The sequence below is a fragment of the Amycolatopsis azurea DSM 43854 genome, assembly GCF_001995215.1.
Classification (GTDB): Bacteria; Actinomycetota; Actinomycetes; order Mycobacteriales; family Pseudonocardiaceae; genus Amycolatopsis; species Amycolatopsis azurea.
Genome location: NZ_MUXN01000006.1, coordinates 113,416 through 168,759 on the forward strand (window position 1 = coordinate 113,416; position 55,344 = coordinate 168,759).

Annotated in this window: 56 protein-coding genes, 1 tRNA gene and 1 pseudogene (1 of these 58 only partly in view); 24 read left to right on the top strand and 34 right to left on the bottom strand. The window is 69.2% G+C overall.

Annotated elements, in window-relative coordinates:
- Positions 1-120 carry the 3' portion of a prolyl oligopeptidase family serine peptidase gene (locus B0293_RS10120; protein ID WP_039919276.1) on the top strand. 1,887 nt of this gene lie to the left of the window's left edge, so 120 of the gene's 2,007 nt are visible here — the last part of the coding sequence; the start codon falls outside the window, past its left edge; the stop codon is at positions 118-120.
- A 50-nt stretch (positions 121-170) separates the two neighbouring features.
- Here B0293_RS10120 and B0293_RS10125 read toward each other — a convergent pair whose 3' ends face one another.
- Both B0293_RS10125 and B0293_RS10130 read right to left on the bottom strand, forming a co-directional pair.
- Positions 171-485 (bottom strand): DMT family transporter, encoded by a 315-nt coding sequence (locus B0293_RS10125; RefSeq protein ID WP_005164654.1) that lies wholly within the window; start codon positions 483-485, stop codon positions 171-173.
- Positions 485-1,141, bottom strand: a complete 657-nt coding sequence (locus B0293_RS10130; protein WP_005164656.1) for an FMN-dependent NADH-azoreductase — start codon at positions 1,139-1,141, stop codon at positions 485-487. The genes B0293_RS10125 and B0293_RS10130 overlap by 1 nt, the downstream gene beginning before the upstream one ends.
- A gap of 93 nt (positions 1,142-1,234) precedes the next feature.
- On the opposite strand from B0293_RS10130, the gene B0293_RS10135 reads away from it, so the two are divergent.
- On the top strand, positions 1,235-1,822 hold the full coding sequence (locus tag B0293_RS10135) for a TetR/AcrR family transcriptional regulator (protein ID WP_005164658.1): 588 nt from the start codon (positions 1,235-1,237) through the stop codon (positions 1,820-1,822).
- Here B0293_RS10135 and B0293_RS10140 read toward each other — a convergent pair whose 3' ends face one another.
- A complete protein-coding gene (locus B0293_RS10140; protein ID WP_005164661.1) occupies positions 1,823-2,221 on the bottom strand; it encodes an SRPBCC domain-containing protein in 399 nt (132 codons plus the stop codon).
- Positions 2,222-2,276: 55 nt separating this feature from the next.
- Here B0293_RS10140 and B0293_RS10145 point away from each other — a divergent pair, with 55 nt between their 5' ends.
- From B0293_RS10145 to B0293_RS10155, 3 genes are read left to right on the top strand one after another with little or no spacing between them, the layout of a single operon-like run.
- Positions 2,277-2,876, top strand: a complete 600-nt coding sequence (locus B0293_RS10145; protein ID WP_005164664.1) for a CGNR zinc finger domain-containing protein — start codon at positions 2,277-2,279, stop codon at positions 2,874-2,876.
- Between the two features lie 18 nt (positions 2,877-2,894).
- On the top strand, positions 2,895-3,944 hold the full coding sequence (locus B0293_RS10150; RefSeq protein WP_005164665.1) for a DUF2293 domain-containing protein: 1,050 nt from the start codon (positions 2,895-2,897) through the stop codon (positions 3,942-3,944).
- Positions 3,945-3,983: 39 nt separating this feature from the next.
- Positions 3,984-4,340 carry a DoxX family protein gene (locus B0293_RS10155; RefSeq protein WP_005164667.1) on the top strand — a complete coding sequence of 119 codons (357 nt, stop codon included), beginning with the start codon at positions 3,984-3,986 and terminating at the stop codon, positions 4,338-4,340.
- On the opposite strand, the gene B0293_RS10160 is transcribed toward B0293_RS10155, so the two are convergent.
- The gene (locus tag B0293_RS10160) at positions 4,328-4,975 is read right to left on the bottom strand and encodes a hypothetical protein (RefSeq protein WP_005164669.1); all 648 of its coding nucleotides are present in this window, start codon (positions 4,973-4,975) and stop codon (positions 4,328-4,330) included. The two genes, B0293_RS10155 and B0293_RS10160, sit on opposite strands and share 13 nt — an antisense overlap.
- A 68-nt stretch (positions 4,976-5,043) precedes the next feature.
- Here B0293_RS10160 and B0293_RS10165 point away from each other — a divergent pair, with 68 nt between their 5' ends.
- Positions 5,044-5,862: a ComF family protein gene (locus B0293_RS10165; RefSeq protein ID WP_005164671.1), complete on the top strand. Its 819-nt coding sequence runs from the start codon at positions 5,044-5,046 to the stop codon at positions 5,860-5,862.
- 56 nt (positions 5,863-5,918) lie between these two features.
- Here the strand turns inward: B0293_RS10165 and B0293_RS10170 are convergent, their stop codons facing one another.
- From B0293_RS10170 to B0293_RS44230, 3 genes are all read right to left on the bottom strand, one after another.
- Positions 5,919-8,738 (bottom strand): vitamin B12-dependent ribonucleotide reductase, encoded by a 2,820-nt coding sequence (locus B0293_RS10170; protein WP_005164673.1) that lies wholly within the window; start codon positions 8,736-8,738, stop codon positions 5,919-5,921.
- Between the two features lie 34 nt (positions 8,739-8,772).
- Positions 8,773-9,261 carry a transcriptional regulator NrdR gene (nrdR, locus tag B0293_RS10175; protein ID WP_034311932.1) on the bottom strand — a complete coding sequence of 163 codons (489 nt, stop codon included), beginning with the start codon at positions 9,259-9,261 and terminating at the stop codon, positions 8,773-8,775.
- 300 nt (positions 9,262-9,561) lie between these two features.
- Complete coding sequence (locus B0293_RS44230) at positions 9,562-10,056, bottom strand: LysM peptidoglycan-binding domain-containing protein (protein ID WP_039919277.1); 495 nt, start codon at positions 10,054-10,056, stop codon at positions 9,562-9,564.
- 319 nt (positions 10,057-10,375) lie between these two features.
- On the opposite strand from B0293_RS44230, the gene lexA reads away from it, so the two are divergent.
- Positions 10,376-11,092 carry a transcriptional repressor LexA gene (gene lexA, locus B0293_RS10185; protein ID WP_037343289.1) on the top strand — a complete coding sequence of 239 codons (717 nt, stop codon included), beginning with the start codon at positions 10,376-10,378 and terminating at the stop codon, positions 11,090-11,092.
- Positions 11,093-11,283: 191 nt separating this feature from the next.
- Here the strand turns inward: lexA and B0293_RS10190 are convergent, their stop codons facing one another.
- From B0293_RS10190 to B0293_RS10200, 3 genes are all read right to left on the bottom strand, one after another.
- The gene (locus B0293_RS10190) at positions 11,284-12,297 is read right to left on the bottom strand and encodes an SdiA-regulated/phytase-like domain-containing protein (RefSeq protein ID WP_005164679.1); all 1,014 of its coding nucleotides are present in this window, start codon (positions 12,295-12,297) and stop codon (positions 11,284-11,286) included.
- Positions 12,298-12,573: 276 nt separating this feature from the next.
- Entirely contained in the window at positions 12,574-14,007 is a 1,434-nt protein-coding gene (hflX, locus tag B0293_RS10195; protein WP_005164680.1) for a GTPase HflX, read from the bottom strand.
- A gap of 43 nt (positions 14,008-14,050) precedes the next feature.
- The gene (locus tag B0293_RS10200) at positions 14,051-14,548 is read right to left on the bottom strand and encodes an ArsR/SmtB family transcription factor (protein ID WP_005164681.1); all 498 of its coding nucleotides are present in this window, start codon (positions 14,546-14,548) and stop codon (positions 14,051-14,053) included.
- A 61-nt stretch (positions 14,549-14,609) separates the two neighbouring features.
- Here B0293_RS10200 and B0293_RS10205 point away from each other — a divergent pair, with 61 nt between their 5' ends.
- Positions 14,610-15,854, top strand: a complete 1,245-nt coding sequence (locus B0293_RS10205; RefSeq protein WP_005164682.1) for an MFS transporter — start codon at positions 14,610-14,612, stop codon at positions 15,852-15,854.
- Here the strand turns inward: B0293_RS10205 and dapF are convergent.
- The 3 genes from dapF to B0293_RS10220 are packed head-to-tail and all read right to left on the bottom strand — an operon-like array spanning position 15,851 to position 18,283.
- A complete protein-coding gene (dapF, locus tag B0293_RS10210) occupies positions 15,851-16,684 on the bottom strand; it encodes a diaminopimelate epimerase (protein ID WP_005164683.1) in 834 nt (277 codons plus the stop codon). The genes B0293_RS10205 and dapF overlap by 4 nt on opposite strands.
- Positions 16,685-16,694: 10 nt before the next feature.
- On the bottom strand, positions 16,695-17,597 hold the full coding sequence (miaA, locus tag B0293_RS10215; protein ID WP_005164684.1) for a tRNA (adenosine(37)-N6)-dimethylallyltransferase MiaA: 903 nt from the start codon (positions 17,595-17,597) through the stop codon (positions 16,695-16,697).
- A complete protein-coding gene (locus B0293_RS10220; protein WP_039919285.1) occupies positions 17,594-18,283 on the bottom strand; it encodes a class III extradiol dioxygenase subunit B-like domain-containing protein in 690 nt (229 codons plus the stop codon). Before B0293_RS10220 ends, miaA begins: the two co-directional genes overlap by 4 nt.
- 235 nt (positions 18,284-18,518) lie before the next feature.
- On the opposite strand from B0293_RS10220, the gene B0293_RS10225 reads away from it, so the two are divergent.
- Both B0293_RS10225 and B0293_RS10230 read left to right on the top strand, forming a co-directional pair.
- The gene (locus B0293_RS10225; RefSeq protein WP_039919278.1) at positions 18,519-19,832 is read left to right on the top strand and encodes a DUF349 domain-containing protein; all 1,314 of its coding nucleotides are present in this window, start codon (positions 18,519-18,521) and stop codon (positions 19,830-19,832) included.
- A gap of 192 nt (positions 19,833-20,024) precedes the next feature.
- The gene (locus B0293_RS10230; protein ID WP_005164691.1) at positions 20,025-20,483 is read left to right on the top strand and encodes a hypothetical protein; all 459 of its coding nucleotides are present in this window, start codon (positions 20,025-20,027) and stop codon (positions 20,481-20,483) included.
- Here the strand turns inward: B0293_RS10230 and B0293_RS10235 are convergent.
- Both B0293_RS10235 and miaB read right to left on the bottom strand, forming a co-directional pair.
- Positions 20,480-20,953 (bottom strand): Rv2732c family membrane protein, encoded by a 474-nt coding sequence (locus tag B0293_RS10235; protein ID WP_005164695.1) that lies wholly within the window; start codon positions 20,951-20,953, stop codon positions 20,480-20,482. The genes B0293_RS10230 and B0293_RS10235 overlap by 4 nt on opposite strands.
- Positions 20,950-22,464, bottom strand: a complete 1,515-nt coding sequence (gene miaB / locus B0293_RS10240; protein WP_005164696.1) for a tRNA (N6-isopentenyl adenosine(37)-C2)-methylthiotransferase MiaB — start codon at positions 22,462-22,464, stop codon at positions 20,950-20,952. Before miaB ends, B0293_RS10235 begins: the two co-directional genes overlap by 4 nt.
- 16 nt (positions 22,465-22,480) lie before the next feature.
- On the opposite strand from miaB, the gene B0293_RS10245 reads away from it, so the two are divergent.
- The gene (locus B0293_RS10245) at positions 22,481-23,392 is read left to right on the top strand and encodes a TAXI family TRAP transporter solute-binding subunit (RefSeq protein ID WP_005164699.1); all 912 of its coding nucleotides are present in this window, start codon (positions 22,481-22,483) and stop codon (positions 23,390-23,392) included.
- Here the strand turns inward: B0293_RS10245 and B0293_RS10250 are convergent.
- Both B0293_RS10250 and B0293_RS10255 read right to left on the bottom strand, forming a co-directional pair.
- Positions 23,382-24,794: a sensor histidine kinase gene (locus tag B0293_RS10250; RefSeq protein ID WP_005164700.1), complete on the bottom strand. Its 1,413-nt coding sequence runs from the start codon at positions 24,792-24,794 to the stop codon at positions 23,382-23,384. The two genes, B0293_RS10245 and B0293_RS10250, sit on opposite strands and share 11 nt — an antisense overlap.
- A 4-nt stretch (positions 24,795-24,798) precedes the next feature.
- On the bottom strand, positions 24,799-25,488 hold the full coding sequence (locus tag B0293_RS10255) for a response regulator transcription factor (RefSeq protein ID WP_005164702.1): 690 nt from the start codon (positions 25,486-25,488) through the stop codon (positions 24,799-24,801).
- Between the two features lie 382 nt (positions 25,489-25,870).
- Between B0293_RS10255 and B0293_RS10260 the strand changes: the two genes are divergently transcribed.
- The 5 genes from B0293_RS10260 to B0293_RS10280 all read left to right on the top strand — a co-directional run bounded on the left by B0293_RS10260 (position 25,871) and on the right by B0293_RS10280 (position 29,764).
- Entirely contained in the window at positions 25,871-26,599 is a 729-nt protein-coding gene (locus B0293_RS10260) for an amino acid ABC transporter ATP-binding protein (protein ID WP_007029281.1), read from the top strand.
- 55 nt (positions 26,600-26,654) lie between these two features.
- A complete protein-coding gene (locus tag B0293_RS10265; protein ID WP_005164705.1) occupies positions 26,655-27,512 on the top strand; it encodes a glutamate ABC transporter substrate-binding protein in 858 nt (285 codons plus the stop codon).
- An 83-nt stretch (positions 27,513-27,595) separates the two neighbouring features.
- Positions 27,596-28,291: an amino acid ABC transporter permease gene (locus tag B0293_RS10270; RefSeq protein ID WP_209437337.1), complete on the top strand. Its 696-nt coding sequence runs from the start codon at positions 27,596-27,598 to the stop codon at positions 28,289-28,291.
- Complete coding sequence (locus B0293_RS10275; RefSeq protein ID WP_005164709.1) at positions 28,288-29,196, top strand: amino acid ABC transporter permease; 909 nt, start codon at positions 28,288-28,290, stop codon at positions 29,194-29,196. The genes B0293_RS10270 and B0293_RS10275 overlap by 4 nt, the downstream gene beginning before the upstream one ends.
- Positions 29,197-29,320: 124 nt before the next feature.
- A complete protein-coding gene (locus B0293_RS10280; protein WP_005164712.1) occupies positions 29,321-29,764 on the top strand; it encodes a class I SAM-dependent methyltransferase in 444 nt (147 codons plus the stop codon).
- A gap of 205 nt (positions 29,765-29,969) precedes the next feature.
- Here B0293_RS10280 and B0293_RS10285 read toward each other — a convergent pair.
- Positions 29,970-30,041 (bottom strand) — tRNA-Arg (locus tag B0293_RS10285).
- 359 nt (positions 30,042-30,400) lie between these two features.
- Between B0293_RS10285 and B0293_RS10290 the strand changes: the two genes are divergently transcribed.
- Positions 30,401-30,871 carry a hypothetical protein gene (locus tag B0293_RS10290; protein ID WP_005164714.1) on the top strand — a complete coding sequence of 157 codons (471 nt, stop codon included), beginning with the start codon at positions 30,401-30,403 and terminating at the stop codon, positions 30,869-30,871.
- Positions 30,872-30,886: 15 nt separating this feature from the next.
- A complete protein-coding gene (locus tag B0293_RS10295) occupies positions 30,887-31,297 on the top strand; it encodes a hypothetical protein (protein ID WP_005164716.1) in 411 nt (136 codons plus the stop codon).
- Positions 31,298-31,507: 210 nt separating this feature from the next.
- On the opposite strand, the gene B0293_RS10300 is transcribed toward B0293_RS10295, so the two are convergent.
- Genes B0293_RS10300 through B0293_RS10315 form a run of 4 tightly spaced genes read right to left on the bottom strand, consistent with a single transcriptional unit; the run spans position 31,508 to position 35,342 of the window.
- Positions 31,508-32,260, bottom strand: a complete 753-nt coding sequence (locus tag B0293_RS10300; protein WP_005164720.1) for a succinate dehydrogenase/fumarate reductase iron-sulfur subunit — start codon at positions 32,258-32,260, stop codon at positions 31,508-31,510.
- Positions 32,257-34,173: a fumarate reductase/succinate dehydrogenase flavoprotein subunit gene (locus B0293_RS10305; protein WP_005164722.1), complete on the bottom strand. Its 1,917-nt coding sequence runs from the start codon at positions 34,171-34,173 to the stop codon at positions 32,257-32,259. The genes B0293_RS10300 and B0293_RS10305 overlap by 4 nt, the downstream gene beginning before the upstream one ends.
- A 54-nt stretch (positions 34,174-34,227) precedes the next feature.
- Positions 34,228-35,058 (bottom strand): hypothetical protein, encoded by an 831-nt coding sequence (locus B0293_RS10310; protein ID WP_005164724.1) that lies wholly within the window; start codon positions 35,056-35,058, stop codon positions 34,228-34,230.
- Positions 35,055-35,342: a hypothetical protein gene (locus tag B0293_RS10315; RefSeq protein WP_005164726.1), complete on the bottom strand. Its 288-nt coding sequence runs from the start codon at positions 35,340-35,342 to the stop codon at positions 35,055-35,057. Before B0293_RS10315 ends, B0293_RS10310 begins: the two co-directional genes overlap by 4 nt.
- Positions 35,343-35,605: 263 nt before the next feature.
- Here B0293_RS10315 and edd point away from each other — a divergent pair, with 263 nt between their 5' ends.
- Together edd and eda are read left to right on the top strand one after the other, a co-directional pair.
- On the top strand, positions 35,606-37,495 hold the full coding sequence (gene edd / locus B0293_RS10320; protein ID WP_005164728.1) for a phosphogluconate dehydratase: 1,890 nt from the start codon (positions 35,606-35,608) through the stop codon (positions 37,493-37,495).
- Complete coding sequence (gene eda / locus B0293_RS10325; protein WP_005164729.1) at positions 37,492-38,112, top strand: bifunctional 4-hydroxy-2-oxoglutarate aldolase/2-dehydro-3-deoxy-phosphogluconate aldolase; 621 nt, start codon at positions 37,492-37,494, stop codon at positions 38,110-38,112. Before edd ends, eda begins: the two co-directional genes overlap by 4 nt.
- A gap of 45 nt (positions 38,113-38,157) precedes the next feature.
- On the opposite strand, the gene B0293_RS10330 is transcribed toward eda, so the two are convergent.
- The 7 genes and pseudogenes from B0293_RS10330 to B0293_RS10360 all read right to left on the bottom strand — a co-directional run bounded on the left by B0293_RS10330 (position 38,158) and on the right by B0293_RS10360 (position 44,473).
- On the bottom strand, positions 38,158-38,595 hold the full coding sequence (locus B0293_RS10330) for a GNAT family N-acetyltransferase (RefSeq protein WP_005164732.1): 438 nt from the start codon (positions 38,593-38,595) through the stop codon (positions 38,158-38,160).
- An 85-nt stretch (positions 38,596-38,680) separates the two neighbouring features.
- Positions 38,681-39,120: pseudogene (locus tag B0293_RS10335) on the bottom strand (iron chaperone).
- Positions 39,121-39,170: 50 nt separating this feature from the next.
- On the bottom strand, positions 39,171-39,794 hold the full coding sequence (locus B0293_RS10340) for a VOC family protein (RefSeq protein ID WP_005164737.1): 624 nt from the start codon (positions 39,792-39,794) through the stop codon (positions 39,171-39,173).
- A 429-nt stretch (positions 39,795-40,223) separates the two neighbouring features.
- Positions 40,224-40,751, bottom strand: a complete 528-nt coding sequence (locus tag B0293_RS10345) for a regulatory protein RecX (protein ID WP_209437338.1) — start codon at positions 40,749-40,751, stop codon at positions 40,224-40,226.
- A gap of 41 nt (positions 40,752-40,792) precedes the next feature.
- Positions 40,793-41,833, bottom strand: coding sequence for a recombinase RecA (recA, locus tag B0293_RS10350; RefSeq protein WP_005164741.1), 1,041 nt, complete (start codon positions 41,831-41,833; stop codon positions 40,793-40,795).
- Between the two features lie 206 nt (positions 41,834-42,039).
- A complete protein-coding gene (locus B0293_RS10355; protein ID WP_005164743.1) occupies positions 42,040-42,234 on the bottom strand; it encodes a DUF3046 domain-containing protein in 195 nt (64 codons plus the stop codon).
- A 340-nt stretch (positions 42,235-42,574) separates the two neighbouring features.
- Positions 42,575-44,473, bottom strand: coding sequence for an Hsp70 family protein (locus tag B0293_RS10360; protein WP_039917664.1), 1,899 nt, complete (start codon positions 44,471-44,473; stop codon positions 42,575-42,577).
- A gap of 173 nt (positions 44,474-44,646) precedes the next feature.
- On the opposite strand from B0293_RS10360, the gene B0293_RS10365 reads away from it, so the two are divergent.
- Positions 44,647-49,269, top strand: coding sequence for an ATP-dependent helicase (locus B0293_RS10365; protein WP_209437279.1), 4,623 nt, complete (start codon positions 44,647-44,649; stop codon positions 49,267-49,269).
- Positions 49,270-49,306: 37 nt separating this feature from the next.
- On the top strand, positions 49,307-49,810 hold the full coding sequence (gene def, locus B0293_RS10370) for a peptide deformylase (RefSeq protein WP_005156552.1): 504 nt from the start codon (positions 49,307-49,309) through the stop codon (positions 49,808-49,810).
- 56 nt (positions 49,811-49,866) lie between these two features.
- On the opposite strand, the gene B0293_RS10375 is transcribed toward def, so the two are convergent.
- The 4 genes from B0293_RS10375 to B0293_RS10390 form a co-directional block, all read right to left on the bottom strand.
- On the bottom strand, positions 49,867-50,952 hold the full coding sequence (locus tag B0293_RS10375) for a GNAT family N-acetyltransferase (RefSeq protein WP_052014428.1): 1,086 nt from the start codon (positions 50,950-50,952) through the stop codon (positions 49,867-49,869).
- Between the two features lie 96 nt (positions 50,953-51,048).
- A complete protein-coding gene (locus B0293_RS10380) occupies positions 51,049-51,717 on the bottom strand; it encodes a VOC family protein (protein WP_005156546.1) in 669 nt (222 codons plus the stop codon).
- A gap of 71 nt (positions 51,718-51,788) precedes the next feature.
- The gene (locus tag B0293_RS10385) at positions 51,789-52,553 is read right to left on the bottom strand and encodes a maleylpyruvate isomerase family mycothiol-dependent enzyme (protein WP_005156542.1); all 765 of its coding nucleotides are present in this window, start codon (positions 52,551-52,553) and stop codon (positions 51,789-51,791) included.
- A gap of 24 nt (positions 52,554-52,577) precedes the next feature.
- Positions 52,578-53,060: an SAV_6107 family HEPN domain-containing protein gene (locus tag B0293_RS10390; RefSeq protein ID WP_005156540.1), complete on the bottom strand. Its 483-nt coding sequence runs from the start codon at positions 53,058-53,060 to the stop codon at positions 52,578-52,580.
- A gap of 221 nt (positions 53,061-53,281) precedes the next feature.
- Here B0293_RS10390 and B0293_RS10395 point away from each other — a divergent pair, with 221 nt between their 5' ends.
- Positions 53,282-53,812 carry a YbaK/EbsC family protein gene (locus B0293_RS10395; protein WP_005156538.1) on the top strand — a complete coding sequence of 177 codons (531 nt, stop codon included), beginning with the start codon at positions 53,282-53,284 and terminating at the stop codon, positions 53,810-53,812.
- Positions 53,809-54,372 (top strand): GNAT family N-acetyltransferase, encoded by a 564-nt coding sequence (locus tag B0293_RS10400; RefSeq protein WP_005156537.1) that lies wholly within the window; start codon positions 53,809-53,811, stop codon positions 54,370-54,372. The genes B0293_RS10395 and B0293_RS10400 overlap by 4 nt, the downstream gene beginning before the upstream one ends.
- Here B0293_RS10400 and B0293_RS10405 read toward each other — a convergent pair.
- The gene (locus B0293_RS10405) at positions 54,369-55,250 is read right to left on the bottom strand and encodes a DMT family transporter (protein WP_005156535.1); all 882 of its coding nucleotides are present in this window, start codon (positions 55,248-55,250) and stop codon (positions 54,369-54,371) included. The genes B0293_RS10400 and B0293_RS10405 overlap by 4 nt on opposite strands.
- Positions 55,251-55,344 lie beyond the last annotated feature (94 nt).

Below are 55,344 nucleotides of genomic sequence, written 5' to 3' on the forward strand. Positions count from 1 at the left end.
GGACACGACGTGCGCTACCACGAGAACATCGAGGGCGGGCACGGCGCGGCGGCCGACAACGAGCAGCTGGCGTTCAAATGGGCGCTGATGCTGGAATTCCTGTGGGAGAAGCTCGCCTGACCGGTCGGGAAAGGGGCCTTCTCCGGAAGGCCCCTTTCCCGGCACCCGGCTCATTCCGCCACCTTCGCCAGCACCACCCCTCCCACGATCAGCGCCATCGCGGCGAATCGCCCGAAGCTGAGCGGGTCCTTGTGGATCACGATGCCGAAGACGATCGCGCCCACCGCGCCGATGCCGGTGAACACGGCGTACGCGGTCCCCACGGGGAGCGTGTCCATCGCCTTCGACAGCAGGTAGACCGCCGCGACGCCGAGCACGAAGCACAGCACGGTCGGCCAGAGCCGGGTGAAGTTCTCCGTCGGTTTGATGCTCTGCGACCAGGCGACCTCGACGACTCCGGCCAGCAGCAGGATTCCCCAGCCCATCAGGCTTCCCTTCCGTTCGCGGCCAGCTTTTCGACCGCCAGAAGCGCCTCTTCGCGCGAAGCGATCCGATCAGGGTCGCGCGGGCTCAGCCGCGGGTCGACGAGGGCGTTCGTGAGCTCGGAATGCAGGAACGTGACGTCGCGGACGTCGTAGTGCCCGGCGAAGAAGTCACGCAGGTAGCGCTCGTGATGATCGACCGGCTCCCGGGGCGTGCCCGGCAGGTAGGTGCCGCCGCGCGCTCCCGCGACCACGAAAGCCTTGCCCGGCAAGGACATCTTCGGGAACGTCACCTGGTCGATCCACAGTTTGAGCGTCGCGGGGATCGAGAAGTTGTACATCGGCGCCCCGATCAGCACGACGTCGGCGGCGAGCAGTTCGGCCAGCAGCGGCTCGACGACCGTCCACGCCTCGCGCTGCTCCGGCGTCCTCACCACCGAGGCGTACCCGGCCGGATCGGTGATGCCCTCGGTGAGGAGGGCGTCGCAGATCTCGGTCCAGGCCTGGCCGATCGGCGGCACCGGAGCGGCCGCGACGTCGCGATAGGTGTAGCCCGCGCCGGGGTGCGCGGCACGCCAGACCTCGGCGAAGCGAGCGCTCAGCTCGCGGGAGAACGACGTGCTGCGGGCACTGGAGTCGAGGTGGAGAAGGTGGCTCATCGGGACCTCCCGGACCAGGAAGTGGACACGGCGTCCACTTGCTTCGCCGGGTACAAGTGGACGTCGCGTCCGGATATTCCCTAGGCTGCGGACATGCCGACGGAAGATCTGCTCGCGAACGGTCCGGGACGGGAACGCTCGGACGCCGCCCGTAACCGCGCGAAGATCCTGAAGGCCGCCGAAGAGCTCTTCGCCGCACGTCCGGCCGCGGACGTCACCATGGAAGACATCGCCAAAGCCGCCGGAGTCGGCCGAGCCACGCTGTACCGGCGCTACCCGGACCGCTCGGCGATCGCCGTCGCCCTGCTGGACGAACACGAGCGGGAACTCCAGGAGCGGCTGCTCACCGGCCCTCCCCCACTGGGCCCCGGCGCGCCGCCCGCCGAGCGGCTGGCCGCGTTCTACGCGGCGATGATCGACCTGCTCGCCCGGCACGCGCATCTCGTCCTCGGCACCGAGGTCGGGCATTCACGGTTCACCACCGGCGCGTACCGGCTGTGGCGCACCCATGTCCGGCTGCTCGCCGAGCAGGCGGGGGCGAAGGATCCGGACGCGCTCGCCGACATCCTGCTGGCACCGCTCGCGCCGGACGTGTTCCTCCACCAGACGGGCGAGCTCGGCCTGAGCGCCGAACGGATCACCGACACACTGAGCGAGCAGGCGCGGCGAGCACTGTCCTGATCAGCCGGCGAGGCCGTCGACGACGAGCTTCATCACGGCCTGCCAGTGCTCGCGTTGCGCGGCGCGCTCCTCCGGCCCGGTGAGCCGCTCCTGATGGAAGACCACGGTCGTCTTGCCCGGCCCGGCCGGACGGAGCCCGACCTGGACCGTGCTCTCGTGGTCCCAGTCCTTCGGCCGCCAGGTGAGGCGGATCTTCTCGCGTTCGCGATAACCGCGGACCTCGCCCACCGTGCCCTCGGCCGTCTCGTACGGCGCGCCCTTCTCCGACTCCAAGCGCACGTCACCCAGCCAGGTCACCAGGCCCGGACCCGAGAGGTAGTCCCAGACCTGCTCCAGCGGATACGCCACAGTCTTGGACACGCCGATCTCCCAGCCCGCGTCCTTGGTCTTCCCGATCATCACGCCTCCGCCGTAACCGTCTTACCTGGTTTCTGAAACCGACTATAGTGGTTACATGACTCCGGGAACAAGGCTGCTCGTCAACGCCCAGGGTGAGCGGTACCGGTTCGATCCGGGCAGCCTCAGCCTCGAACTGATGCTGACCGGCGGACCCGGCCCGTACGAGCGCTACGAGATCGCGCACACGCCGTCCGACCTCGCCGACTGGTTCACCGGCTCCCGGCTGGGACTGACTGCTCCCCTGACCGACGTCCGGATCCGACCGGCCGAACTCACCGCGCTCAAGGAACTCCGGGACACTCTCTACCGCGTGGCGCCCGCCCTCGCCCGCGGCGAAGCGCCGTCGGACGACGACCTCGCCAAGCTGAACAGCGCGACCGAGGCGACCCCGAGGCCGCTCGTGGACCCGAAGACCCGGAAGCTCGCCTGGGCGCCGCCCGTCACCGGCAAGCAGCTCCTCGGCGCCGTCGCCCGCGACGCCATCGGCCTCGTCGCGGGCGAACGATCCGGCCGCGTCCGCGAATGTTCCGCGGACGACTGCCATCTGCTGTTCTTCGACACCTCGCGGTCGGGCAACCGGCGCTGGTGCTCGATGGAGCGCTGCGGCAACCGCGCCAAGATCCGGGCCTACCGCGCACGGACCGAAACCGCCTGACGGCTAGGATTCGCGGCGATGCAAGGTGAGGCGAAACTGGAGCAGCGCGTCGTGGAGACGGCGGAAAAGCTGCTGTCCAAACGGAAGTCGGTGACCGCGCTCGACGTCCTGACCGGGATCGGCTGGCTGACGGACAACGTCGTCGACGCCTGGCACCGCGGCCGGGTCCCCGTGCTGGCAGCGGCGCTGTCGGTTCCCCCGGAGAAGCTGACCTTCGCCCTGAACGCGCTTCAACGCTGGGCGAAGGGAAAGGCCCTCGAAAGCACGGAGATCGACCACGTCGGGGCGACCCGCGACCGAACTCCGCTGAAAGCCACGTCGGGCGAGCTGGCCGGTCTCGAACCCCTGTTCCGGACGCAGTGGATCATGCCGGGGCTGTCCGAGGCCAAACGGGCCCAAGTCGTCGCGCGGCAGAAGAAGGCGCCGGATCTCGTCGTCTCCGTGGCGCTGCGGGACTGGATCTGCGCCGACTGCGGCGGTACCGGTGATCTGTTGTTCTTCGAGAAGGAAAAGTCGTACTGTCTCGACTGCGCCGACCTCGGACACCTGGTCTTCCTGCCCTCGGGAGACACCGCGCTGACCCGCCGGGCGAAGAAGGCGAGCCGGCTCTCCGCCGTCGTCACCCGGTTCAACCGGTCGCGGAAACGCAGTGAGCGGCAAGGACTTCTGGTCGAAGACGCGGCGTTGCGCAGTGCCGAGGAACAATGCCTCGCCGACGAAGACGTCCGGGAACGGCGCCGCGGCCGTGATCGCGAGCGGCGCGCGCTGGAAGACGTCGAGTTCACCGGCCGGTTCTTCACCGCGATCACCGAGATGTTCCCGGGCTGCCCGCCGGAGCGGGCGCGGGCCATCGCCGAACACGCGGGCCTGCGCGGCAGCGGCCGGGTGGGCCGGTCCGCCGCCGGACGGGAACTGGCCGAACGAGCGGTGTTCCTCGCCGTCGTCGCCTCGATCCGGCACCTGGACACCGACTACGACGACCTCCTCATGGCGGGTGTCGAGCGGCAAGCCGCCCGCGACCGGATCCATTCCGCCATCGAAGCCGTGCTCGACCGCTGGCGAGCCTGACCGCTGTCACGTTCCGGGCGCGGGCTTCGTCCGGGAAGCATGAATTCCGCCTACCTCACCGTGGCCATCGTGACGATCGTGATCAACGCCGGGATCGCCGCCGCCGACTTCGCGCGGGTGCCGTTCGTGCTCAAGAACTCCGGCGAAGTCGACGTGCCGCCGTCCTGGATCCCGCCGCTGGCCACGCTGAAGGCGGCGGGTGCGGCAGGACTGCTGCTCGGCCTTCTCGGAGTGCCGTTCATCGGAACCGCGGCGGCCGCCGGGCTGGTGCTGTTCTACGTCGGCGCCGTCATCACCCACGTGCGCGCCCGCGTCCTCTACAACCTCGCCTTCCCCGGCGCGTTCCTCGCGCTGGCGGTGGCGACCTTCGTCCTCGATCTCGCTCAAACCAGGTAAGGACCGAAATGCTCGGCGACGACGTCCGCGACCGCGTCGGCGTCGCGTGAGCCGTCGATCTCCAGCACCCGGATGCCGAGCCCTCTCGCGGTGCGGACGGCGTCCTCGGCGACAAGCCGGTCTCGCTCGATCCGGTTGCGCTGCGCCCGCTCGGGGTCGCTGACCCGCTGTACGACCGCGGCGGCGCGGGGCAGGACGCGGAGCTGGTGCTCGCGGAAGTCGTCGGTGGGCACCATGACGATCATCCGCCGGGGCGAATCCAGGAGCGGCGCGACGAGCTCCGGGCGCAGTCCCCAGCCTTCGGCGAGGATCGGGCGCCCGGAGACCAGGGCGCGCAGATCGTCCAGTGCCCACTCGAACCGCGCAGGGAACCCGGCGATCGTGTCGGCCGCCATCCGCTCGGGCGTGCTGTCCACCCACACGGTGTCCGGGTCGGGATCCGCGGCGGGCAACCCGTTGCCGACGCGGTGGGCCACGCGACGGTCCTGGTGAGCGCGCGCGTCGTGGAAGTCGTAGTGGTAGACGGTGATCCCGTGGCGATGCGCCAGCAGCCGGGAGACGGTGGACTTCCCCGCCCACTGGCCGCCACAGATCCACAGCGCTTGCTTGAGCGTGCCGAACGGATCGCTGGTCACCGATTTCACCCCCTGGAGTGATCTTACGTGCCAAGCTTGAAGGGTTCACGATCTCAGGGGGAGTCACTGTGACAACGCCACGTTACCGGCCCGATCGCCGCGGGAAGCACCTTGAAGCCTGGCGGCTGGAGCCGTCGGATTCGGCCTGGTTCCTCGAATATCGCGGCATCCCTGCCACCACCGATCACGTACTCGGCGTGCTGCCCAGGGCCAAGAGCGTCGGGACCCTGAAGCACGACGCCGAATGGCCGTACCGGATCCGCATGGACTTCGAGCCCGAGCGTTCACTGCACGACTTCCTGGACTTCCTGCGAGAGGTCCTCGTCATCCAGATCGAGCAGCAGGGCTACCTCGACGCGGCGATCGCGCTGGACTTTTACCGGCGTCCGGTCGAAGAAGGATCGTCCGAGACCGTCCACACCGAGACCGGAACTCTCATCGGAAAGATCAAGGACTACACCCCCGCCACGGAAGAAGAGTGGAATCGTGCGGGACAGGCGTTATGCGACTCTTTGAGTGACGTGGTGGTCCGGCACGAGTGGTTCAACGAAGCCACCCACATCCTCCCCGTTCCCGGCCATACTCGGGCCAAGCGCTCGGTCAGCGGCATTCTCGGCACGCTCCTCTCCCACGAACTCGGCATTTCGCTGACCACCGTCGAAGCGAAGAGCGAGGATCGGAAGCCCGCCAAGAACATGACACCCGAGGAACGGAAAGCCTTGCTTCACGAGTTCGTGGTCAAGGAAGACCTCGAAGGCCGGACGGTCCTCGTTCTCGACGACGTCTATCACACCGGCTGCACGATGGCGGGTGTCGCCAACGCGGCCAAGCGAGCGGGAGCCACCACGGTCCTGGGGCTGGCCGCTGCCAGGAATCTCCGCCACTAGACCGATGGCAAGCCATGCGGGGACGGCGCGTCCCCGTCCCCGCACAGCACGTGAACCTAGCTGCAGCCGGAGGTCGCTCCGCATCCTTCGCAGGCGTAGCACGATCCGGCGGGCCGCATCTTGGTGCCGCAGGTCATGCAGAGCGGCGCGTCGGAAGCGGTGCCGAGGTTCAGTTCCACCAGCTCCGCCGTCGAATGCGCCACCTTGGCGGGAGCCACGGGCGAAGAGTCCACAGTGGACCGCAGCGCGTCGATGTCGACGTTCTCCGGTTCCGCGGCGGGAGTGGTGCCGTAGGTCGCCTCGACCTGTGCCGAGCGCTCGTCGGCGGTGAAGATGCCGAGCTGCGAACGCTTCTCGTACGGCAGGTAGTCCAGGGCCAGCCTGCGGAACAGGTAGTCCATGACGCTGGTGGCGATCCGGATGTCCGGGTCGTCGGTCATGCCGGCGGGCTCGAAGCGCAGGTTGGAGAACTTCGAAACGTAGAACTCCAGCGGGATCCCGTGCTGCAGGCCGACCGAGATCGACATCGAGAACGCGTCCATCACGCCCGAGAGGGTCGACCCCTGCTTGCCGAGCTTCACGAAGATCTCGCCGAGCCCGTCGTCCGGATAGGACCCGGCGTGCAGGTAGCCCTCGGCGCCACCGACGGTGAACGACACCGTCTGGCTCGGGCGCTTCTTCGGCAGGCGCTTGCGGACCGGCCGGTACTCGACGACCTTCTCAGCCTCGGGCTCGGCCTTGTCCTTCTTGCCGGTGGACAGCGGCTGGCCGACCTTGCAGTTGTCACGGTAGATCGCGAGCGCCTTGAGGCCGTACTTCCAGCCCTGGAAGTAGATCTCCTCGACTTCTTCAACGGTCGCCGACTCCGGCATGTTGACCGTCTTGGAGATCGCGCCGGACAGGAACGGCTGCACCGCGGCCATCATCCGGACGTGCCCCATCGGCGCGATGGACCGCTCCCCCACCGCGCAGTCGAACACCTCGTAGTGCTCCTGCCGGAGACCGGGGGCGTCGACGACGTGGCCGTGCTGGGCGATGTACTCGACGATCGCCTCGACCTGCTCGGTCTGGTAGCCGAGCGCGGTCAGGGCGCGCGGGATGGTCTGGTTGACGATCTGCATCGAACCGCCGCCGACCAGCTTCTTGAACTTGACCAGCGAGAAGTCCGGCTCGATGCCGGTCGTGTCACAGTCCATCATGAAACCGATGGTCCCGGTGGGCGCGAGCACCGAGGCCTGCGCGTTGCGCCAGCCGCTGGTCTCGCCCAGTTCGATGCCGCGCTTCCACTCTTGGGTCGCGAGCGCGCGGACGTCGGCGTCGTTCGAGTGGTAGGTCCGCACCAGGTCGTTGGCGGCGGCGTGCTTGCGCATGACCCGCTGGTGCGCCTCGGCGTTGCGCGCGTAGCCCTCGTACGGCCCGACGACCGCGGCGAGCTCGGCCGAGCGCCGGTACGAGACACCGGTCATCAGCGACGTGATCGCGGCGGCGAGCGCGCGGCCGCCGTCGGAGTCGTAGGCGTGCCCGAGCGCCATCAGCAGCGCGCCGAGGTTCGCGTACCCGATGCCCAGCTGGCGGAACTTGCGGGTGGTGTCGCCGATCGCCTCGGTCGGGAAGTCGGCGAAGCAGATCGAGATGTCCATCGCGGTGATGACCAGCTCGACGGCCTTCGCGAACAGCGGCGCGTCGAAACCGCCGTCCTCGGTGGCGAACTTGAGCAGGTTCAGCGAGGCAAGGTTGCAGCTGGAGTTGTCCAGGTGCATGTACTCCGAACACGGGTTGGACGCGGTGATCCGGCCCGATTCGGGGCAGGTGTGCCAGTCGTTGATCGTGTCGTCGTACTGCAAGCCCGGGTCCGCGCATTCCCAGGCGGCCTGCGCGATGGTGCGGAACAGCTTCTTGGCGTCGACCCGGTCGAGAACCTCGCCGGTCATCCGCGCCCGCAGGCCGAAGTCGCCCTCGCTTTCGACGGCCCGCATGAACTCGTCGGAGACGCGGACCGAGTTGTTCGCGTTCTGGTACTGGACGGAGGTGATGTCCGAGCCGGAGAGGTCCATGTCGAACCCCGCGTCGCGGAGGACCTTGATCTTCTCCTCTTCGCGGGCCTTGGTCTGCACGAACTCCTCGACGTCCGGGTGATCGACGTCGAGGACGACCATCTTCGCCGCGCGCCTGGTCGCCCCGCCGGACTTGATGGTGCCCGCGGAGGCGTCGGCGCCGCGCATGAAGGAGACCGGGCCGGACGCGGTGCCGCCGGAGGACAACAGCTCACGCGAGGAACGGATGCGGGAGAGGTTGAGGCCGGCCCCGGAACCGCCCTTGAAGATCAGGCCCTCTTCGCGGTACCAGTTGAGGATCGACTCCATGGTGTCGTCAACCGAAAGGATGAAACACGCCGAGACTTGTTGCTTCGACGTCGTGCCGACGTTGAACCACACCGGGGAGTTGAAGCTGAACACCTGGTGCAGCAGCATCCAGGTCAGCTCGTGCTCGAAGACCTCGGCGTCGACGGGGCTCGCGAAGTAGCCGTGCGCACGGCCCGCGTCGGCGTAGGAGCGGACGACGCGGTCGATCAGCTGCTTGAGGCTCTGCTCGCGCTGGGGTGAACCGACGGCGCCGCGGAAGTACTTGCTGGTGACGATGTTCGTCGCGTTGACCGACCAGAAGTCGGGGAACTCGACACCGCGTTGCTCGAAGTTGACCGTGCCGTCGCGCCAGTTCGTCATCACGACGTCCCGGTTCTCCCAGGTGACCTGGTCGTACGGGTGGACGCCCTCGGTGGTGAAGACGCGCCGCACGGTGAGCCCACCGGCCTGCTGCTTCTTCTTCCCACTCGTCCGCGCTGTGGCCGGGTTGCCTGTTCCCACGGTCTCGGTCATGGGTCTTTCCCTCACTCCCACGCGGGAGGCGGCATCAGCCGTCTTTCGCGTCTTGATCGCTCTCGTCCGGTGTGGCAGCCATGGCCTCACGAAGGTCCGAGATCTCCTTCTCGAAGTCCTCGACCGAGGAGAAGGAGCGGTAGACACTGGCGAACCGGAGATAAGCGACGCCGTCGAGTTCGCGCAGGGGGCCCAGGATCGCCAGGCCGACCTCGTGACTCGGGATCTCCGCCAGCCCCGCCGACCGGATCGACTCCTCGACCCGCTGCGCGAGCTGCTGCAGCGCGTCGTCGTCGACCGGCCTGCCTTGACAGGCGCGGCGCACCCCCCGGACCACCTTGTCCCGGCTGAACTGCTCGGTGACTCCGGACCGTTTGACGACGGCGAGCACCATCGTCTCCGAAGTGGTGAAGCGCCGGCCGCAAGCGGCGCACGAGCGCCTCCGCCGGATCGCTTGACCCTCATCCACCTCTCGGGAGTCGACGACCCGAGAGTCCGCATGCCGGCAGAACGGGCACCTCATCCGCCGATCACCTTCCCCTCCGCGCCGGCCGATCCCGAATGGACGCCCGCCCCCTCGCCACGCAACGACGGGAAAGATCGACATGTGGATCGATCTGTGGACATCCGGTGGGTGAACACCGGCCAGCTGTGGACAACTGGTACCGAGTCTACCCCAAGCTATGGACCAACTACAGCCATGTAACTACTACATATAGCGGTGGAGACTAGATCGCAGGTGAGGCGCACGCAAGCGCAACGACCGGGTCGATCGGACACGAACGGGGAGGTCACCCACGGCGGGTGAGAGCGGCCCCCGGGATCACCTCCCACCCTCCGCGACGCCGGCCGCGACCGGGACCGTGAGCGGCAGTCCGGGCACGAGAACGGCGTCTTCCAGGGAATTGAGCTGCTTGATCTTGTCGATGACCGCGCCAGTGTCACTGCCTGGCGCGAATCGCGCCGCGATGTCCGCGAGCGTCTCCCCCGCGGAAACGGACACCGTCGTGGTCTGTTCGGGTACCGCGGCGCCCGGGACACCCGCCAAGAACAGACCCAATCCGGTGATGATCCCGGCGACGAGCAACGCCATTCCGACGAGCGAGGGCCACCGGAGCGGCAGCCGCCGGGGTGCCGGGCACGCCGGGGAGGAGGTCGCCACGCCGGGACGGCGTCCCGCCACGACCCGCGCCCTGGTCGGCGGGCGCAAGGGCTCGGCACGCCTGCCCCGCACCACCCGCACGGGCCGGGTGACCCCTGCCGGAACGGGCCCGGGGGAACTGGGTCGCACCAGTCCTCGATCGGCCAGAATCGACATCGGAACCTCCTCGCAACTCCTGCTGCACTCGGCGCCGGGCCGGAACCCGGCGATCAAGATCGAACACTCGTTCTATCGAACGCCCGTGCGAATGTGTACCACCTCCCACCGACAAAAATCGAGCGACACGGCGTGTCCATCGAACAGATGTTTGAAATCGTCGTCCCGGCGGGCTAACGTCGTTGACCAGGGCGTCTGCTGCGCGGACGCCGCCGGTGCCGTGGGCGGGGAAGATCGTCCGCCACCGGCGAAGACACGCGAAGTCGGTCCGGGGAACCGGACGCACTGGGAGGCGACGCAGAGATGAAGGAGCGAGACGGTGGCTAAGGAGAGCAAGGCGGGGAACGCGCCTAGGGGCTCGGGCAAGGTGCGCGCCTTGCCCGAGGTCTACGAGGTGGACGAGACCCTGACCGTGCGTCAGCAGCAGGTTCTCGACGTGATCAAACTGTGGGTGAGCCGCTTCGGCTACCCGCCGAGTGTGCGTGAGATCGGCGAGGCGGTCGGGCTGACCTCCACCTCGTCGGTGTCGCACCAGTTGCAGGCCCTGCAGCGCAAGGGTTATCTGCGACGCGACCCGAACCGCCCGCGTGCGGTGGGGGTGCTCGCCACGACGGACGACAACCCGATGGGCATCGACGTCGAGCAGCCGCAGTCGGCCGCGAAGGCCGCGTACGTGCCGCTCGTCGGCCGGATCGCCGCCGGTGGACCGGTGCTGGCGGAGCAGGCGATCGAAGACGTCTTCCCGCTGCCGAGGGAGATCGTCGGTGAAGGTGAGCTCTTCCTGCTCAGCGTCACCGGTGACTCGATGGTCGACGCCGCCATCACCGATGGCGACTGGGTCGTCGTGCGCCAGCAGCCGACGGCCGACCCCGGCGAGATCGTGGCGGCGATGATCGACGGCGAAGCGACGGTCAAGACGTTCAAGCGCAAGGACGGCCACATCTGGCTGATGCCGCACAACGAGGCGTACGAGCCCATCCCGGGTGACGACGCCACGATCCTCGGCAAGGTCGTAGCCGTTCTCCGCCGGCTGTGATTTCTGCCGCGCGCTAACGAAAACCTTTCGCAGGGCGCTGGACCACGGGGCGGTCACGTCAACGAGGACGGCGCCCTGCAAAACGTTTCCGTGGGCCTCCGGCCCAAAAGAAGGCGCGCGACGGTGAAGTCTTCCGTCGCGCTGACGCGCTCCTGGAAGACGAGTCCGCCGGTCACCTCGAGAACAAGGCGTCAGGCGCGGCGTTTGCGGAGTTTGCCGACCAGCAGCAGGCCGCCGATCACGACGATCGCGGCGATACCGACCTGTACGTACGGGAAATCGGAACCCTGGCTCGTGCCACCGGCCGCGGACGTCCCGCCCGACGTGCTGCCCTCGGATTTCGCCGCGTCCACGGCGAGCGCCGCCGCGCCCTTCACCGCGCGGATCTGTTCTCCGACGCCCTCCCCGCCGGACAGCAGCGTCCCGTCCGGATCGAAGGCGATCGCCTCACCCTGCTTCTCGTTCGGCAGGGGTACCCGCACGGGTTCGCGTTGCAACGCGCTCTTCAGGTCCCCATCGGTGACGGCGTAGAGGTAGGCGTCGGTGTAGGTCCGCAGCGCGACCACCGAGCCGTCGGCCATCGACGCCGCGCCGGTCACCGTCATCGACCCGATCGAGCCGACCGGCCCACCCGGTGTCGAAGTCTCCTTGATCTGCAAGGAACCCACCTTCTCCAGCGGAGTCGGGCCGGGGCTCGCGAGCGGACCGGTCGGCCGGTACACCTTCGCGTCGCCGAACACGTCCTTGGTGATCAGGTACGGCGTGCCCGAGCGATCCATGATCAGCGCTTCGACGTCGTGTTGCCCGTCGGGGTAGGTGAGCCGGTGGATCTTCGCCTCGCCCTGCGGGGACAGCGAGATCAGCGCGACGGTGTCGCGACGCTTGCGGTTGTCGCCGGTGTCGGAAAGCCAGAAGGTGCCGTCGGCGGTGCGGGCGAGGTCTTCGGGGTCGTAGGGATCCGTCGAGGACGAGATGACCTTTTGGACCTTGCAGTCACGGCCGAGGACGAAGACCTGTGTCTTGGTGCCGCCGTCGTTGAGCGCGTACAGGTGCTCGCCGTCGGAGACGAGGCCGGAAAGTTCGCTGAGCCGGGAGTCGCTGTTCTTGCACACCGGCTGCGGCGCCGGGACTTCCTGTGCCACGGCGGGAGTCGTCCCGCCGATGAACGCCGCCAGCACGAACGCCGCCGCGATAAGCCCCCGCACATCCACCTCCGTACCGTGGAACCCCTGAAGCCCCACACTACGGAGACGTCCGGGACGGCGCGCAGTTCGGTGCGAACGCCGAGATGGCGCGGAATGTCGCGAAGGCCACTTTTCCGCCGCGGAGCTGTGGGAGCGGTGAAGGCGGAGGTGTGATTCGCGTGCTTGAAGACGGAACTCGCGTGCTTGAAAGCGGATCTTGCGTGTTTGAAGGCGGAACTCACGTGAAGGCCCCCTTCCTTGCGTCTAGCGCAAGGAAGGGGGCCTTCACGTACTTGCTTACAGAGCCGAGCCGTCCGTCTGGAAGTCGCTCAGCGCGGCGGCCAGCTCGGGCCTGCCGCGGACGACCAGCCGGGTGCCGGTCTCGACGTGCTCCTCTTCCAGCACCTCGCCGTCGGCGTGGGCGCGGGAGACGAGTTCGCCTCGCGAGTACGGGATCAGCGCCTCGACCACTACCTCCGGCCGCGGCAGCCGCTCCGCGATCACCTCGGCCAGCTCCGTGATCCCGGTGCCGGTCCGCGCCGACACCTGCACCGAACCGGCCATCTGGTGCCGCAACCGGGCCAGCGACACCTCGTCGGCGGCGTCGGCCTTGTTGATCACCAGCAGCTCCGGCGGGAGCGGTTCGGAACGGCGCTTCGTGATCTCGGCGAGCACTTCGCGGACCGCGTTGACCTGCTCTTCCGGCGTCGGGTCGGCACCGTCGACGACGTGGACGAGCAGGTCGGCGCTCGCCGCCTCCTCCAGCGTCGACCGGAACGCGTCCACCAGCTGGTGCGGCAGGTGCCGCACGAAACCGACGGTGTCGGTCAGCGTGTAGGTGCGGCCGTCGGGGGTCTGCGCCCGCCGGGTCGTCGGATCCAGCGTGGCGAACAGCGCGTCCTCGACCAGCACACCGGCGCCGGTCAGCGCGTTGAGCAGGCTCGACTTGCCGGCGTTGGTGTAGCCGACGATCGCGACGCTCGGCACCTCGTTGGCCACCCGGCGACCGCGTTTGGTCTCGCGGATGGTGTCCATCGCGGCGATCTCGCGGCGCAACTTCGACACGCGCTTGTTGATCCGCCGCCGGTCGGTTTCGAGCTTCGTCTCACCGGGACCGCGCAGACCCACACCACCGTTGGCGCCGCCCGCCCGGCCACCGGCCTGCCGGGACAGCGCCGCACCCCACCCGCGGAGCCGCGGGATCAGGTACTGCAGCTGGGCCAGTTCGACCTGCGCCTTGCCCTCCTTGGAGCGGGCGTGCTGCGCGAAGATGTCGAGGATCAGGGCGGTGCGGTCGATGACCTTCACCTTGACCTTCTCCTCCAGCTGGCGCAGCTGGCCCGGCGAGAGTTCACCGTCGCAGATGACCGTGTCGGCACCGGTGGCCGTGACGATCTCCCGCAGTTCCTTGACCTTGCCCGAGCCGATGTAGGTGGCGGGATCCGGGCGGATCCGCCGCTGCACCAGGCCTTCCAGCACCTCGGAGCCCGCCGTTTCGGCGAGCCGGGCGAGTTCGGCGAGCGAGGCCTCGGACTGGAGGGCGCTGCCCTCGGTCCACACACCGACCAGAACGACGCGCTCCAGGCGCAGCTGCCGGTATTCGACCTCGGTGACATCCGCGAGTTCGGTGGACAGGCCCGCTACCCGGCGGAGCGAGGCGCGGTCCTCGAGCTCCAGTTCGCCGGTCGATGGGTCCATGTCGTTCAGATCGTTGTGTGTCAGTTCCGTCATCGTGCCTCCATGGTCCCACGTTTCGGCGGCGGGACCGAATTCATTACCTGCTGGGATACTTCGACAGGTAGATGGCCGTGCGTTTCGCGTCCGGGTCGACCGGCCGGTTCATGAAGTCGTCGACCAGCTCCATCAGCCGGGTTTCGAACTCGGTGATCTGCTCGTCCGGTACCTGGACGACCAGGCGCGTCTGCTGTACCTCGTCGAATCCCACATCGGCGATTTCGGCCAGATAGGCCTCGAAAATCGCCTGATCGATCCCCCTGTCGCGGGAATCAAGATGCCATGACAACCCGGTCGAGCGATACGGAATTTCTTTCGCACCGCGCGTGCCGCGTCGCGGCGGGAGCGCTTCGAGGAACCCCGTGTCGACGAGTTTCCGCACGTGGTGCAGCGTCGTCGCCGGGTCGCGATCGAGCCGCCCGGCGAGTTCCTTGTTGGTCAGCGCCTCGGAGAAGGTCAACCGGATGATGCGCAGCCTTATTCCGGAGGCCATGGCGGCGATCTCGGCCTCGGTGGCGGCGCGTCGTGGAGTGGGCACCGCGACAGCCTAGAGGCGAAAGTGATTGACAGTTTCCAATCACTCACGCCAAGGTGGCGTCGTGCGCAGAGACTCCCTCTTCTTCCATGCGGATTTCCGGCGGCTCTGGGCCGGCGACACCGCCAGCCAGCTGGGCGCTTTCGCGGGCCACACCGTGATCCCCCTGCTCGCGGCCACCGTCCTGGCCGCGACGCCGTTCCAGATGGGGCTGCTGACCGCGGCCGAGACCATCGCGTTCCTGATCATCGGGTTGCCCGCCGGGGTGTGGGTGGACCGGATGCGCCGTCGGACCCTCATGCTGCGGGCCGACTTCGTACGGGCCGCGCTGCTGTTCACCATTCCACTGGCGTGGTGGGCAGGGGCCCTGTCGCTGACGCAGCTGATCGTGGTCGCGACGCTCGTCGGGGTCGCGACGGTGTTCTTCGACGTCGCCTACCAGTCGTATCTGCCGTCGCTGGTCGGCCGGGAGCATCTGCTCGAAGGCAACGCGAAACTCCAGGCCAGTCAGTCGGTCGCGTTCCTGACCGGACCCGGCGTCGGGGGCGGGCTGGTCCAGCTGGCGGGTGCGGCCAACGCCGTGCTCATGACCGGGGCGGGCTTCCTGACCTCCGCGCTCTGTCTGCTGCGGATCCGCACCGTCGAAGAGGTGCCCGAGCGGCACGAGGACGCGAAGCTGCTCCCCCAGATCGCCGAAGGACTGCGGTTCGTGTTCACCGACCCGGCCCTGCGCGCGATCGTCGCCTGCACCGCGACGGCCAACCTGGCGAACGGCGCCTTCACCACCGTGCAGATCCTGTTCCTGCACCGGGAACTCGGCCTGTCACCGGCGGTCGTCGGCCTCGTCCTGGCGACCGGCGGCGTGGGCGGGATCCTCGGCGCGATCCTGGCCGGGCGCATCACCCGGCGGATCGGGCAGGCGCGGTCGATCTGGTTCGTCCCGCTGCTGACCTGGCCGTTCCAGCTGCTGCTCCCGCTCGCCGCGCCGGGCTGGCGGATCGTGCTGTTCCCCGCAGCACTGGCGATCGCGGGGTTCGGGATCATCGTCTACAACGTCGCGCAGGTCTCGTACCGGCAGGCCGTCTGCCCGGATCGGCTGCTCGGCCGCATGAACGCCAGCGTGCGCTTCGTGGTGTGGGGGATGCTGCCGCTGGGCGGGCTGCTCGGCGGCGTGCTGGGTGAGGCGATCGGGATCCACGGGACGCTGTGGTTCGCCGCGGTCGGCGAGGCGGCGGCGGTGCTGTGGGTGGTCTTCTCGCCGATCCGGAAACTTCGCGACCTGCCCAAGGAGCCGGTCGCGGTCGGCTAAGCGAGCCCGGACCACCAGGTTTCGTCGAGTTCGCCGCGCGCGACGATCTCCGCCGGTCCCGTCAGTGTGGACGCGCCGCGGCTGATCTCGACCACCACCTGACCACCGGGGATGCCGACGGTCGCCTCGCCGGTGTCGGTGCCCGCGAGATGCAGGGCGGCCGCGACCGCGGCGACCGTGCCGGTGCCGCAGGACCGTGTCTCGCCGACGCCGCGTTCGTGGACGCGCATCTTCAGCGCGTCGTCCCCCAGCAGGTTGATGAACTCGAGGTTCACGCCCTCCGGGAACACGTCGGAGTCGAAGTCGGGCTGGTCACGCAGGTCGAGCTCGTCGACGTCGTCCTCGACGACCGACACCAGGTGCGGGTTGCCGACGTTCACCGCGACACCGGAGAACGGCTTCCCGGCGACGACGGTGACCGACGTCCCGGTGATCGTCGCGGGTCCCATCTGCACGGTCACCGAACCGTCCGCGTGCATCTTGACCGGCCGGTCGCCCGCGCGGGTGCCGATGACGAAGTCGCGCTCGGCCACGAGTCCGGTGTCGACCAGGTAGCGGACGAAGACCCGGACGCCGTTGCCGCACATCTCCGCGATGGATCCGTCGGCGTTGCGGTAGTCCATGAACCACTCGCCTGCCGAACCCTCGGCCTCCGGGCCCAGTGCGGCCGACCGCACGACGCGCAGCACACCGTCGGCGCCGAGACCGCGCTGGCGGTCGCACAGCGCCGCCACCCGCGCCTCGGTCAGCTCGAGGCGGCCGTTGGGGTCGGGAAGCAGCACGAAATCGTTCTGTGTGCCGTGTCCCTTAAGGAATTCGATGCCGCCCATGGCATCCAGATTACTGGGCCGTCACCTCGAGGACGCGCTCGGCCAGCCGGTCCGAGCCGCCGTCGAACCACTCGATCCGTTTGTCCCGCCAGAACCAGGACCGTTGCCTGCGCACGAACCTCCGGGTGGCCTGCGCGGTCGCCTCGGCGGCGGCGCGTAGGTCGCCGTCGCCGTCGAGCGCGGCGATCACCTGCTGGTAGCCCAGCGCCCTCGACGCGGTGAGCCCGTCGCGGAGTCCCTGCCCCAGCAGCGTCTCGACTTCGCCGACGAGCCCGGACTCGAACATGATCTCCACCCGACGGTCGACCCGGGCGTCGAGTTCGGCGGGTTCGCGGTCGATACCGATCAGGACCGTGTCGTAGCGCGCGGGCCCCGGTTTCGGCAGGTTCGCCGAGAACGGTTCGCCGGTGATCTCGATGACCTCCAGCGCGCGCACGATCCGGCGGGTGTTGGTCGGCAGGATGGCCGTGGCGGCGATCGGGTCCAGTCCGGTGAGCCGCGCGTGCATCGCGGCGACGCCGATTTCGTCGGCTTCGGCGGTCAGCCGGGCACGGACCGCGGGATCGGTGCCCGGGAACTTGAGGTCGTCGAGCACGGCTTGGACGTAGAGACCCGAACCGCCGGTGAGGATCGGCACACGACCGGCGTCGAGGAGCTCTTCGACGCGCTCGCGTGCGTCGCGCTGGTACGCGGCGACGGACGCCGTCTCGGTGACGTCGAGGACGTCCAGCACGTGATGCGGCACGCCTCGCCGCTCCTCGACGGTCGCCTTGGCCGTCCCGATGTCCATCCCGCGGTACAGCTGGAGCGCGTCGGCGTTGACCACTTCACCCCCGAGGGTGAGAGCGAGTTCGACGGCCAGCGCGGTCTTCCCGGTCGCCGTGGGCCCGACGACCGCGACCGGCCGGATCACGCCCGCTCCCAGACCGCGACGTGGTAGCCGACACCGAACGGCGCGGCCGAGTAGAGGACCTCGGCGGTCCAGTCCCCGTCCCCCGCGAGCCCGGCGAGGACCTGCCAGGGCGCGCGGCCGCCCGCCCCGAGTTCGGCGGCGAAGTCCGGATCGAGCCCGGCGAGCCACCTGGCGTCGGCCCTGGCCAGCGCGTCGCGGACCCGGTCGTCGAGGAACTCCGCCCGGTCGTCTTCACCGCCCGGGGAGCGGGGCCCGTGCCGGCTCGAACCGTCGCCCAGGACGAGCACCGCGGCGTGCTCTCCCAGCTCACGGGCGAACTGTTCGCACTGGCCGGGAGTGGTCGCGGGGTCGACGAGGTGGACCCGGACGGAGGACGCGTCCGCCCTTTCGCGCAGCCATCCGGCCACGAGTGCGGGCAGCGGCAGCTCGGTTTCGGGCGCCGTCACCCGGCTGAGTGAGACGCCGAGGTCGACGCCGAATCCGCGGAAGGAGCCGCTCGCGTGTTCCGGCACCTCGGGGGCGCCCGGGGCCGCGCCGACGACCACCCAATCCGGAGAAGCGCTGGTCAGGCGCCGTGCGGCGGCGAGACAGGCTTCGCGCAGTTCGGCGCACTCGTCCGCCGCTCCGGCGGCCAGTTCGGGGATGAGCAGCGGGGGTTGCGGGAGCACGGCGACACGGCGGATCACGGCCACCGACGTTACCTTCCCCGCCATCCACGTCCCGCAACCGACCGACACGGAGCGTCCACCGGAAGTAGGATCACTGCCCTCTGGTGATTCATCTGGTTCCACGGTGGACGCTGAGCTGCTTGAATGCCGCAAGGGGTTGATACCCCCGAAGCAAGACGGCAACGCATTACCCGGCCCCGTCGCTAGACGGGGCGCCCGCGCCAGCGGGCGTACAGGCGATAAGGAGCCTGCGATGGCCCAGGAGAACACGTCCACCGGTACCCCGGCACCGCACCCGGTGCCGCACGCGCTCGGTGGCGGGCACGCCGCACCCCCCGTGCCGCCCGCCGAACCCAGCCCGTCCGCTTGGGGCAGGGTCGACGAAGAAGGAACGGTCTACGTCACCACGGCCGACGGTGAGCGTGCGGTCGGTGTCTGGCAGGCGGGGAGCCCGGACGAGGGTCTGCTCCACTACGCGCGGCGTTTCGACGACCTGCGCACCGAGGTCGAGCTGCTGGAGACGCGGCTGGAGTCCGGCGCGGGCGACCCGAAGCACGCGCTGGCGACGGCCACGCAGCTGCGGGACGGCCTCGCCGAAGCCGCCGTCGTCGGCGACATCGCCGCGCTGAACGGCCGCATCGAGCAGGTCATCGCCCACGCCGAGAAGGCGCTGGCCTCGGCCAAGCAGGAGCGCGAGGAGGCCCGCGCGGCCGCCGTCGTCCGCAAGCAGGCCCTCGCCGACGAAGCCGAGAAGCTCGCCGCCGAGTCGACCCAGTGGAAGGCCGCCGGGGACAGGCTGCGCGCCATCCTGGACGAGTGGAAGACCGTCAAGGGTGTCGACCGCAAGACCGACGACGAGCTGTGGAAGCGGTTCTCCAAGGCCCGTGAGGCGTTCAACCGGCGCCGCGGCTCGCACTTCGCCGAGCTCGACAAGCAGCGCGCCGGCGCCAAGCACCGCAAGGAAGAGCTGATCGCCGAGGCCGAGTCGCTCGCGGAGTCGTCGGACTGGGGCGACACGGCGGGCCGCTACAAGGACCTGATGACCGAGTGGAAGGCCGCCGGTCGCGCGCCCAAGGACAGCGACGAGGCGCTCTGGCAGCGTTTCCGCGCCGCGCAGGACAAGTTCTTCGCCCGCCGGTCCGCGGTGTTCTCCGAGCGGGACGCCGAGTTCTCGGCGAACGCGCAGCAGAAGGAAGAGCTGCTGGTCGAGGCCGAGAAGATCGACCCGGCCGCGAACCTCGACGCGGCGAAGAACCACCTGCGCCGCATCCAGGAGCAGTGGGACGAGATCGGCAAGGTCCCGCGCGAGCGCATCCGTGAGCTGGACGGGCGTCTGAAGGCCGTGCAGGACGCGGTCAAGTCGGCCGAGGACAGCAAGTGGCGGCGGACCGACCCGGAGGCGCAGGCCAGGGCGGCGCAGTTCCGCGAGCGGGTCGAGCAGTTCGAGTCGCAGGCGGCGAAGGCCCGCGCGGCCGGTGACGAGCGGCGCGCGAAGAAGGCCGACGAGCAGGCCGCTCAGTGGCGTGAGTGGCTCGAAGCGGCCGAAGCGGCCATCGCGGACCGGTAGGTCCTGCGCTCTGGTTAGTGGGCTGAAGGCTCCCTTCACCGCGTGACACGTGGTGAAGGGAGCCTTCGTCGCATGACATGCGGGGAAAGTCCCCTTCAGCCCCACGCGCGTATCACTCCATTGTGGAGCGACGGCTCGCACCTTCGTGCGTATTCGGGCGCTCTCCGCGCCCCGCCGTGCTCCACTTCCAGCATGAACCACACGCCGATTTCACGGATCACCAAGACGTTCGCCGTCCTGGTGACAGGGATCGTCCTGGCCGGGCTCGTCCCGGCGGCGGCAGTCGCGTCACCAGCGTCGCCGACCTCGTCGGAGCAAACGAGCGTCTACAAGAAGAAAAAGGTCAAACTCGAGGCGAAGGCCGACAAGAGCAAGGTCAAGGTCGGCGAGGAGACCAAACTCAAGGGCCGCCTCGACGTCGTCGCGGACGACGGCAGGGACGCGGCCGACGCCCTGGAACTCATCATCGTCCAGAAGCTCGTCGCGGGCGTCTGGGTCGACCTGAGCAACGGCTCCTGCAGGCCCAACGGAAGCTTCTCCCTCAGCCTGAGCTTCAGCGTCAAGGCCTCGCTCACGCTGCGGGTGTACCACCCGGAGACCACGCTCTACGCCAGCGCGACGTCGAGCGTCTTCGGCGTCGTGGTCGTTTAGCTCCGCGAGAACGCGGCCCGCATCCAGTAGATGGCCAGCGCGACGGTGGCGAACCAGGCGAGGAGCATCCCGAAGCCCGGACCGCCACCGGCCGCGCCGGTCGCGTGCGAGGACTGCTGGGACCAGATCGCGAGCATGCCGTCCACGGAGGCGAACCAGCCGCCCGCGGCGCAGACCCAGGCCAGCCACCAGCGCCGCGTCACCAGCGCGACGGCACCGGCGAACACCCCGATCCCGGTGGAGGTCGCGGCGAACAGCTGCGGGATCCCGCCGCCCCGGCCGAGCAGCACCTCCCAGCCGGCGTGTTCGCCGACCCACGGCAGCAGCTGCGCGATCAGCAGCACGAACACCAGCACGGCGATGGAGAACCCGCGCCTGCCCAGCTCGATCGTCTTGGCCGCGCGCTGGCCGACTTCGTCGATCTCGGCGGCGAGTTCGTCGATCTCGGGGTGGTTCTTCGGTTCGGTCACAGTGCACACCCGCTCACCGGTTCCGGCGTGACGGCCGGGGCGCCGAAGCCCGGCAGGCCCAGTGTCACGCCGTTGGTCTTCGGCCGGAGCCCGGCCTCGGAGTTGTCGCCCGCCTTGGTGCGCCGGTGCGACAGCAGATCACCGTCGGCGACCAGGTGGTGCGGAGCGCCGTAGGTCACCACGGTCTCGACGACGTCGCCCGGCCGCACCGACCGGTCCACCAGGGACCCCGTCGGCGTGAAGTGGACGAGCCTGCCGTCGCGGGCGCGGCCGCTCATGCGCTGGGTCTCGGTGTCCTTGCGACCCTCGCCGGAGGCGACCAGCAGCTCGACGCGCCGTCCGACGATCTTCTTGTTCTCGTCCCAGGAGATGTCGTTCTGCAGCCGGACGAGCCGTTCGTAGCGCTCCTGCACGACCTCCTTCGGCAGCTGCCCGTCCATCTCGGCGGCGGGCGTGCCGGGCCGGATCGAGTACTGGAAGGTGAACGCGCTGGAGAACCGCGCCTGCGCGACGACGTCGAGCGTCGCCTGGAAGTCTTCCTCGGTCTCGCCGGGGAAGCCGACGATGATGTCGGTGGTGATCGCGGCGTCGGGCATCGATTCGCGCACGCGGTCGAGGATCTTGAGGTAGCGCGTCGAACGGTAGGACCGCTTCATCTCGCGCAGCACCCGGTCCGAGCCGGACTGCAGCGGCATGTGCAGCTGGTGGCACACGTTCGGCGTCTCGGCCATCGCGTCGATGACGTCGTCGGTGAACGCCGCCGGATGCGGCGAGGTGAAGCGGACGCGCTCCAGGCCCTCGACCGAACCGCAGGCCCGCAGGAGCTTGCCGAACGCGAGCCGGTCGCCGAATTCGACGCCGTAGGAGTTCACGTTCTGGCCGAGCAGGGTCACTTCGAGCACGCCTTCGGCGACGAGCGCCTCGACCTCGGCCAGGATCTCGCCGGGGCGGCGGTCACGCTCCTTGCCCCGCAGTGCCGGGACGATGCAGAAGGTGCAGGTGTTGTTGCAGCCGACCGAAATCGACACCCAGCCCGCGTACGCCGAGTCGCGCTTCGCCGGGAGCGTCGAGGGGAAGGTCTCGAGCGATTCGAGGATCTCGACCTCGGCCTCGGCGTTGTGCCGCGCGCGTTCCAGCAGCGTCGGCAGCGCGCCGATGTTGTGCGTGCCGAACACGACGTCGACCCAGGGCGCGCGTTTGACGATCTCGCCGCGGTCCTTCTGCGCGAGGCAGCCGCCGACGGCGATCTGCATGCCCGGTTTCGCGGTCTTCTGCGGCCGGATGTGCCCCAGGGTGCCGTACAGCTTGTTGTCCGCGTTCTCCCGCACGGCGCAGGTGTTGAACACGATCAGGTCGGGTGTGGCCTCGCCGTCACCCGGGACGTAGCCGGCGTCCTCGAGCTGCCCGGCAAGACGTTCGGAGTCATGCACGTTCATCTGGCAGCCGAAGGTGCGGATCTGGTAAGTGCGCGCGCTCATCTCGCCTTCGAGGGTACGCGGGCGGGGTTCCATGGCACGATCGACCCTCATGAGGCGACCAGGGGTACTGGCGGTGGTGATCGCCGTCGTCTGCGCCCTGGTCACGGGGTGCGGACCGGATCTGTCCGGGACGAAGGTGCGGATCGCGGCCGGGCTCAACGGCGGTGTCTACGACAAACTCGCCGAGGCGCTGGCCGACGCGTGGGCCGCGCAGCTGGACACCACGCGGCCGGAGATCCAGGAGACGCACGGCTCCCCGGACAACATCGACCGGGTGCGCGCGGGCAAGGCCGACGTCGCGTTCGTGGCCGCCGACGTCGCCGCCGCGAAGAGCGCCGGGTTGGCCGCGCTGGCCAGGGTGCACGACGACTACCTGCACGTCATCGTGCGGGCCGACTCGCCGATCAAGTCGTTCGCCCAACTCCGCGGGCGGAAGGTCGCGATCGGCTCACCGGACTCCGGCGTCGAATTCCTGTCGAAACAGTTGCTGACGGCGTCCGGGCTCACCGGCGCGATCGACCGGCGCAACCTGGGGATCGACGAAGCGCTGCCCGCGCTGAAGGACCGGCAGATCGACGCCGTCATCTGGTCCGGTGGGGTGCCGACGCCGTCGATCACGGAGGCCGTCCAGACGTTCGGCGTGCGGCTGCTCGACATCACCGACCTCGCCGACGCCCTGCGGGCCTCCAGCCCGGTGTATCGCACGGCGACCATCCCGGTGACGGCCTACAACCTGTCGGAGCCGGTGACCACGCTCGTCCTGCCGAACTTCCTGGTGGTGCCGACGTCGATGCGCGACGACGTCGCCGAAGCGCTGGTACGCGGGTTGTTCGACGCGCGGGATCAGCTGGTCAAGGCGGCCGGGGCGGCACTGTCGATCGACGTCCATCCCGCGATCGAGACCTCTCCCCTGCCGCTGCATCCCGGGGCGCTGCGGTACTTCCGGTCACTCAAGGACTAACACCGCCAGGAGCGGCGACCGGCAGGGTCACGGTCACTTCGAGGCCGCCGCCCTCGGGTGAGCCCAGCCGCAGCGAGCCGTCCGAGCGGACCATGATCTCGGTGACGATCGCCAGGCCGAGGCCGGATCCGGGCACGTTCTGGTGCGCGGTGCTGCGCCAGAACCGGTCCGCCGCGCGGTCGAGTTCGTCGTCGCGGAGGCCGGGCCCGTGGTCGCGGACGGCGATCTCCACCTTCCCTTCCACGACGACGACGGCGACCCGGACCTCGGTCCCCGGCTCGGTGAACTTGAGCGCGTTGTCGAGCAGCGCGTCCAGGACCACTTCGAGGCCGCGCGCGGGCGTGAGCACCCGCAGCCCGCCGCCCAGCCCGGACGCGACCAGCGAGATGTCGCGCGCCGCGCCGACCACGGTCCAGTCGGCGACCCGGGCGCCCACCACCTCGTCGATCCCGACCGGCACCAGTTCGCCGCCCGAGGCCTCGGCGCGGGCCAGGGAAAGGAGTTCGTCGAGGATCTGGTTGAGCCGCCGGGCGTCGACGACGGCGGCTTCGAGATCGGCCGCGGCCAGGTCGTCGTCGACGTGCCCGTCGAGGTTGCCGAGCCGGATCTTCAACGCCGTCAAAGGGTTCCGCAGCTGATGGGAGGCGTCGGCGACGAAGGCGCGCTGCGCCGACAGCGCCTCGTCGACGCTGGCGGCCATCCGGTCGAAGGACCGTTCGAGCTGGCGCAGTTCGGGAGGCCCGCCGGACTCCTCCACCCGCATCACCTCGCGGCCGCTGACCACGGCCGCGACCAGCGCGCCGGTGGCGTCGTCGAGCCGCCGGACCGGCCGCAGGATCCAGCGCACCACCGGCACCGCGACCAGCAGCGCGAACCCGAAGGCCAGCACCGCGCCCGCCGCGATGAGCAGCCACCACCACAGCAGTTCGGTCCGGGCCTTGCCGGTCGAGGACACGGTGATCACCGCGCCCCGCACCTCGCCGTCGATCAGGATCGGCTCGGCCAGCACCAGCGGCTCGGTGGTCCAGGGCATCAGCAGCGGTCCGGGCTCGGAACGCCGTCCCGCCAGCGCTTCCTGCAGATGCGAGGCGATGACGGGGTCTTTCAGATCGATCCCCACCTCGCAGGGCCCTCGGGCCACGGCCTCGCCGTCCTGGTCGGCGATCGCCACGGGCACCCCGTAGACCTCGGTGTAGCGGCGGAGCTCGTCCACGATCAGGTCCGGCCGGTTCTCCACCAGCGTGCGCTGGGCCAGCGACGCGAACCGGGAGGTGTCGGTGAGCCGGTCGAGGAAGAGGTCGAGCTGCACGCTGGCCGCCACGCTGAGCGCGAGCGGGATGCCCAGACCGAACACGAGCGCCGCGACCAGCGTCAGCACGATCGCCTGGAGCCGGACGCGCACCGGCTCAGCCCTCTTCGGCCGGGCCGTAGGCGCCGCCGAGGCGGTACCCGACGCCGCGGACGGTCTCGATCAGCGCGGGCCTGCCCAGTTTGGTCCGCAGGGTGGCGACGTGGACGTCGAGCGAGCGGCTCTCCGCGGGTCCCCGATGCCCCCAGACCTCGTTCAGCACGTGGTCACGGGCGCAGACCGCGCCGCGGGCGGTGACCACCAGCGCGAGTACCTGGAACTCCTTGCGGGACAACGAAACCGGTCGGCCCTCGACCTGCACCTCGTGGCGCCCGATGTCGACCGAGACATCACCCGCCCGGATGACGCCCGGCGGTTCGGGCGCGGCCGGGCGCTCACCGCGGCGACGGCGCACGGCCTCGACCCGGGCGACGAGCTCGTCGACGTCGTAGGGCTTCACCAGGTAGTCGTCGGCGCCGGACCGCAGGCCCTGGATCCGGTCGTCGACCTCGCCCCGCGCCGAAACGACGATCACCGCGACGTCGCTGACCGCACGGATCCGGCGGCACAGCACGATCCCGTCGATGTCGGGCAGCCCCAGGTCGAGCAGGATCACGTCGACCTCGTGCACCAGGTCGAGCACCCCGGCGCCGGAGGCCAGGCGTTTGATCGTCAGGCCACGCCGGGCCAGCGCGGGCGTCAAGGCGCCCGCGACCCGGTCGTCGTCCTCCACCAGCAGTACCCGCACCCGTGTTTCCCTTTCACGCCGTCCCCGCACCGCGACGACTTGGAGAACGACTCTATGGGGTGAGTCACCCCTCGCGCTGCCCGTCCCGGCCTTGTGAGGGACTCGTCGCAGGCGGTAATGGTCACGATGCGTCACAGATCTTGTGTGACCCCGGTTACGGGACACCCCTGCCTTGTCTAGGCTGATCAGCGCCGGACGGCGGCGGATCGGGCCGTCCGGTGGCTTGAGAACGATACGGACTTGAAACCCTAAGTATTGGTCAAGCCGTCTTTACAAGCGGTCCGACGGGAGTAGGTTTCCGCCATCGCGTGGTGCCTGACCCCGCAGTCCCCTGCAAACGAACGCTCCTGGAGGCCAGATGACCGCGGAGGTGGCGGCGCCGATGATCAAGGCGGCCGCCGTGAACAAGTACTTCGGCGACCTGCACGTGCTCAAGGAGATCAACCTCGAGGTGCCGCGTGGGCAGGTCGTGGTCGTGCTCGGGCCGTCCGGGTCTGGCAAGTCGACGCTGTGCCGGGCGATCAACCGGCTGGAACCCATCAACTCCGGCGAGATCGCGGTGGACGGCGTTCCGCTGCCCGCCGAGGGGAAGGCGCTGGCCGCGCTGCGCGCCGACGTCGGCATGGTGTTCCAGTCGTTCAACCTGTTCGCGCACAAGACGATCGTCGAGAACGTCATGCTCGCGCCGATGAAGGTCCGCAAGGTCAACTCGGCCGAAGCCCGCAAGACCGCGATGGACCTGCTGGAACGCGTCGGCATCGCCAACCAGGCCGACAAGTACCCGGCGCAGCTTTCCGGCGGGCAGCAGCAGCGCGTGGCGATCGCCCGCGCGCTGGCCATGCGCCCCAAGGTGATGCTGTTCGACGAGCCGACCTCGGCGCTGGACCCGGAAATGGTCCAGGAGGTCCTCGACGTGATGACCACGCTCGCGAAGGACGGCATGACGATGCTCGTCGTCACCCACGAGATGGGCTTCGCGCGGCGTGCGGCGAACCGGGTGGTGTTCATGTCCGACGGCGAGATCGTCGAGGACTCCACCCCGGACGACTTCTTCACCAAGCCGAAGACGGACCGTGCCAAGGACTTCCTCGGCAAGATCCTGACCCACTGAGGACTTCCCCGCCGGCCGGTATGGCTGGACAAGATTCGGAAGGAAACTGAGAACAATGCGGTTGAACCGAGTTCTGCGTATGAGCGCGGCCGTCGTGGCGGCCGGTCTCGCCCTCACCGCCTGCGGTGGCGGCGGGTCCGACACCGGCAGCGGCTCCAGCGGCGCCAAGAACCTGGTGGCGAAGGCCAAGAACGACAAGAAGCTGACCATCGGCATCAAGTTCGACCAGCCCGGTCTCGGTCAGAAGCAGGCCGACGGCACCTACGCCGGGTTCGACGTCGACGTGGCGAAGTACATCGCCAAGGAGCTCGGCGTCGAAGAGTCGGGGATCACCTGGAAGGAAGCGCAGTCCGCGCAGCGCGAGGACCTGATCAAGAAGGGTGAGGTCGACTTCATCGTCGCCACCTACTCGATCACCGACAAGCGCAAGAACGACGTGTCCTTCGCGGGCCCGTACTTCATCGCCCACCAGGACCTGCTGGTCCGCGCCGACTCCACCGACATCACCGGCCCGGAGTCGCTGACCGGCAACAAGAAGCTCTGCTCGGTCAAGGGTTCCACCCCGGCGCAGAACGTCAAGGAAAAGTACGCCAAGGAAGTTCAGCTCGAAGAGCGCGGCAAGTACACCGACTGCGTCACCTCGCTGCTCAACAAGACCGTCGACGCGATGACCACCGACGACGTGATCCTCGCCGGCTACGCGGTGCAGCAGCCCGGCAAGCTGAAGCTGGTCGGCAAGGGCTTCACCGACGAGAAGTACGGCGTCGGCCTGAAGAAGGACGACACCGAGAGCGTCACCGCGATCAACAACGCGATCAAGAAGATGCAGCAGGACGGTGCTTGGAAGGCTGCTCTGGAGAAGAACGTCGGCCCGTCGGGCTACAAGATCCCGGAGCCCCCGGCCATCTCGTGAACAGGCTCCCCTGAGCCGCTGAACTGAAGGAATCGAACGGTGCGCCGTGTACCGCGGCGCACCGTTCCCATACCGAGGCTGGGTTGAGCACCTTGTTCGATTTCCTCGACAATCCCAATTACGACTTGCTCGGCGCCTTCTGGATGACGATCAAGCTGACCTTCTTCTCCGCCATCGGTTCCCTGATCTGGGGGACGATCCTGGTGGGGATGCGCGTCAGCCCGGTTCCGATCATGCGGGCGTTCGGCACCGCCTACGTCAACATCTTCCGGAACACCCCGCTGACGGTGATCATCGTCTTCACGTCGCTGGGGCTGTCCTCCACCCTGGGGATCAACCTGGCCTCGGCGGATTCGACGACGTCGTTGGAGGACAACGCCTTCCGGCTCGCGATCCTCGGCTTCATCGCCTACACCGCCACGTTCGTCTGTGAATCGCTGCGGTCGGGCATCAACACCGTCCCGGTCGGCCAGGCCGAAGCGGCCCGCGCCCTCGGTCTCGGCTTCCTCCAGGTGCTGACGCTGATCGTGCTGCCGCAGGCGTTCCGATCGGTGATCGCGCCGCTGACCAACGTCATGATCGCCCTGCTGAAGAACACCACGGTCGCCTCGATCATCGGTGTCGCCGAGGCCTCGCTGCTGATGTCGGACATGATCGAGAACGAGTCCGACTCGCTGCTCCTGGTCTTCCTCATCTTCGCCCTCGGGTTCGTCATCCTGGTCCTCCCCCTCGGCCTGCTGCTGGGCTGGGTCGCCAAGAAGGTCGAGGTCAAGCGATGAGCAGCACGCAGACCGTCCTCTACGACATCCCCGGCCCGAAGGCTCGGGCGCGAAACTGGCTCTACAGCGTCCTTTTCGTGCTCGTCCTGGCTCTGGTGGTCTATCTCGTCTACAGCGGTTTCGACGAGAAGGGGCAGTGGGCGGGCGCCCTCTGGAAGCCCTTCGTCGACGGCGCGACCTGGACGCAGTTCCTGCTTCCCGGCTTGCTCAACACGCTGAAGGCCGCCGGGCTCTCGATCGTGATCGCGCTGCCGATCGGTGCGCTGCTGGGCATCGGCCGGCTGTCCGAGCACAAGTGGATCCGGATGCCGGTCGGCTGGATCGTCGAGTTCTTCCGCGCCATCCCGGTGCTGCTGCTGATGGTCTTCGCCGCCGCGTTCTACTCGTTCTACACGGGCATCGACGCGGAGATCCGCCCGCTGTTCGCCGCGGTGACCGGTCTGGTGCTCTACAACGGCTCGGTCATGGCCGAGGTGTTCCGGGCGGGCATCCTGGCCCTGCCCAAGGGACAGGCGGAAGCGTCGTCCGCGCTGGGTCTGCGCAAGACCCAGACGATGATCAACGTCCTGCTCCCGCAGGCGGTCACGCTGATGCTGCCCGCGCTGGTCAGCCAGCTGGTCGTCATCCTGAAGGACACCGCGCTGGCCGGTCAGCTGACCATCGGCTTCGACGAGCTGATCCGGGCTTCCGGTCCGCTCACCGGTCTCTACAGCAACACGATCCCGACGCTGATCGTCGTCGCGATCATCTTCATCGTGCTGAACCTGCTCCTGACCAAGTTCGCGAGCTGGCTGGAGAACAAGCTGGCCCGGCGGAAGAAGGCACCCAAGGGCGCCAAGCCGGTGCACTCCGCACCGTCCAGCGTCGTCATGCAGCGCGACGACGCCAGCGGCGGGGCGATGTAGCTCCGCAGAAGTACATGAAGGCCCCCTTCCTTGCGTCTGGCGCTAGGAAGGGGGCCTTCATGTACTCCGGGATAGGCCTCTTGGTCCTGTCGGGACGGCGGTCCGGTCGACTAGCGTCGGCCGTATGGCGGACCAGGCTGCGGCGTTGCTCGAAGCGCTGCCGGACCTGGCGGGCAGGTCGGTCCTGGTCGTCGGGTGCGGCGATGGCCGCTATCCCCGGCTGTTCCGCGGCAAGGGCGCCCGCCGGGTGGTCGGCGTCGACGCGGGCCAGGCCCTGATCGCCGTCGCGCAACGAGAAGAGGAACGCGACCCCGTCGGGATCTCCTACGAGGTCCACCAGCTCGCCCGGCTGCCGGTGATGGGCGCCTTCGACGTCGTCGTGGCCTTCCTTGCCTCCCCCGGCCATCTCGACCGGGTCGCCGCGAGCCTGGTGACGGGCGGGCTGCTCGTGGTCGTCGCCACGAACGGTGCCGGCCTGGAAGAAGCCTTGCGGGACAACGGTTTTCAGGACATCGTGGTACGTCGCCACGAAGGCGGCGACATCCACAGCGCCCGCAAGGCCTCCTGAGTCGCGCACCCTGGTGTCGAGCCAGGCTGGCCGGGGCTATGAATCCCGGCCGGTCGCCGGACCGTGCGCGTCTGGCGGTGTGAACCGCACGGAGCCCACACCGCCGCACCGGTACGACGGAACAGGTTTCCCCGCCGTGCCGGGGGTTTGGCCTGGAACACGCTTCCGGCGCACACTGCGCACCGGAAGCGTTTCGTTCCAGAAGTACCCCTGCCAGGAATCGAACCTGGACCCCGGCGTTCGTAGCGCCGTACTCTTTCCGTTGAGCTACAAGGGTCTGTCCCACACAAGAAAAAGCCGCCCGTCCGGTTTCCCGAAGGGCGGCTCCGCGTATCCGACGTCATATCAAGACGTCGGCGGGGAGCCGTTCTTTTTCACCATGCCGAGGCGAGCCGGACATGCGTCGGCGAGCTCGCGTCGCCACATCATGTTCGTCATTCGGCCTCCTCGGTGGGTGTCTGCGACCATCTTCCGCGACCACCCGATCGTGGTCAATTTCTTTTCCTTCCCAATGAACCTGCTGTTCAGACACCTGTTGCAAACTGTTCACCAGACTGCTACGTTTCCGGTGATCGATTGTCGAAGCGCAGGGGGCGCTGACTGAGAGTCGAGATTCCCCTGGGGAGGGAAGTATTCATGAAAGCCATTCACAAGGCGGCGGGAATCGTCGCGACAACGGGAATGACGGCGGCACTGTTCCTGGCGCCACCGGCTTACGCGGACACCGACACACCGTTCGGCAAAGGCAATTGCACCGCCCGGTTGCAGGGATTCACGACGTCCGATCAGTCCGGTTCCTGGGAACAGCTCAACGTTTCTTCCGGCTGCAACGCGAACGAACCGCTCGTCCTGCAGATCCAGACCGAACTGCTCTTCTACGGCATCGCCAGTAACGGCAGCCGGACCGAGTTCGTCGGCCCGACCACGGGCGGCCACCTGGTCAAGGGGCCGCCGAACGCGCGGCAGATGCTGGCCCAGGCCAGCGCTCCGCCCACCGGTTTCGACCAGTACTGCGCTTCGGCGACCGTGTACTACAGCGGCGTGGCCGGGGACCCGTCGGGCGGCGGCACGCTGACCCAGGACTCCGGCGTCGTCTGCTGGAGCTGAGGGGAAGGGTTGGCCATGAACAAGAAGACCTGGCTGCTCGCCGGTGTGGCGAGCCTGGCCATGACGTCGATTCCCGCTGTCGCGCAAGCCGGTTTCCCGGCCTGCTGGGGGCAGCTGAACATCGCGGGACGAGACCTCGGCAGCGCGATCGAATGGGGTGGGCTGTACACCTGCCAGCCCGTCATCGGCGGCGACTACGACGCGGACTGGAGCGTCTCTTCGGACGGCGTCGTGATCCGGTCCGGCAAGTTCCAGCCCGCCATCAACGACACGCAGACGGCTTTTCCCGTCACCTACGTGGATCTGCCGAACCCGGCGCCGCTCGTCTCGAAGCACGTCAAGGTGTCGGTGACGTTCAACGCGGCACCGCCGTCGAAGGCGTCTCTCTCGACCGAACGAGACGTCACCTACGACCCCAACGGCTGACATCTCTTGAGGGGTAAGGCAAAGGTGGCATGCTCGCTCGCCAGCGTGCCGGCTTCGGATGTTGCGAAAGCCACTTTCGCAACCTTCAACGTTGCGAAAGTGGCTTTCGCAACGCTTCCGAGCCTCCGCCAAGCGCTGGTCCGTGAAGGCCTCCTTGAGGGACTCAGGGTCCCTCAAGGAGGCCTTCACGGACCGGTCACGAGCGGCTGACTACTTGTCCCGCCGGAACAGCTTGTTCCCCAGCCACACGATGGGGTCGTACTTCCGGTCCGCGACGCGTTCCTTCATCGGGATCAGCGCGTTGTCGGTGATGTGGATGCCCTCCGGGCACACGTCCGAGCAGCACTTGGTGATGTTGCAGTAGCCGAGCCCGTGTTCCTCCTGCGCCTCGTCACGCCGGTCGGCGACGTCGAGGGGGTGCATTTCGAGTTCGGCGATCCGCATCAGGTACCGGGGCCCGGCGAAGGCCTCCTTGTTCTCCTCGTGGTCGCGCACCACGTGGCAGGTGTTCTGACACAGGAAGCATTCGATGCACTTGCGGAACTCCTGCGAGCGCTCGACGTCGACCTGCTGCATCCGGTACTCCCCCGGCTTCAGCTCCGGCGGCGGAGTGAACGACGGGATCTCCCTGGCCTTGGTGTAGTTGAACGACACGTCGGTCACCAGGTCGCGGATCACCGGGAACGTCCGCATCGGCGTCACGGTGATGACCTCGTCCTCGGTGAAGGTCGACATCCGGGTCATGCACAGCAGCCGCGGTTTGCCGTTGATCTCCGCCGAGCACGAACCGCATTTGCCCGCCTTGCAGTTCCACCGCACCGCCAGATCCGACGCCTGGGTGGCCTGCAACCGGTGGATGATGTCGAGGACGACCTCCCCCTCGTTGACCTCGACGCTGTAGTCCTGCAGCTCACCGGAATCGGCGTCACCGCGCCAGACCCGGAAACTCGCCTTGTAGCTCATACCTGGCTCCCGGGGTGCGACGTCAGTTCTTCGTCGGTGTAGTACTTCCCCAGCTCGGACCGCTCGAACAACTCCAGCAGGTCCTGCCGCAACGGAACCTGCGCCTTGACCTCGATGCCGATGTCCGGCACCACCGGGTTCTCGCCCGGCGTGGCCGAGCAGACCAGGAGTTTGTTGCGCCACTGGGAATCCATGCCCGGATGGTCGTCCCGCGTGTGCCCGCCCCGGCTTTCGGTCCTGGTGAGCGCGGCCCTGGCGACGCATTCGCTGACCATAAGCATGTTCCGCAGGTCGACGGCGAGGTGCCAGCCGGGGTTGAACTGCCGGTGCCCTTCGACGGTGACACGCTTGATCCGCTCGCGCAGTTCCCCGAGCTTCTCCAGCGCCCGCTCGATCTCCTCCGACTTGCGGATGATGCCGACCAGGTCGTTCATCGACTGCTGCAGTTCGGTGTGCAGGCTGTACGGGTTCTCCTCGACGCCGTCGCCCGGCGGGTCGAACGGCGCGAGCGCCATCGCCGCGGCGGCGTCCACATCGGACTGACTGACCTTGGGGCGTTCCTTCAGGTCCGCGACGTACGACGCGGCGCCGAGTCCCGCCCGGCGGCCGAAGACGAGCAGATCCGAAAGCGAGTTGCCGCCGAGCCGGTTCGATCCGTGCATCCCGCCCGAGCACTCCCCGGCGGCGAACAGCCCCGGCACACTCGACGACGCGGTGTCCGGGTCGACCTCGATCCCGCCCATCACGTAGTGACAGGTCGGGCCGACCTCCATCGGTTCCTTGGTGATGTCGACGTCGGCCAGTTCCTTGAACTGGTGGTACATCGACGGCAGCCGCCTGCGGATCTCCTCCGCGGGCAGCCTGCTGGCGATGTCGAGGAAGACCCCGCCGTGCGGTGATCCCCGGCCCGCCTTGACCTCGGAGTTGATCGCGCGCGCCACCTCGTCGCGCGGCAGCAGGTCCGGGGTGCGCCGGTTGTTGTCGGCGTCGGCGTACCAGCGGTCGGCTTCTTCCTCGCTGTCCGCGTACTGGCCCTTGAACACCTCGGGGACGTACTCGAACATGAACCGCTTGTCCTCGGTGTTCTTGAGGACACCGCCGTCACCGCGGACGCCTTCGGTGACGAGGATCCCCTTCACACTCGGCGGCCAGACCATGCCCGTCGGGTGGAACTGGACGAACTCCATGTTGATGAGCTTCGCCCCGGCCCGCAGGGCCAGCGCGTGCCCGTCACCGGTGTACTCCCACGAGTTCGAGGTGACCTTGAACGATTTCCCGATGCCGCCGGTGGCCAGCACGACCGCCGGTGACTCGAACAGGATGAACCGGCCGCTCTCGCGCCAGTACCCGAAAGCGCCCGAGATCCGGCCGTCCTCGGTCAGCAGTTCCGTGATCGTGCATTCGGCGAAGACCTTGATCCTCGCCTCGTAGTCGCCGGTCTCCTTGAAGTCCTCTTGTTGCAGCGAAACGATTTTCTGCTGCATCGTGCGGATCAGTTCGAGCCCGGTGCGGTCGCCGACGTGCGCCAGCCGCGGGTACGTGTGCCCGCCGAAGTTGCGCTGACTGATCCGGCCGTCGGCGGTACGGTCGAACAAGGCGCCGTAGGTCTCCAGTTCCCAGACCCGGTCCGGCGCCTCCCTGGCGTGGAGTTCGGCCATCCGCCAGTTGTTGAGGAACTTCCCGCCACGCATGGTGTCACGGAAGTGCACCTGCCAGTTGTCGTTCGAGTTCGCGTTGCCCATCGACGCCGCGCAACCGCCTTCGGCCATCACCGTATGCGCCTTGCCGAACAGGGATTTGCACACCACCGCGACGCTGAAGCCGCGTTCACGGGCTTCGATGACCGCGCGGAGGCCGGCACCGCCGGCACCGATCACCACCACGTCGTAGTTGAGCCGTTCGACCTCGGTCATGAAAAGAGCCACCTCAAAGCTTTGTCGCCGGGGGGACGGGAGATTCCCGCGCCGCTAGTTGATGAACCGCAGATCCGAAATCGCGCCGCTGGCCACGAGCATCACGTAGAGGTCGGTCAGCACGAGCGTGCCGAGCGTCGTCCACGCCAGCGCCATGTGGCGGGTGTTGAGTTTCGTGATCTGGGTCCAGATCCAGTAGCGGACCGGATGTTTGGAGAAGTGCTTGAGCCTGCCGCCGGTCACGTGCCGGCACGAATGGCACGACAACGTGTACGCCCACAACAGGATCACGTTGCCCGTCAGCACGATGTTGCCGAGCCCGAACCCGAACCCGCCGTCGATGCCGTGGAACGCGGTGATCGCGTCGTAGGTGTTGATCAGCGAGACGACCACGGCGACGTAGAAGAAGTAGCGGTGGACGTTCTGGATGATCAGCGGCAGCCGGGTCTCCCCGGTGTACTTCGCGTGCGGTTCGGCGACCGCGCACGCGGGCGGCGAGAACCAGACGGCCCGGTAGTAGGCCTTGCGGTAGTAGTAGCAGGTCAGCCGGAAGCCCAGCAGGAACGGCAGGACGAGGAAGCCGAGCGGGATGAAGCCCGGCAGTTCGCCGAACCAGGCCCCGAAATGCCGGGAGCCCTCGACGCAGGATTCCGAGACGCAGGGCGAATAGAACGGCGTCAGATAGTGGTACTCGGGCACCCAGTACGCGGTGCGCACGAAGGCCCTGATGGTCGCGTAGATGATGAAGGCGGAGAGGCCGAGGACGGTCAGCAGCGGGGACAGCCACCACCGGTCGGTGCGCAGCGTTTTCTCGGCGATCCGGGCCCGCGACGGCGCGCGGACCCCCGTACCCCGTCCGGCTCCCTGGCCGGCGGGGGCGCTCACCGCTGGTCGCGCTTGTAGCCGCCGACGCCTTCGTCATCGGCGCCGTGCCAGAGCGCCGGGTCGTAGGGCGTATCGGGCACCTGGACGCGGTCGGCCGCCTTCGCCTGCGCGGGCACCGCGTTCGGGGTCGTGTCGAGGTCGGTCGCGTCGATGTCGAGCCGCTCCACGTCGTTCGCCAGGCGTCGTACCGCCGAGGCGTCGCCGTATCGGGATCGCAGCGCGCCGACGCACTGCCTCAGCTGACCGATGGCTCGCCGAAGCTCGGCGATCTCTGTGGTGGACATCGGTACCTCCCGATGGTCGGTTCGGTTGGCCGCTTGAGCCTTCGAAGGCAAGCGATTCCTCGCCGTCTCGACTCTGCCGCGCGTTGTGCAATGTGACAAGTAGCACAGTAGAACCCGGTGGCGTGACGGAGGTCACGCGAGTCGATCTTCTGTATCGATTTTGATTCGGGCTTTGCCCTGGGTTACTGTGGCCACTGTCACGACCCAGCGACGTCAGCGTTGCCGTCCCGCGGACCACCACGACCAGTGATCCGGAGCCGGACATGAGCACCGCCCCGAACGTCCACCCCATCATCGCCGAAGTCACCGAGCGCGTCGCCGCCCGCAGCGCCGAGACCCGCGCCGCGTACCTCGAGCGCGTCGCCGCCGCCCACGAGGAAGGGCCGGTCCGGCGCGGGCTCGACTGCAGCAACCTCGCCCACGGCTTCGCCGCCATGGAAGGTGTCGACAAAGCGGCACTGCGCGCCGCGCGGGCACCGGGCGTCGCGATCGTCTCGTCCTACAACGACATGCTTTCGGCGCACCAGCCGATGCAGGAGTACCCCGCGATGCTGAAGGGGTCGGTCCGCCAGGCGGGCGGCGTGGCCCAGTTCGCCGGCGGCGTGCCCGCGATGTGCGACGGCGTCACGCAGGGCCGTCCGGGGATGGAGCTGTCGCTGTTCAGCCGCGAGGTGATCGCGATGTCGACCGCGATCGCGCTCTCGCACGACATGTTCGACGCGGCGCTGCTGCTCGGCGTCTGCGACAAGATCGTCCCCGGCCTGCTGATCGGGGCGCTGTCCTTCGGTCACCTCCCGGCGATCCTCGTGCCCGCCGGGCCGATGAACTCGGGCCTGCCGAACAAGGAGAAGGCGCGCGTGCGCCAGCTCTACGCCGAGGGCAAGGCGACCCGCGAAGACCTGCTGGACGCCGAAGCGGCTTCGTACCACTCGGCGGGAACGTGCACGTTCTACGGCACGGCCAACTCGAACCAGATGGTGGTCGAGGTGATGGGCCTGCATCTGCCGGGTGCCAGCTTCGTGCAGCCGAACTCGCCGCTGCGGCGCGTCCTCACCGAGGAGGCCGGACGCCGCGTCGTGAAGCTCTCGCGAGGCGAGGAGTACACGCCGATCTCGCGGGTGATCGACGAGAAGGCCGTCGTCAACGGAGTCATCGCGCTGCTCGCCACCGGCGGCTCGACCAACCACACGATGCACCTCGTCGCGATCGCCGCGGCCGCGGGCATCCAGCTGACCTGGGACGACTTCTCGGACCTGTCGTCGGTGATCCCGCTGCTGGCCCGCGTGTACCCGAACGGCAGCGCGGACATCAACCACTTCCACGCCGCCGGGGGCATCCAGTTCCTGGTCGGCACGCTGCTCGACGCGGGCCTGCTGCACGAGGACGTCCAGACCGTCGCCGGGCCGGGCCTGCACCGCTACCGGCAGGAGCCGATCCTCTCCGAGGGCGAACTGGTCTGGCGCGACGTGCCGACGCACAGTCTCGACGAGGACGTCCTGCGCCCGGTGTGGCGCCCGTTCGCTTCCGACGGCGGGCTGCGGATGGTCGCGGGCAACCTCGGCCGCGCGGTGATCAAGGTGTCCGCGGTGGCCCCGGAGCACCGGATCGTCCAGGCCCCGGCGCGGGTGTTCACCGACCAGCAGTCCTTCAAGGACGCTTTCGAGGCAGGCGAGCTGGACCGCGACGTCGTCGTGGTCATCCGGCAGCAGGGCCCGCAGGCGAACGGGATGCCGGAACTGCACGGGCTCACCCCGGCGCTCGGCGTGCTGATGGACCGCGGGCACCAGGTGGCGTTGCTCACCGACGGCCGGATGTCCGGCGCGTCCGGCAAGATCCCCGCGGCGATCCAGGTGACCCCGGAAGCCGCCGCGGGCGGCCCGATCGCGCGGATCGCCGACGGCGACGTCGTCCGCCTCGACGCCAGGGCCGGGACGCTGGACGTCCTCGTGGGTGACGAAGAACTCGCCCGCCGTGAACTGGTGGACTCCCCGCCTTCGGAGGCATCCTGGACCGGCACCGGCCGGGAGCTGTTCGCGGCGCTGCGCCGCGCGGTCGGTCCCGCCGATCAGGGCGCGAGCGTGTTCGGACCGCTCACGCCGGAACACTTCGGCGCTCCGGCGCACACGTTGACCCCTGTGGAGGTAACCCAGTGACCACCGGCGCCGACCTGCTCGGCCTGTCCCCCGTGATGCCCGTCGTCGTGCTCGACGACGCCGCCGACGCGGTGCCCACCGCGCGGGCCCTGCTCGCGGGCGGCATCGGCGTGATCGAGCTGACCCTGCGCACCCCGGCGGCACTCGCCTCCATCGAGCGCATCGCCGCCGAGGTCCCGGAGATCGTCATCGGCGCCGGGACCGTCACCGCGCCCGAACACGCCAAGCAGGCCGCCGACGCCGGTGCGAAGTTCCTGGTCACGCCGGGTTGCACCGACTCCGTGCTGGACGCCGCGTTCGACACCGGCCTGCCGTTCCTGCCCGGCGCGAGCACGGTGTCCGAGGCGATGCGGCTGGCCGAGCGTGGACTGACCGCCCTGAAGTTCTTCCCCGCCGAGGCCAGCGGCGGGGTGGCGTACCTGAAGTCGATCGGCGGGCCGCTGCCCGGGCTGCGTTTCTGCCCGACCGGCGGGATCACCGTGAAGACCGCGCCGGACTACCTCGCACTGTCCAATGTGGGCTGCATCGGTGGCTCGTGGCTGACGCCGAAGGACGCGTTGGCGGCCAAGGACTTCGGGAAGATCGAGGCCTTCGCCGCGGAGGCGTCGAAGCTCTGATCCTCTTGGTGAAGGCCACCTTTTCGGAGGTGGCCTTCACTGTTTTCAGAGCGGGAGCTGGTACTGGATGAAGCCCCGGTTGACCGCGACCTGGTCGTACAGGCGCCGCGCGGTGGCGTTGGATTCCTTGGTGTGCCAGTAAACGCGGCCGCAGTCACGGTCGCGCGCCCAGTCGGCGACCGCCTCGATCAGTGCCCGCGCGACACCTTTGCCCCGGGATTCCGGCGCGGTGAACAGATCTTGTAGGTAACAGACGTCGGTGAGCGCGGAAGTGCTGGGATGCACCAGGAAGTGCACGATCCCGGCGAGCTCGCCGTCCACGTGCGCGCCGAGCGCGTGCATCCGCTCCCCCGTGCGGAATTCGCGCCAGGCGCGGTCGTAGACCTCTTGGTGCGCGACACGCTCGTAGAAGGCGATGTACGCGCGGAACAGCTTTTCCCAGGCTTCGCGGTCTTCGGGCTTCAGCGGCTCGATAGTGATCATGTCGTCCTCCCAGTGATCACCCGAGCCTAAAGTTCCTCTGCCCGGCCGGGAGTGGCCAATCACGCGGTAAAGCGCATTGCCACTCTCAGCTGACGGCTTGCTTCACCAGGGTGGCGACGCGCTTCTTCACCGCGGGGGTGGCTTCGGTCAGCGCGAAGGCCGTCGCCCACATCGCGCCGTCGTCCAGCTGGGCCGCCTCGTTGAAACCGAGCGTCGCGTACCGCGTCTTGAACTTGGCCGACGCCTGGAAGAAGCAGACGATCTTGCCGTCCAGCGCGTACGCGGGCTGGCCGTACCAGAGCTTCGGCGCGAGCATCGGGGCGTTCGCCTTCACGACGGCGTGGACCAGTTCGGCAGCACCCGGTCCTCGTCGGTCATCTCGGCGATCTTGTCGACCACGTCCTGCTCCGCCGCCGCGGCCTTGTCGGCGGCCGAGCTACGACGCGCGGCCTTCTTCATGTCCTGGGCATGTTCCTTCATCGCGGCCTTCTCTTCGGCCGAGAATCCTTCGTAGGTGGTGCTCATGGTGTTTTCTCCAAGGTAGGCGGCGAGCGGGGGCATCCGGAAGTGGCACATCAGGACTGGGCGGCGAGAGTGGAGGACTCCCAGGCGAACCCGTCCGGGTCGGTGAACAGGGCGGCGCCGCAGATCGCGATCCGGTGCGAGCCGGTGCCCTCCGGGGCGACGCCGGCGTCCTTGGCCAGGGCCTTGCGCCGGTACAGCGCCAGCTTGACCGCGTCCGATCCGGACTCGAACTCGACGTACATGCGGCCGAAGCTCTTCCCGACGGTGAGGCCGTGCTCGACGTAGAACTTCTTGCTCGCGGCCACGTCGGCGACACCCAGCAGCAGGACGATGTCGTCGAACTCGCGGGCGGCGGGACCGGTGTTCTTCTTCGCCGAGGTGGCGATCTTCCAGATCGCGCCGTCCGGAGCCTGGATGGTGCCGCCGTAGCCCCACATCGACTTGGTGGCGGGCTTGATCACGGTCGCGCCGGCGGCGACGGCGGCGTCGATGAGCGCGTCGGCGTTGGCAGGCTGGGAAACCGTGAGGGAAAGGGTGTAGCCGCGGAAGCCGGTGGAGGGCTCCTGCGAGGCCCGCAGGCGCAGCTGGGTGTCGAGCCCGAAAGCCGTGGAGTAGAAGCGTTCGGCGGCCTCGGTGTCGGCCACTTCGAGGGTGATGGCGTCGATGAAGTTCATGCCGGTAACGCTATTTCTCAGCGGGCGCCCGGTGCTTCTTGATTCCTGATCGGTCGCATCGGCGCTGGTCAGAGCCCCGGCTTGGCGGCTGCCTCTCTTGCTCTAACCCGAATTGCCACTCACGACCGTCAGGCCCGAGCCGGGTCTTTCGCGTGACTGAGCGGACGTCACGTGTGATCAGACGGACGACACGCGTGACTGGGCGGACGACACTCTCGCGGCCGGGCCTCATCACGAGTCGGGCTGTGGGGGCAGTGCGCTTCAAGCGTGTCGCGAAAGCCACGTTCGCGACGTCTGGTGTCCCGAAAGTGGCTTTCGCGACACCGTCTGGCGATCTGCCGCCCAGCTGCCGTGCCCCTTGAGAACGCAAAACACCGGCCGGCGGGCAGATGCCCGCTCGGCCGGTGAGCAGCTCGTCTGGAGGGGAACTCAGTCGAGGGTGGCGTCGTCCAGGAGTGCCGATTCGGCGCCGAACTCGCGGAGTTCGTCGCGGATCACGGTGTAGGCCAGCCCCTGGGGATAGCCCTTGCGGGCGAGGAAGCCCAGCAAGCGGCGGATCGCCGTCTGCTCGTCGACGTTGCCCAAGGAGCGCATGCGCTTCCGTACCAGCTCTCGGGCGCGCTGCTCCTCTGCCTCTCGGTCCACCTCGTCGGCGGCCTGGACGGCGATATCCCCATCGATTCCTTTGCGTTTGAGTTCGGCCACGAGTGCGTTCCGTGCCAGGCCCATGTTGGCATGGCGGGAACGAACCCACATCTCGGCGAACTCGGCGTCGTTGATGAGCCCTGCCTGGTCCAGCTTACCGAGCAGGGTCTCCGTCGTCTCCTCGTCGAAGCCCTTGCGTTTGAGGGCCTGACGCAGTTCGTCCGTGGAGCGCGGGCGCGCGGCCAGGAGATCGAAGCAGATCTCCTTGGCCTTCTTCCTCCGCTCGTCCGGCGGCAGTTCCGCCGGATCCACCTTGGGCGCTCGCATTCAGCTCCTCTGAGAAATTCGACCGGTCAGAAATCGACCGGCGCGGGGGCGGCTTCGGCGTCGACGGCGGCACCGATGCCGAGCTTCTCCTTGATGCGCTTCTCGATCTCGTTGGCGATGTCCGGGTTGTCCAGCAGGAACTTGCGGGCGTTCTCCTTGCCCTGGCCCAGCTGGTCGCCCTCGTAGGTGTACCAGGCGCCGGACTTGCGCAGGATGCCCTGGTCGACGCCCATGTCGATCAACGAACCCTCGCGGGAGACACCCTTGCCGTAGAGGATGTCGAACTCGGCCTGCTTGAAGGGCGGCGCGACCTTGTTCTTCACGACCTTGACGCGGGTGCGGTTGCCGACGGGCTCGCCGCCGTCCTTCAGCGTCTCGATCCGGCGGACGTCCAGGCGGACCGACGCGTAGAACTTCAGCGCCTTACCACCGGTCGTGGTCTCCGGGGAGCCGAACATGACGCCGATCTTCTCGCGCAGCTGGTTGATGAAGATCGCGGTGGTGCCGGAGTTGTTCATCGCACCGGTCATCTTCCGCAGCGCCTGGCTCATCAGCCGGGCCTGGAGACCGACGTGGTTGTCGCCCATCTCGCCCTCGATCTCGGCGCGGGGCACGAGCGCGGCGACCGAGTCGATGACCAGGATGTCGAGCGCGCCGGAGCGGATCAGCATGTCCGCGATCTCGAGCGCCTGCTCACCGGTGTCCGGCTGGGAGACCAGCAGCGCGTCGGTGTCGACGCCGAGCTTCTTGGCGTACTCCGGGTCCAGCGCGTGCTCCGCGTCGATGAACGCGGCGATGCCGCCGTTCTTCTGCGCGTTGGCGACCGCGTGCAGCGCGACGGTGGTCTTACCGGAGGACTCCGGACCGTAGATCTCGATGACCCGGCCGCGGGGCAGGCCGCCGATCCCGAGCGCGACGTCGAGGGCGATGGCGCCGGTGGGGATGACTTCGATCGGCGCGCGGCCTTCTTCGCCCAGGCGCATGACCGAGCCCTTGCCGTACTGCTTGTCGATCTGGGCGAGGGCCAGTTCGAGCGCCTTGTCCTTGTCGGGTGCTGCTGGTGCCATGGAGTCCACCTCGTTGGTTGAGCCGGGTAGGGCTTGTTCTGTTCTGAGCTGTCGGGTCCGACGCTACGGGCGACCACCGACAATTCCAGGCCTCGCGCCCAAGCTGTGGATCGCTGACCCCGTTGTGGACAACACCATAGACGAACGTGTGTTCGAGGCCGTGGCCGACACGCCGTTGCGCTAGGGTTCTTGCCCTTCTTTCGAGGTCAGCGCCTCTCCGGCGGGACTTCGAAGGCGTCGCAGACCGCCCGCCAGACGTCTTTCGCCGAGGTTCCCGCGTCGAGTGCCTGTTCGACGGTCCGGCCCCCGAGTTCGCCGAAGACGTGATCCCTGGAGAGGGTTTCCGCACGTCCGGAACCGAATTCGTCGGCCATCAGCCGCCGGAAAACCGTGATACGCATCGAGCGGAGTCTAGCCCGGCACCGGGCGGGAAACGCGTGAAGGCCCCCTTCCCTCGACTGAGCCGAGGGAAGGGGGCCTTCACGCGCGATTGGAGGAGTAAGGCAAAGGTGGCGTGCTCAGTCACTCGCCCGCACGCCGACCTCGGGTGTTGCGAAAGCCACTTCCGCAACGTTGAAGGTTGCGAAAGTGGCTTTCGCAACGCTTCCGGGGCTCCGCCGCCCACGAGACCACAAGATCCGCGGTGAAGGGGTCCTTCCCTACCCTGAAAGTAGTGAAGGAGGCCTTCACGGACTTGGCACCCGACAGGACACCTTTGCCCTACCGCTCTATAAAACGGGCCTACTCGCCCGGCTGGACGCTCTTTTCGAAGTAGTCGGCCAGTTCGCCCGGCGTCGGGGTCTGTCCTTCGGCCGGGACCTGGTAGATGAAGCCGACCAGCGGCCGGTCGGTCACGGTGAACACCAGGACGGCGGCGTTCCGCCCGGCGGCCGAGGAGTACTGGCCGTCCAGGGCGTTGCCCGCCCACTTGGCCTCGGTGCGGTCCCCGCCCGCCGACTTGAGCAGTCCGTCGGTGTAGGCCTTGAGCTTCTCCGCCGAACCGCTCTGCAGATAGGTCACCTGGGTTCCGGCGCGGCCCGGCGCGGAGCAGGTCGACGTCACGCCGAGGTCTTCCGCCGGTTTCGCCGGCCCGTTGCCCATCCCGGGCTTGCAGTCGCCGGTGTCGGCGATCTTCCCGGCGAGCTGACGCAGGCAGCCGGTGAGGCCCTTGTCGTCGGCCGCGCCGGGCGTCTTGCATTCGTCGGCCGTGTAGGTCGTCACCGACGAGGACGTCAGGAAGTACGTGAGCCCGGCGGCGAGCAGCACGACGACGGCCACGATGGCCCCGATGACGAGCGGCTTCTTCTTGCTCGCGGGCGCCTTCTCGGCGGTGGTCTGCCCGGCGAGGGAGTACGTCGGGAAGTTCGTCGGCGCGGGCTGCTGCACCTGCTGCGGGCCGCTGTTCGGGTAACCCGACTGGGGGAAACCTCCGGACTGGCCGGGACCGCCCGCCTGATAGCCGGGGATCGAGGCGACCGGCGGCGCGTACGGGCCCGAAGCGCCGACCTGGTGCGCGCCGGTTCCGGCCGCGACCTGCCCTTCGACGCCCTGTGTGCGCGTGCTGATGCCGTCGGAGGCGACGTGCTGCGCACCGAGGGCGACCGCGGTCTCGGGCTGGTCGAGGCTGCCGGGGACGACGCCGAGCTTCTCCGCGATCAGGCTGCCGACCAGCGGAAGCCTGCTCGAACCGCCGACGAGGTAGATCCCGGCGAGCCGGTCCGGGGTCATCCCGGCGGACCGGACCACGCGCGCCATCAGCTCGACACTGCGCAGCATCGACGGCCGCACGAGCGCTTCGAGTTCGCCTCGCGTGACGAGGACGTCCTCGAACGGCTCCGGCATCGGGACCTCGGTCTGCGGGTGCCGCGACAGAGCCTCCTTCGCCGCCTTCACGTCTTCCTGCAGCGCGCGTCGCGTACGACGGTCCGGAGTGGACTCGGGCCGCAGGACCCGCTGCCAGCGCTGGGGATCCTTGTGCGAGACCTCGCGGCCGACGTGCACCAGCAGCGCCTGGTCGACGTCGAGGCCACCGAGGTCGGGAAGGCCGTCTTCGGCCACGACGGTGAAGCCGCCGTTCGGGGTCGCGCCGACGATCGCGACGTCGAAGGTGCCGGCGCCGAGGTCGTACACGGCGAGCGCCTGACCGGGCGCGAGCGTCTTGCCGGGGAACGACGCGAAATGCGCCGCCGCGGCGACCGGCTCGGGGACGAGCACCAGGTTGCCGCCCATCCCGGCGAGCCGGGCGGCGGACAGCAGCACGTTGCGGCGGGTCTGGCCCCACTGCGCGGGGTGGGTGAGGCGGACCTCGTCGGGCAGTTCGCCGCCGAGCTGGCGGGTGGTCTCGTCGAGCACCCGGCGCAGGATCGCGGCCAGCACCTCGGTGACCGGGATGACGTCGGTGCCCAGCAGGAGCGTCTGCTCGTCGATGCGGCGTTTGGGGTTGGGCTCGAAGCGGGTCGGGTCGAGGCGGGCGCGCCGTTCGGCGTCCCGGCCGACCATGATCGTGCCTTCCTCGGTGGCGAACACCGCGGACGGCATGTTGGCCGAACCGTCGACCTCGACCACCCGCGGCGGCCTCCCGTGCGCAGAAAGGACGGCCACGGTGTTGGACGTCCCGAGGTCCACCGACAGGATCCGCACAGCTCTTACCCCTTCAACAGACGAACGGCGGCCGCCCCAGTACCGATCCGGCCGCGCTGGCCGTGATGCTCCCACGAGCGGCGTCGCCGCACGTGCGGAACCCGCCGAACTCGTCCCCGACCGGGTGCCGGGTCACCGGGCCCGGAGCGAAACTGTCGGTGGTCCGGCGCACTATGGAGGGCGTGGCAGACGTACTCGACCTCTTCTCCCCCGCGACCAGGGACTGGTTCACCGGGGCCTTCGCCGCGCCCACCCGCGCGCAGGAGGGGGCGTGGCGTGCCGCCCATGCGAAGGAACACGCGCTGGTCGTGGCCCCGACGGGCTCCGGCAAGACGCTCTCGGCGTTCCTCTGGGCTCTGGACAGGCTGTCGGTCGAGCCACCGCCGTCCGAGCCGCGGAAACGCTGCCGCGTCCTCTATGTCTCACCGCTGAAGGCGCTGGCGGTCGACGTCCAGCGCAACCTGCGGGCACCGCTGGCCGGGATCTCGCAGGCGTCGCGGCGGCTGGGGCTGCCGGTGCCGGACATCGGCGTCGGCATGCGCACCGGCGACACCACCGCCGCCGAGCGGCGCTCGTTCGGCAAGACCCCGCCGGACGTGCTGGTCACCACGCCGGAGTCGCTGTTCCTCATCCTCACCTCGTCCGCGCGCGACTCCCTGCGCGGCGTGGAGACGGTGATCATCGACGAGGTGCACGCGGTCGCGGGCGGCAAACGCGGCGCGCATCTGGCGTTGTCGCTCGAACGGCTCGACGCGCTCTTGGAGAAGCCCGCCCAGCGCATCGGGCTGTCGGCGACGGTCCGGCCGATCGACGAGGTCGCCTCGTTCCTGGCCGGTGGCAGGCCGGTCACCATCGTCCAGCCGAAGCTCGCGAAGACGATCGAGGTCCGCGTCGAGGTCCCGGTCGAGGACATGTCCAATCTCGACGGTCCACAAGGGCCGAAGCAGAACGAAGACCTCGACGCGGGCCTCGCGCGGCTCCCTGGCTCGCTGGACGAGATCGACGGCGCGCCGAGGCGGCCGTCGATCTGGCCCGCGGTGGAGGAGCGGGTCCTCGAACTGATCCAGGCGCACCGGTCGACGATCGTGTTCGCCAACTCGCGGCGGCTCACCGAACGGATGACGGCCCGGCTCAACGAACTCGTCGCGGAACAGAGCGAACTGGAGCCGGATCAGCGGTATCCGGCCGAAGCGATCGGCCAGTCCGGGCTCACCACCGGCGCGGCGCCGGTGATCGCGCGGGCGCACCACGGCTCGATGTCGCGTGAGCAGCGCACGCACGTGGAAGAGGAGCTCAAGTCCGGGCGGCTGGCGTGTGTCGTCGCGACGTCCTCTTTGGAACTGGGCATCGACATGGGCGCCGTCGATCTCGTCGTGCAGATCGAGGCACCGCCGACGGTCGCGTCGGGCCTGCAGCGGGTCGGCCGGGCCGGGCACCAGGTCGGCGCGGTGTCGAGCGGGGTGATGTTCCCGAAGTTCCGGGGCGACCTCGTCTCCTGCGCGGTGGTCGCGGAACGGATGGCGTCCGGGGCGATCGAGGCCGTGCGGTACCCGAGGAATCCGCTGGACGTGCTCGCGCAGCAGGTCGTGGCGATGGTGGCGCTCGAATCGTGGACGGTCGACGAACTGGCCGCCCTCGCCCGCCGCGCCGCGCCGTTCGCGTCCCTGCCGGACGACGCGCTGCTGGCCGTGCTCGACATGCTCGCCGGCCGGTACCCCAGCGAGGAGTTCGGTGAGCTGCGCGCCCGGATCACCTGGGACAGGGTCAGCGGCGAACTGCACGGCCGCCCGGGTTCGCAGCGGCTGGCGGTGACCTCCGGCGGCACGATCCCCGACCGCGGCCTGTTCACCGTGATGACGCCGGGCGCCGACGACAAACCCGGGTCGCGGGTGGGCGAGCTCGACGAGGAGATGGTCTACGAGTCCCGCGTCGGGGACACGATCCTGCTCGGTACCTCCTCCTGGCGGGTCACCGACATCACCCACGACCGCGTGATCGTGGTGCCCGCGCCGGGTGAGCCCGCCCGGATGCCGTTCTGGAAGGGCGACGCCCCCGGCCGTCCGCTGGAACTGGGGCGGGCGCTGGGCGCGTTCGTCCGCGAACTGTCCACTTCGGAGCCTTCGGCGGCCAGGGAACGCGCCGCCGTCGCCGGGCTGGACGAATACGCGTGCGACAACCTGCTGGCGTATCTGGAAGAACAGAAGTCCGCCACGCGGCATGTGCCGAACGACAAGACCGTGCTGCTGGAACGGTTCCGCGACGAACTCGGTGACTGGCGGGTCATCCTGCACTCGCCGTTCGGGGCGCAGGTCAACGCGCCGTGGGCGCTCGCGATCGCGGCCCGGCTGCGGGAGAACCGCGGGGTCGACGCCCAGGTGGCGCATTCCGACGACGGCATCGTGCTGCGGCTTCCCGAGGCACTGGACATGGACGGCGCCGAGGTCACCATCGGCGTCGAGGACGTGCTGCTCGATCCGGAAGAGGTCGAGCAGCTGATCGTCACCGAGGTCGGCGGCTCGGCGGTGTTCGCCGCGCGGTTCCGGGAATGCGCGGCGCGGGCGCTGCTGCTCCCCCGCCGGGATCCGCGCCGCCGCACACCGCTGTGGCAGCAACGGCAGCGTGCGTCGCAACTGCTTTCGGTCGCGGCCAAGTACGAGCGGTTCCCCGTGGTGCTGGAAGCGATGCGGGAAGTCCTGCAGGACGTGTACGACGTCGGCGGGCTGCGCGAGCTGATGGCCGACGTGCGGTCGCGGAAGGTCAAGCTGGTCGAGGTCGAGACACCGTCGGCGTCGCCGTTCGCGCGCAGCCTGCTCTTCGGCTACGTCGGGATGTTCCTGTACGAGACCGACGCCCCGCTCGCGGAACGGCGGGCGGCCGCGCTGGCACTGGATTCGACGCTGCTGGCCGAGTTGCTCGGCACCGAGGCGATCCGGGAGCTGCTGGACGCCGAGGTCGTCGCCGAAGTCGAACGTTCGTTGCAGCGTCTCGATCCGGACAGGCACGCCCGCAACGCCGAAGAGGCCGCGGATCTGTTGCGGTTCCTCGGAGATCTCTCGATCGAGGAGGCCGCCGCCCGGGGCATCCAGCGGGAGTGGCTGGAGGAACTGGAAGCCGCGCGGCGGGTGATCCGGGTGCGCATCGGCGGTGGCGAACGCTTCATCGCCATCGAGGACGCGGGCCGGGTGCGGGACGCGCTGGGCACCGCGCTGCCGGTCGGCGTACCGGAGGCGTTCACCGAGCCGGTCGAGGATCCCGTGGGAGACCTGCTTTCCCGCTATTCGCGCAGCCGCGGCCCGTTCAGCGCCCGCCAGGCCGCCGAGCGTTTCGGGCTCGGGACGGCCGTGGTCACCGGTGTGCTGGACAGGCTGACCGCTCAGGGCAGGCTGGTCCGGGGCGAACTGAGCCCGGTCGGACATCCGGAGACCCACGGCGTCGGGACGGAGTTCTGCGACGCGTCGGTGCTGCGCAGACTCCGGAGGGCGTCGCTGGCCCGGCTGCGGGCCGAGGTCGAGCCGGTCGAACCGGCGGCGCTGGGCCGGTTCCTGCCGTCGTGGCACGGCATCGGCGCACGGGTACGGTCGGCGCCGACGGCGGATGACGTGCTGTCCGTGGTCGAGCAACTGGCCGGGGCGCCCCTGCCCGCCAGCGCGGTCGAGTCCCTGATCCTGCCGAGCAGGCTGCCCGGGTACACCCCGTCGTTGCTGGACGAACTCACCACGGCGGGCGAAGTCACCTGGTGTGGCTGCGGTTCCCTGTCCGGCGGGGACGGCTGGCTGGCGCTCGCACCCACCGACGTCGCCGATCTGTTGCTACCCGACCTCGACGACGACCTGCCCTCGGGGCCGCTCCACGCGGCCATTCTGTACACTTTGGAGGGTGGGGCGCAGTTCTTCCGCCAGCTCGTGGAGCGCGCGTCGCCCTTGGTCGAAACCCCGCCCAACGACGGCGAAGTCGTCGCCGCGCTGTGGGATCTCGTGTGGGCCGGGCTGGTCACCGGGGACACGCTGGGCCCACTGCGGGCGCAGGTCTCCGGTTCCGGGGCGGCGCACAAACCCCGTCGGCAGGCTCCTCGCGGCCGGTACGCGCGACTCCGGGCCGGACGTCCGGCAATGCCTTCGCGCACCGGGCCGCCAACGGTGGCGGGACGCTGGGCGCTGACCCCGGACCGCGAACCGGATCCGACCAGGCGTGCGCACGCACGGACCGAGGCGTTCCTGGAACGGCACGGCGTCCTCACCAGGGGAGCGCTCGACACCGAGCGGGTGACGGGTGGTTTTTCCGGGATCTACAAGGTTTTGCGCGGGATGGAGGATTCGGGCCAGGTCGTCCGGGGTTACGTGGTGGAAGGGCTCGGTGCCGCGCAGTTCGCGGCGAAGGGCGCCGTCGACAGGCTGCGCGCGCAGTCCGGGAACCAGCGCACCACCACCGAGGGCGCTGTCGTGCTCGCCGCCGCCGACCCGGCTCAGCCCTACGGCGCCGCGTTGCCGTGGCCCGCCGCGACGGGTGACACGAAGCACCGGCCGGCAAGGAAAGCGGGCGCGCTGGCGGTGCTCGTGGACGGTGTCCCGGCGATGTACGTCGAACGCGGCGGCCGGTCGCTGCTGAGTTTCACCGAGGATCAGGAGACGTTGAGGTCGGCCGCGCGGGCGCTGTCCACCGCGGTGCGGGAAGGCTGGCTGGGTCAGCTCGCGGTCCAGAAGGCCGACGGCGAGGTGGCGCTCACCTCGGAGCTTTCGACCGTCCTCCAGGAGGCGGGATTCCGGGCGACTCCCAAGGGCCTGCGGCTGCGGGCCTAGAATTGCCGCTCAGACCTGCGGAGAAGGACGTTCGAACATGGTGATGCGCGACCTGCGCTATTTCGGGGATCCCGTGCTCAAGACGGTATGCGATCCGGTCACGACCTTCGACAAGAAGATCGAGTCGCTGGTGACCGATCTGATGGACGGGGTGAAACCGGCCGGGCGCGCGGGTCTCGCGGCGCCGCAGATCGGGGTCGGGCTGCGGGTGTTCAGCTACGACGTCGGCGGGCTGAGCGGGTACGTGATCAACCCGGAGATCGTCGAACTGTCCGAAGAGACGCACGAGATCGGCGAGGGCTGCCTGTCCGTGCCGGAACTGTGGTTCCCGGTCGTCCGCGCGAAACACGCCGTGGTGCGCGGAGTGGACCTGCGCAACGAGCCTGTCGAGGTCGAAGGCATCGATGTGCTCGCCCAGTGCCTGCAGCACGAGACCGACCACCTCGACGGCAAGCTGTACCTGGAGCGGCTCACCCCCGAACGCAAGAAGCGCGCGCTGGGCGAAGCCCGGGGCAAAGACTGGTTCTGGAACCGCAAGTAGCGCGTTTCGTCCTCTGAATGCGGTGGTTGGCATCGCGAACTACCGCATCCAGAGGACTAAACGCGGGAGTCGGGGAGCCGGAAGCGCAGCGTGCCGGGGTCTCCGGGGGCGCGTTCGGGGCGGAGCCCCACGCGGGTGGCGGTGCGGTAGAGGGAGTCGTCGCCGGGCAGGCAGACAGCGGCGAGTTCACGCTCTCCCTTGGTCACGGCGAGGACGGCGAGCCGGGTCAGCAAAGCGGTACCAATGCCTTGGCGCTGCCAGGAATCCTCGACCAGGAGCGAGACTTCGGCCGCGTCGCCGTCGGCCGACGGGATCAGCTGGCCGAGGCCGATCACCTCGCGCCCGCAGACCGCGAGCAGGCTGATCCCGCGCGGCGGCATCAGGAGCCGGTGCAGCCAGCGACGCGGCACGGCACGCATTCCGGTGTGATAGCGGTGGAAAAGCGTGGTCATCGAACATCTCTGGTGCAGCGCGGACACCGCCTCCGCGTCTCCGGGGACCCCCGTCCGCAGGACGATCGCGGCGCCGTCGGGCCGGTCGAGAACGATCGGCCCGGTCACGTTGTCGCGGACCGCGGTCATCAGACCGGTCAGCGCGACGGCCCGGCTCAGTTCCAGCTCGACGAACGGCGACCACCGGCGGCGCGCGACGAACGCCGTGCCGTCCCCCACCGGGAACACCGCCCGGTGCCCGCCTTCCGTCCTGGCCGGGTTCGCCTCGATCGACGGGACCTTCGTGACGACGTCGGCCGCGAGGACGCCGCGGAGCACCTCCGCGAGACCACCGGGCTCCTCGACGGCTCTCTTGGCCGCGGTGAGCGTCGCGGTGGCCGGATCGACCAGCTCGGCCAGGTCCGCGTCGACGACGGCGGAGCATTCGCAGCCTTCGTCGCGGATCGCGTCGATGAGCAGTTGCTTCGGCAGGCCGGTGGCCGGCCGCAGGACGATCTCGTCGAGCACGCCGCCGGGGACCGGGAGCACCGACAACCCGAGGATGTTGCATTCGAGATCGGCCAGCCGGATCGCGATCCTGGCCAGGGTGCCGGGCCGGTCGTCCACGCGGATCCGGACTCGCCAGGCCGACGCGGACGCCGTCTCTTCAGCGGAGTGGACCAGGGTGGGCCGGACTCGATAGGTCTCCATGACCTCCACGGTCCCGGCCGGTTGTTGCCTGCCCACGGCACGCGTGTTTCGCTCAGGTCAGCGTTCGACGCCACCGCGCAACCCGGGCGAAACAACTCAGCGTGGCGTGAGCACGCTGAACTCGTTGCCCTCCGGGTCTGCCATGGCCTCACCGCGGGCCCCTGTAGCGCCCAGCTCCCGCAGACGCCGGACCTCGGCAGCCCGGCTCCCGCCTCGACGCGGCGCGATCTCGAACCGCAGCCGGTTCCGGTGCCGCTTCTCGTCCTCGGAGGCCAGGAACTCAACCCACGGGCCGCGTCCGTCCGGCGGCCGCAGCCCCACGATCGCCTTCTCCCGGACGCCGATCTCCCAGCCCAGCGCGGCCGCCCAGAACCGCGCGAGCCGTTCCGGGTCGAGGGCATCGGTGACGACCGACGCGAGCGCACCGGTGCCCTCGTACTGCGCGCGGGGCTCGAGGACACAGAACTCGTTGCCCTCGGGGTCCGCGAGCACCACCCACGGCACCCGTTTCTCCTCCGGCGGGCCCTGGCCGACGTCGATGTGCCGTGCGCCGAGGGACAGCGCACGGTCCACCAATTCGGCCTGATGCCCGGGCGACCGGCTCGCCAGATCCAGGTGCAGCCGGTTCTTGCCCCGTTTGGGCCCGGCCTCGGAGCGGAAGGCCGGTTCGAACGGGGCGTCCCAGCTGAACAGCTCTTCCCAGAAACCCGCCAGATCTCTGGGAAGAGCCGAGTCGAAGACCAGGTTCACCAAGCGTGCTGTCACACCGGTGAACCTAGACGGCGCCACCGACACTCTGTGGACTTTCTGACCGGTTTGGCTTCCCCACCGACCGGTCATCGGGTCGCGAGCCGCAACAGGGCCCAGAGTTGTCCCGCCATGTCCTGATCTCCGCTGATCGTCACCGCCGTCGGACCCGCCCGGCCCCAGAGCCAGCGGTAGATCTTGTCCGGCTGCCCGGTGATCAGATCGTCCGCCCGCTGGGCCTCCTCGGCCGAGCACCGCCAGGCGATCGTCTCCGTGGGACCGGCCCTGGCGATCCAGGTGTGGCCCGCGGTGCGCACGCCGACCGATCCGGTCTTGGTGCCGGACAGTCCCAGCAACGGCAGCCGCTGGCCGAACCACAGCACCAGCGCCTCGTCGATCCCGTCCAGCGCCACGTCTTCGGGGATCTCCGACACTTCCCGGCCGGCCGCGGCTTCCGCGTCGATCCGGTGGATCGTCGCCTCGTGCGCCGACCGCCGCCGCCAGAACCCGTAGCTGCGGTCCGCCGGCCACCAGGTCGGCGCCAGTTCGTCCGGGTCGTGCGCGGACAGTTCCGCGACGAGTTCGTCCCGGCCCTCGCGGAAGTACTCCTCCAGGCTCTGCTGCGGCCCTGGTTTGCGCTGCCAGTGCTCGGGACGCCGTCCGTCGGTGATCCAGCGGCGGGTGACCCGGTAGACGCTGCCGACGTGCCTGAGGATCTCGCCGAGCGTCCAGCCGGGGCAGGTGGGGACCGGCGCGTCGGCGGACGCGGTGTGCGCCACCTGAGCCATCAGCTCGGTTTCGGCGCCGATCACCTCCAGGAACCTGCGCTGGTCGATCATGGCCTGCCCGGCCATCGGGCACCCCCTCTCCGTGGAGCACTAAGCCACATATGCCGAGTCACCCATCGGCAGTCCGTGCACCACCCGCCGGACCAGTTCCAGGAACACCGTGGCGGCCCGCGTCAGCTCGTCCGCCAGTTCGACGGTGACCTTGCCGGTGATCCCCGCCTGCGCGGCGGCCCGCGTCGCCGAGTTGGCCGCGAAGAACGCCGCCCACTCCTTCAGCTCGGGCGCGACGGAATCGAGCAGCACCCAGCCGCTCGCCGGCCGGGCCCGGCCCCGGTGCGGACGGCCGCGGGCCTCCAGGACCGCCGCCGCGCCCCGCAGCGCGGCGAGATAGGCCCCGATGAACCGCTCCGCGGGATCGTTCTCCCGCTCTGCCTCGGCGAGCCCCCGCCTCGCCTGTGCGTACAAGGAGACCGCCGCGGGTGGTGCCGGCGGGCGCAACGACATCGGCAGGGCGGGCTGCGCGGTGCCCCCCGGCCTCTCGGCTTCGTCGGGGGACACGACCGAAACGGACATGACGACCCTCCTCCTGTACGTGAGCGCCGGCCGGTGCCCGGCGCCGAGGCGCTTCCCCCGCCCCCGCGCCGGGCACCTACCGGTGCGCGCTCACCGAATGTCGAACGTCTGTTCGAACAAGACCAATGTAACCCCGACCTGCCCCTTTCTTCAACCCCGTAGCCGGGTGATCGCCGCATGTGGCGCGGGACACGGGATCGGCCACGTGATCTCATAGGCTCATGAGCACCATCGACCAGTCCGGTCATCCCTCGGTGGCCAAGGTCGCGGCCGCGCTCGCCGAGGCGGGCCAGCAGGCCGCCGCGGACGGGATCCGGATCCTCCCCGCCGAGGTCCGCACGGCCGCGCAGGCCGCCGAAGCACTCGGTGTCGACGTCGGCGCGATCGCGAACAGCCTCGTGTTCCGCAGCCGCACCGGCGACACGGAGACGGCCCTGCTCGCCCTGACCTCGGGCGCGCACCGCGCCGACACCGGGCTCCTCGCCTCGCTGACCGGCGCCGACGAAATCGGCAAGGCGGACGCGGATTTCGTCCGCGCGCACACCGGCCAGCCGATCGGCGGCGTCGCGCCGGTCGGTCACCCGAAGGCGTTGCCCACCCTCGTCGACACCGCGTTGAGCGCCCACGAAGTCGTCTGGGCCGCCGCCGGGCATCCGAAGTCGGTGTACCCCACGACGTTCGCCGGGCTCGTCTCGCTGACCGGGGGCACTCCCGCGGACGTCGCGGGCGACGGGCAGGATGGGCGCCCGTGACCGCGATGTCCTCGGAATGCACCCGTTACGTCCAGCTGTCCGCGGACGAGTTCCGCGCCCGGCTCCCCGAGGCGCTGACCATCTACGTCGACGCCATGCGCTACCCCGAAGGCACGGCGGAACAGCGCGCGCCGATGTGGCTCACGCACGCGCTGCGCGAAGGCTGGCGCTGCATGGCCGCGCTCGACGCGGACGGCGTCCTGCTCGGGCTCGCCTACGGCTACAAGGGCCGCGGCGGCCAGTGGTGGCACGAACAGGTCCGCCACGGCCTGACCCGTCGTGAGGGCCAGGCCGCCGCCGAGCACTGGATGTCCGACTACTTCGAGCTCACCGAGATCCACGTCAGCCCGGCGAGCCAGGGGAAGCGGATCGGCGAGGACCTCCTGCGACGGCTGCTCGACGGCGTGCCCAACGCCCACGTCCTCCTTTCCACGCCGGAAGGCACCAGCCGGGCCTGGAACCTGTACCGGCGCGTCGGGTTCGTCGATGTGCTGCGGGACTACCACTTCGCCGGGGATCCGCGGGCGTTCGCGATCCTCGGCCGGACGTTGCCCCTCTAGGGCTTCGAGTAGGCGACGGCGAGCGCGGCGATGAGCACCGCCGCGCCGCACCAGCCCACGGCACCGAGCCGCTCCCCGAGCACGGCCATGGACAGCAGCGCGGCGGTCAGCGGTTCGAGCAGGGCGGACAGCGCGGCCAGCACGGGGTGCGCGCTCTCGAGACCGCGGAAGTAGGCCGCGTACGCCAGCGCCGTGGGCACGACGCCGAAATAGAGGACGAGCGCGAGCACGTCGGCTTGCGGCGGCACGCCCATCCCGAACCACAGCGCGGCGGGGGTGAGCGCGGCGCCGCCGATCAGGCAGCCGAAAGCCGTGGTGGGCAAGGGATCCAGCCCCTCGACGCGGGTCGCGGTCACCAGGGTCAGCGCGGCGAACCCGGCAGCGGCGAGGAGCGCGAAGAACACCCCTGCGGCGTCGACCTTCTCCCCCGGTGTCCCTTGCAGCAACGCGAGCCCGATGAGGGACCCGGCCAGGGACACCGCTGTCCATGCTCCGGGCAGGCGGCGGGTCTTGACGACCGTCGCGACGGCGAGCAGCACGGGTGCGCTGCCGATGGTGGTCATGGTCGCGACGCTCACCGAACTCAGCGACACCGCGACGAAATAGCTGGTCTGGAAGAGGGCGAACAGGCCGCCGACGGCGAGCAGGCGGCGCCGGACTTCAGGCGTGCGGGGAAGGCCGCGAAGGCCGCCGGTGAGCCAGAGGTAACCGGTGGCGATCACGCCGCCGATGAGCAGCCGGTACGCGGCGACGCTCAGCGGATGGAGTCCCGCCCGGGAGGCGAGCAGGGATCCGGCGAGGCCGCCGGTCCCCCAGAGGACGCCGGCGAGGACGAGCGCGGCCGACGATCGGGCGCGCGTGGGTAGGGCAACGGACATGGGGAAACGCTCCTGCGTCTGTGTCTGTCGGAAAGGACGTCGACGACGCGGGGTGCTTCAGTGCAGCACGGATCGGCCGGGCGGCGGGAACGCC

Coding starts and splice junctions, on each gene's coding strand:
- B0293_RS10260 (WP_007029281.1), top strand. CDS start 25,871: ATGATCAAGGCGGCCGCCGTGAACAAGTACTTCGGCGACCTGCACGTG.
- B0293_RS10170 (WP_005164673.1), bottom strand. CDS start 8,738: ATGACCGAGACCGTGGGAACAGGCAACCCGGCCACAGCGCGGACGAGT.
- nrdR (WP_034311932.1), bottom strand. CDS start 9,261: ATGAGGTGCCCGTTCTGCCGGCATGCGGACTCTCGGGTCGTCGACTCC.
- B0293_RS10265 (WP_005164705.1), top strand. CDS start 26,655: ATGCGGTTGAACCGAGTTCTGCGTATGAGCGCGGCCGTCGTGGCGGCC.
- def (WP_005156552.1), top strand. CDS start 49,307: ATGGTGATGCGCGACCTGCGCTATTTCGGGGATCCCGTGCTCAAGACG.
- B0293_RS10385 (WP_005156542.1), bottom strand. CDS start 52,553: ATGGCCGGGCAGGCCATGATCGACCAGCGCAGGTTCCTGGAGGTGATC.
- B0293_RS10300 (WP_005164720.1), bottom strand. CDS start 32,260: ATGAGCTACAAGGCGAGTTTCCGGGTCTGGCGCGGTGACGCCGATTCC.
- B0293_RS10145 (WP_005164664.1), top strand. CDS start 2,277: ATGACTCCGGGAACAAGGCTGCTCGTCAACGCCCAGGGTGAGCGGTAC.
- B0293_RS10130 (WP_005164656.1), bottom strand. CDS start 1,141: ATGAGCCACCTTCTCCACCTCGACTCCAGTGCCCGCAGCACGTCGTTC.
- B0293_RS10395 (WP_005156538.1), top strand. CDS start 53,282: ATGAGCACCATCGACCAGTCCGGTCATCCCTCGGTGGCCAAGGTCGCG.
- B0293_RS10155 (WP_005164667.1), top strand. CDS start 3,984: ATGAATTCCGCCTACCTCACCGTGGCCATCGTGACGATCGTGATCAAC.
- B0293_RS10390 (WP_005156540.1), bottom strand. CDS start 53,060: ATGTCCGTTTCGGTCGTGTCCCCCGACGAAGCCGAGAGGCCGGGGGGC.
- B0293_RS10280 (WP_005164712.1), top strand. CDS start 29,321: ATGGCGGACCAGGCTGCGGCGTTGCTCGAAGCGCTGCCGGACCTGGCG.
- B0293_RS10405 (WP_005156535.1), bottom strand. CDS start 55,250: ATGTCCGTTGCCCTACCCACGCGCGCCCGATCGTCGGCCGCGCTCGTC.
- B0293_RS10245 (WP_005164699.1), top strand. CDS start 22,481: ATGAGGCGACCAGGGGTACTGGCGGTGGTGATCGCCGTCGTCTGCGCC.
- B0293_RS10125 (WP_005164654.1), bottom strand. CDS start 485: ATGGGCTGGGGAATCCTGCTGCTGGCCGGAGTCGTCGAGGTCGCCTGG.
- B0293_RS10340 (WP_005164737.1), bottom strand. CDS start 39,794: ATGAACTTCATCGACGCCATCACCCTCGAAGTGGCCGACACCGAGGCC.
- B0293_RS10275 (WP_005164709.1), top strand. CDS start 28,288: ATGAGCAGCACGCAGACCGTCCTCTACGACATCCCCGGCCCGAAGGCT.
- B0293_RS10305 (WP_005164722.1), bottom strand. CDS start 34,173: ATGACCGAGGTCGAACGGCTCAACTACGACGTGGTGGTGATCGGTGCC.
- B0293_RS10295 (WP_005164716.1), top strand. CDS start 30,887: ATGAACAAGAAGACCTGGCTGCTCGCCGGTGTGGCGAGCCTGGCCATG.
- B0293_RS10140 (WP_005164661.1), bottom strand. CDS start 2,221: ATGATCGGGAAGACCAAGGACGCGGGCTGGGAGATCGGCGTGTCCAAG.
- B0293_RS10365 (WP_209437279.1), top strand. CDS start 44,647: ATGGAGGGCGTGGCAGACGTACTCGACCTCTTCTCCCCCGCGACCAGG.
- B0293_RS10375 (WP_052014428.1), bottom strand. CDS start 50,952: ATGGAGACCTATCGAGTCCGGCCCACCCTGGTCCACTCCGCTGAAGAG.
- B0293_RS10290 (WP_005164714.1), top strand. CDS start 30,401: ATGAAAGCCATTCACAAGGCGGCGGGAATCGTCGCGACAACGGGAATG.
- recA (WP_005164741.1), bottom strand. CDS start 41,833: ATGGCACCAGCAGCACCCGACAAGGACAAGGCGCTCGAACTGGCCCTC.
- miaB (WP_005164696.1), bottom strand. CDS start 22,464: ATGGAACCCCGCCCGCGTACCCTCGAAGGCGAGATGAGCGCGCGCACT.
- dapF (WP_005164683.1), bottom strand. CDS start 16,684: ATGGGCGGCATCGAATTCCTTAAGGGACACGGCACACAGAACGATTTC.
- B0293_RS10150 (WP_005164665.1), top strand. CDS start 2,895: ATGCAAGGTGAGGCGAAACTGGAGCAGCGCGTCGTGGAGACGGCGGAA.
- B0293_RS10230 (WP_005164691.1), top strand. CDS start 20,025: ATGAACCACACGCCGATTTCACGGATCACCAAGACGTTCGCCGTCCTG.
- hflX (WP_005164680.1), bottom strand. CDS start 14,007: ATGACGGAACTGACACACAACGATCTGAACGACATGGACCCATCGACC.
- B0293_RS10225 (WP_039919278.1), top strand. CDS start 18,519: ATGGCCCAGGAGAACACGTCCACCGGTACCCCGGCACCGCACCCGGTG.
- B0293_RS10330 (WP_005164732.1), bottom strand. CDS start 38,595: ATGATCACTATCGAGCCGCTGAAGCCCGAAGACCGCGAAGCCTGGGAA.
- B0293_RS10315 (WP_005164726.1), bottom strand. CDS start 35,342: ATGTCCACCACAGAGATCGCCGAGCTTCGGCGAGCCATCGGTCAGCTG.
- B0293_RS44230 (WP_039919277.1), bottom strand. CDS start 10,056: ATGTCGATTCTGGCCGATCGAGGACTGGTGCGACCCAGTTCCCCCGGG.
- B0293_RS10135 (WP_005164658.1), top strand. CDS start 1,235: ATGCCGACGGAAGATCTGCTCGCGAACGGTCCGGGACGGGAACGCTCG.
- edd (WP_005164728.1), top strand. CDS start 35,606: ATGAGCACCGCCCCGAACGTCCACCCCATCATCGCCGAAGTCACCGAG.
- B0293_RS10355 (WP_005164743.1), bottom strand. CDS start 42,234: ATGCGTATCACGGTTTTCCGGCGGCTGATGGCCGACGAATTCGGTTCC.